Source organism: Thalassoroseus sp. (assembly GCF_984380535.1).
In genome coordinates this window covers 210241-267911 of record NZ_CFHRBF010000005.1, presented here as the reverse complement: position 1 = coordinate 267911, position 57671 = coordinate 210241, and the positions used below count along the sequence as shown (strand labels likewise).

The 57671-nt window shown below is 52.2% G+C and carries 40 protein-coding genes (2 of these 40 only partly in view); 14 read left to right on the top strand and 26 right to left on the bottom strand.

Translation table 11 applies throughout. From position 1 onward, the window contains the following. A protein-coding gene (locus AC5DDB_RS08720) for a zinc-binding metallopeptidase family protein (RefSeq protein WP_491739323.1) crosses the window boundary here: on the bottom strand, positions 1-752 show its 5' portion. 424 nt of this gene lie to the left of the window's left edge; 752 of the gene's 1176 nt are visible here — the first part of the coding sequence; its start codon is at positions 750-752; its stop codon lies beyond the left edge, outside the window. A 205-nt stretch (positions 753-957) separates the two neighbouring features. Between AC5DDB_RS08720 and AC5DDB_RS08715 the strand changes: the two genes are divergently transcribed. After that, positions 958-3906, top strand: a complete 2949-nt coding sequence (locus AC5DDB_RS08715; RefSeq protein WP_491739322.1) for a PVC-type heme-binding CxxCH protein — start codon at positions 958-960, stop codon at positions 3904-3906. Positions 3907-3962: 56 nt separating this feature from the next. On the opposite strand, the gene AC5DDB_RS08710 is transcribed toward AC5DDB_RS08715, so the two are convergent. Continuing rightward, entirely contained in the window at positions 3963-5225 is a 1263-nt protein-coding gene (locus AC5DDB_RS08710) for a NupC/NupG family nucleoside CNT transporter (protein ID WP_491739321.1), read from the bottom strand. A gap of 138 nt (positions 5226-5363) precedes the next feature. After that, positions 5364-5987, bottom strand: a complete 624-nt coding sequence (gene upp / locus AC5DDB_RS08705; RefSeq protein WP_491739429.1) for a uracil phosphoribosyltransferase — start codon at positions 5985-5987, stop codon at positions 5364-5366. 355 nt (positions 5988-6342) lie between these two features. On the opposite strand from upp, the gene AC5DDB_RS08700 reads away from it, so the two are divergent. From AC5DDB_RS08700 to AC5DDB_RS08690, 3 genes are read left to right on the top strand one after another with little or no spacing between them, the layout of a single operon-like run. Continuing rightward, a complete protein-coding gene (locus AC5DDB_RS08700) occupies positions 6343-8712 on the top strand; it encodes a hypothetical protein (protein ID WP_491739320.1) in 2370 nt (789 codons plus the stop codon). Beyond that, the gene (locus AC5DDB_RS08695) at positions 8693-9763 is read left to right on the top strand and encodes a phosphatidylserine decarboxylase (protein ID WP_491739319.1); all 1071 of its coding nucleotides are present in this window, start codon (positions 8693-8695) and stop codon (positions 9761-9763) included. The genes AC5DDB_RS08700 and AC5DDB_RS08695 overlap by 20 nt, the downstream gene beginning before the upstream one ends. Position 9764: 1 nt before the next feature. Further along, positions 9765-10820, top strand: coding sequence for a prolipoprotein diacylglyceryl transferase family protein (locus tag AC5DDB_RS08690; RefSeq protein ID WP_491739318.1), 1056 nt, complete (start codon positions 9765-9767; stop codon positions 10818-10820). 19 nt (positions 10821-10839) lie between these two features. Here the strand turns inward: AC5DDB_RS08690 and AC5DDB_RS08685 are convergent, their stop codons facing one another. From AC5DDB_RS08685 to dnaN, 11 genes are all read right to left on the bottom strand, one after another. Beyond that, positions 10840-12033 (bottom strand): NAD(P)-binding domain-containing protein, encoded by a 1194-nt coding sequence (locus AC5DDB_RS08685; RefSeq protein ID WP_491739317.1) that lies wholly within the window; start codon positions 12031-12033, stop codon positions 10840-10842. A 130-nt stretch (positions 12034-12163) separates the two neighbouring features. Beyond that, positions 12164-12835 (bottom strand): phosphonatase-like hydrolase, encoded by a 672-nt coding sequence (locus AC5DDB_RS08680; RefSeq protein WP_491739316.1) that lies wholly within the window; start codon positions 12833-12835, stop codon positions 12164-12166. Beyond that, on the bottom strand, positions 12828-13994 hold the full coding sequence (locus AC5DDB_RS08675) for a TIGR03364 family FAD-dependent oxidoreductase (protein ID WP_491739315.1): 1167 nt from the start codon (positions 13992-13994) through the stop codon (positions 12828-12830). Before AC5DDB_RS08675 ends, AC5DDB_RS08680 begins: the two co-directional genes overlap by 8 nt. Before the next feature lie 47 nt (positions 13995-14041). Further along, positions 14042-15349 (bottom strand): DUF5690 family protein, encoded by a 1308-nt coding sequence (locus AC5DDB_RS08670; RefSeq protein ID WP_491739314.1) that lies wholly within the window; start codon positions 15347-15349, stop codon positions 14042-14044. Positions 15350-15584: 235 nt separating this feature from the next. Continuing rightward, positions 15585-23840, bottom strand: a complete 8256-nt coding sequence (locus tag AC5DDB_RS08665; protein ID WP_491739313.1) for a beta strand repeat-containing protein — start codon at positions 23838-23840, stop codon at positions 15585-15587. A gap of 522 nt (positions 23841-24362) precedes the next feature. Further along, complete coding sequence (locus AC5DDB_RS08660; protein WP_491739312.1) at positions 24363-25787, bottom strand: arylsulfatase; 1425 nt, start codon at positions 25785-25787, stop codon at positions 24363-24365. A 42-nt stretch (positions 25788-25829) separates the two neighbouring features. Continuing rightward, positions 25830-27242, bottom strand: coding sequence for an arylsulfatase B (locus tag AC5DDB_RS08655; protein ID WP_491739311.1), 1413 nt, complete (start codon positions 27240-27242; stop codon positions 25830-25832). Between the two features lie 76 nt (positions 27243-27318). After that, positions 27319-29235, bottom strand: coding sequence for a sulfatase-like hydrolase/transferase (locus tag AC5DDB_RS08650; protein ID WP_491739310.1), 1917 nt, complete (start codon positions 29233-29235; stop codon positions 27319-27321). Between the two features lie 94 nt (positions 29236-29329). Beyond that, positions 29330-31912, bottom strand: coding sequence for a DNA gyrase subunit B (locus AC5DDB_RS08645; protein ID WP_491739309.1), 2583 nt, complete (start codon positions 31910-31912; stop codon positions 29330-29332). Positions 31913-32002: 90 nt separating this feature from the next. After that, positions 32003-32320: a DciA family protein gene (locus tag AC5DDB_RS08640; protein ID WP_491739308.1), complete on the bottom strand. Its 318-nt coding sequence runs from the start codon at positions 32318-32320 to the stop codon at positions 32003-32005. A gap of 31 nt (positions 32321-32351) precedes the next feature. Beyond that, a complete protein-coding gene (dnaN, locus tag AC5DDB_RS08635) occupies positions 32352-33458 on the bottom strand; it encodes a DNA polymerase III subunit beta (RefSeq protein WP_491739307.1) in 1107 nt (368 codons plus the stop codon). A gap of 477 nt (positions 33459-33935) precedes the next feature. Between dnaN and AC5DDB_RS08630 the strand changes: the two genes are divergently transcribed. Beyond that, entirely contained in the window at positions 33936-34535 is a 600-nt protein-coding gene (locus AC5DDB_RS08630; protein ID WP_491739306.1) for a metallophosphoesterase family protein, read from the top strand. Positions 34536-34553: 18 nt separating this feature from the next. Then, on the top strand, positions 34554-34787 hold the full coding sequence (locus tag AC5DDB_RS08625) for a hypothetical protein (protein WP_491739305.1): 234 nt from the start codon (positions 34554-34556) through the stop codon (positions 34785-34787). Here AC5DDB_RS08625 and fmt read toward each other — a convergent pair whose 3' ends face one another. Beyond that, entirely contained in the window at positions 34788-35786 is a 999-nt protein-coding gene (gene fmt, locus AC5DDB_RS08620) for a methionyl-tRNA formyltransferase (protein WP_491739304.1), read from the bottom strand. It lies immediately after the preceding gene. A gap of 83 nt (positions 35787-35869) precedes the next feature. Then, positions 35870-36448, bottom strand: a complete 579-nt coding sequence (gene def, locus AC5DDB_RS08615) for a peptide deformylase (protein WP_491739303.1) — start codon at positions 36446-36448, stop codon at positions 35870-35872. A gap of 256 nt (positions 36449-36704) precedes the next feature. On the opposite strand from def, the gene AC5DDB_RS08610 reads away from it, so the two are divergent. The 4 genes from AC5DDB_RS08610 to AC5DDB_RS08595 all read left to right on the top strand — a co-directional run bounded on the left by AC5DDB_RS08610 (position 36705) and on the right by AC5DDB_RS08595 (position 41048). Next, a complete protein-coding gene (locus AC5DDB_RS08610; protein ID WP_491739302.1) occupies positions 36705-37202 on the top strand; it encodes an FHA domain-containing protein in 498 nt (165 codons plus the stop codon). A gap of 178 nt (positions 37203-37380) precedes the next feature. After that, positions 37381-38409, top strand: a complete 1029-nt coding sequence (gene tdh, locus AC5DDB_RS08605; protein WP_491739301.1) for an L-threonine 3-dehydrogenase — start codon at positions 37381-37383, stop codon at positions 38407-38409. A gap of 146 nt (positions 38410-38555) precedes the next feature. Next, complete coding sequence (gene kbl / locus AC5DDB_RS08600; RefSeq protein ID WP_491739300.1) at positions 38556-39743, top strand: glycine C-acetyltransferase; 1188 nt, start codon at positions 38556-38558, stop codon at positions 39741-39743. 150 nt (positions 39744-39893) lie between these two features. Next, the gene (locus AC5DDB_RS08595) at positions 39894-41048 is read left to right on the top strand and encodes an Ig-like domain-containing protein (protein WP_491739299.1); all 1155 of its coding nucleotides are present in this window, start codon (positions 39894-39896) and stop codon (positions 41046-41048) included. Positions 41049-41070: 22 nt separating this feature from the next. On the opposite strand, the gene AC5DDB_RS08590 is transcribed toward AC5DDB_RS08595, so the two are convergent. Further along, the gene (locus AC5DDB_RS08590) at positions 41071-41940 is read right to left on the bottom strand and encodes a TVP38/TMEM64 family protein (RefSeq protein ID WP_491739298.1); all 870 of its coding nucleotides are present in this window, start codon (positions 41938-41940) and stop codon (positions 41071-41073) included. A 189-nt stretch (positions 41941-42129) separates the two neighbouring features. Here AC5DDB_RS08590 and AC5DDB_RS08585 point away from each other — a divergent pair, with 189 nt between their 5' ends. Next, positions 42130-45987 (top strand): mechanosensitive ion channel domain-containing protein, encoded by a 3858-nt coding sequence (locus AC5DDB_RS08585; protein WP_491739297.1) that lies wholly within the window; start codon positions 42130-42132, stop codon positions 45985-45987. A 10-nt stretch (positions 45988-45997) separates the two neighbouring features. On the opposite strand, the gene AC5DDB_RS08580 is transcribed toward AC5DDB_RS08585, so the two are convergent. The 6 genes from AC5DDB_RS08580 to AC5DDB_RS08555 all read right to left on the bottom strand — a co-directional run bounded on the left by AC5DDB_RS08580 (position 45998) and on the right by AC5DDB_RS08555 (position 51719). Next, positions 45998-47224: a M16 family metallopeptidase gene (locus tag AC5DDB_RS08580; protein WP_491739296.1), complete on the bottom strand. Its 1227-nt coding sequence runs from the start codon at positions 47222-47224 to the stop codon at positions 45998-46000. Positions 47225-47279: 55 nt separating this feature from the next. Next, positions 47280-47978, bottom strand: coding sequence for a ZIP family metal transporter (locus AC5DDB_RS08575; RefSeq protein WP_491739295.1), 699 nt, complete (start codon positions 47976-47978; stop codon positions 47280-47282). Positions 47979-47986: 8 nt separating this feature from the next. After that, positions 47987-48847: an SGNH/GDSL hydrolase family protein gene (locus AC5DDB_RS08570; RefSeq protein WP_491739294.1), complete on the bottom strand. Its 861-nt coding sequence runs from the start codon at positions 48845-48847 to the stop codon at positions 47987-47989. Continuing rightward, positions 48844-50091 carry a M16 family metallopeptidase gene (locus AC5DDB_RS08565; protein WP_491739293.1) on the bottom strand — a complete coding sequence of 416 codons (1248 nt, stop codon included), beginning with the start codon at positions 50089-50091 and terminating at the stop codon, positions 48844-48846. Before AC5DDB_RS08565 ends, AC5DDB_RS08570 begins: the two co-directional genes overlap by 4 nt. 157 nt (positions 50092-50248) lie before the next feature. Continuing rightward, the gene (locus AC5DDB_RS08560; protein ID WP_491739292.1) at positions 50249-50980 is read right to left on the bottom strand and encodes a lysophospholipid acyltransferase family protein; all 732 of its coding nucleotides are present in this window, start codon (positions 50978-50980) and stop codon (positions 50249-50251) included. A 106-nt stretch (positions 50981-51086) separates the two neighbouring features. Then, positions 51087-51719, bottom strand: coding sequence for a hypothetical protein (locus AC5DDB_RS08555; RefSeq protein WP_491739291.1), 633 nt, complete (start codon positions 51717-51719; stop codon positions 51087-51089). Positions 51720-51791: 72 nt separating this feature from the next. Here AC5DDB_RS08555 and AC5DDB_RS08550 point away from each other — a divergent pair, with 72 nt between their 5' ends. Both AC5DDB_RS08550 and AC5DDB_RS08545 read left to right on the top strand, forming a co-directional pair. Then, on the top strand, positions 51792-52250 hold the full coding sequence (locus AC5DDB_RS08550) for a hypothetical protein (RefSeq protein WP_491739290.1): 459 nt from the start codon (positions 51792-51794) through the stop codon (positions 52248-52250). Beyond that, the gene (locus tag AC5DDB_RS08545; protein ID WP_491739289.1) at positions 52243-53784 is read left to right on the top strand and encodes a mercuric reductase; all 1542 of its coding nucleotides are present in this window, start codon (positions 52243-52245) and stop codon (positions 53782-53784) included. The genes AC5DDB_RS08550 and AC5DDB_RS08545 overlap by 8 nt, the downstream gene beginning before the upstream one ends. A gap of 7 nt (positions 53785-53791) precedes the next feature. Here AC5DDB_RS08545 and AC5DDB_RS08540 read toward each other — a convergent pair whose 3' ends face one another. From AC5DDB_RS08540 to AC5DDB_RS08530, 3 genes are all read right to left on the bottom strand, one after another. Further along, entirely contained in the window at positions 53792-54307 is a 516-nt protein-coding gene (locus AC5DDB_RS08540) for a DUF2062 domain-containing protein (RefSeq protein WP_491739288.1), read from the bottom strand. Positions 54308-54434: 127 nt separating this feature from the next. Beyond that, a complete protein-coding gene (locus AC5DDB_RS08535) occupies positions 54435-56333 on the bottom strand; it encodes a solute:sodium symporter family transporter (RefSeq protein WP_491739287.1) in 1899 nt (632 codons plus the stop codon). A 159-nt stretch (positions 56334-56492) separates the two neighbouring features. Further along, entirely contained in the window at positions 56493-57215 is a 723-nt protein-coding gene (locus tag AC5DDB_RS08530) for a DUF6655 family protein (protein ID WP_491739286.1), read from the bottom strand. 319 nt (positions 57216-57534) lie between these two features. Between AC5DDB_RS08530 and AC5DDB_RS08525 the strand changes: the two genes are divergently transcribed. Then, on the top strand, positions 57535-57671 hold the 5' portion of the coding sequence (locus tag AC5DDB_RS08525; RefSeq protein ID WP_491739285.1) for a hypothetical protein. 97 nt of this gene lie beyond the right edge of the window; only the first 137 of its 234 coding nucleotides appear in the window; the start codon lies at positions 57535-57537; the stop codon falls past the right edge of the window.

Genomic DNA, 57671 nt, shown 5'->3' with positions numbered 1-57671 from the left:
ACATCATAACTTACACCCGCGCGAACACGATTGATACTAATATGCGTAAATGGTCGCTGTGGTACTTCAATCGCTAGGATGCGATTCATAATGTGATTTAATACCGCAACGGCACTTTGTGAGCCATAACTGCGGGACTGATAGTTTCCTTCGAGTCTCACATCGCAATCAATTCGTCCACGGAGTGTCCCGATCGAGAAATAGTTCAAACGCCCGAGTTGTACTCCTTCAATGCAAATGCCGGCATCAACCGGGTGCACCATATTTTCTAAGTGAAACCGCAAGCCGCTATCGTGGCTGCGGTCGAGCGAATTCACCGTACCAAGTAACGAAATGTTCGAATCAAACTTCAAGCCGAGATGATCAAGACAGTTCGGCAACATTGAGATAACGGTCGCACCGGTGGCGTTGTCACTGATTCCGGGACCGATCAGGCGGTCTGCCGTCACCTCGACGTTGTGATCGATGTTGCTCGGGACAATCGTATCGAGATGCGCGACCAACATGATGGTTCGGTCGCCCACACGACCTGGAAGAAAACCGGCAGCGTTCCCCTTCTCATCTTGACCGGCTTCCGGCACCCCTGCCTCGACGAACCGGTTCAAAATATGTTCGACCCGCCGAATCTCCTCGCCAGTGGGAGAGGGAATTTGACTCAGCAATACCAATTCCGCCAGGATTTCCTCCCGCAACGGGGCCAATGCGTCGGGAATCTCAGCAGTTAACATGGGAACGTCGGCAATTTCAGACATGGCGTTTTTTCATTGGTGGCGAAATTCGGGTCCTCTGATTGTACGCTCGGATGGCACCGATGTCGAACCGCTCCCGCTACGTGGTTCGTCAAATTGGAATGGATACCGTACACTGGAAATTCTTGAACTGACTTCCCGAACTCGGACGATCGGCATGCGAATGAGTTGCCATCCGATTCGATGCAAAAACCGTGGAGAGAAATCAATGAGTGCTCGACGATGGATCTTGGCTTTCCTGCTGGTCCCATTCTTGGTCCGTTTTGCTGAGCCTCTTGCCGCCGCTGAGAAAGCCAGTTCGACGGATGATTTTCCGCCCGTGTACAACAGCCCGGCGGAAGCGAATTTCTCACCCATGCCGGCCAAAGAAGCAGCTGCCTCGATGCAACTTCCTGAAGGTTTTCGTGCGACCGTTTTCGCAGCCGAACCCGAGGTGCAAAACCCAATCGCGATGGCGTTCGACAAACGCGGACGAATGTGGATTGCCGAAAACTATACCTACTCCGACCGCACTCAGCGGTTCGACCTTTCGCTCCGCGATCGTGTCGTCATCTTTGAAGACACCGACGACGATGGCCAAGCCGACAGCCGAAAGGTGTTCACCGACGACGTACAAATGTTGACCAGCGTGGAAACCGGTCGTGGTGGCGTGTGGCTGATGTGCCCGCCCGCGTTGCTGTTTATTCCCGATGCCAATGGCGACGACGTTCCCGATGGCCCGCCGCAGGTTGTGCTGGACGGGTTCGAAGTCGCGGAAAGCAATTATCACAACTTCGCGAACGGTTTGCGTTGGGGACCAGACGGTTGGTTGTACGGTCGCTGCGGGCATTCGTGTCCTGGTCGAATTGGTTTGCCCGGCACGCCGGAGGATAAACGTGTGCCGCTTGATGGCGGAATGTGGCGGTATCATCCGGATCGCCAAGTCGTGGAGGTTCTCTGTCATGGCACAACGAATCCGTGGGGACACGATTGGGACGAAAACGGCGAGCTGTTTTTCATCAATACGGTGATCGGGCACTTGTGGCATTCGATTCCCGGGTGTCACTTCAAAGAGTCGTTCGGGGAAAGTCTCAATCCCGGCGTTTACGAACGCATGGATATGATCGCCGACCATTACCACTTCGACACCAACGGAAGTTGGACCGCCAGCAGAGACGGAAAGGCCAACGATTACGGCGGCGGACACGCTCACATCGGTATGCTGATTTATCAAGGACACCAATGGCCAGAGCGGTATCGTGGCAAACTGTTCACAATCAACATGCACGGCTTACGGGCAAATGTGGAACGGTTGGACCGCACGCCAACCGGTTACGTCGGACGACATGAACCGGATTTCTTCATTGCGAAGGACCCGTTCTTCCGTGGCTTGGATTTGCAAACCGGGCCGGACGGAAGTGTGTTCGTAATCGACTGGAGTGATACCGGGGAATGTCACGACCATACCGGCGTGCATCGACTCAGCGGTCGCATCTTCAAGATTGATTACGGTTCCGAACGGGTCCACAAGCCGATCGTCAAACCGGCGTGCCTGGCAGGTGTCGGTCCGCTGCCGCAACTCTGGCGACAATACCAAGCCGGTCGCACAACACCGGAACAATTGCGAACATTGGCTAGTGATCCGAACGAGCATGTCCGTGTGTGGGCCATTCGATTGTTGACCGACTTCTGGCCGTTGGATTGGGTCACCGGACCCAACCCGCAGGCGGTTTATCCGGACGACCCAACTACCCGCGAGTTGCTGGTGACGATGGCACGTGAGGATTCTTCCGGTTTGGTGCATCGACAACTCGCATCGACTTTGCAACGACTACCGGTGGAACATCGGTCCGAGTTGGCGATCGAACTCGTCAAACGTACGGAACATGCAAAGGATCACGATCTCGCATTATTGACTTGGTACGGATTGATTCCCTTGGGAGATGCGGAACCGGCTGACTTGGTGAAGATCGCCCGGCAATCACAATGGCCGACGCTCACCTATTCAATTGCTCGCAATCTTGCGTCGCAAATTCCATCCAACCCGAAATCATTGAACCAATTGCTGGGCGATGCGGCGAAACTTGATGCGAATTCGCAGTCGCAGATTCTCCAAGGCATGCAGGATGCGTTTCGCGGGTGGCGGAAAGCGGAACAGCCGACAAACTGGGATCAATTTGCATCATTGCCAACGATTCAAAAGTCGGCGGACGCCGTGCGGGAACTCGGTGTGCTGTTCGGAGATGGCCGAGCATTCACGGAACTTCGTCAGATCGCGAGCGATTCCCAAGTGGAGATGAAAACGCGACACAGCGCATTACAAGCCCTCATTGATGCCCGCGCGGATGGGTTGCGAAAACTGTGCGAATCGTTGATTCGAGTTCGCGGACTCAATGCCACCGCATTGAAAGGATTGGCGTTGTTCGAAGACCCCGCGGTTGCCGTGTTGCTCTCGCGGGAGTATCACCGATTCCATCCAGACGATCGCCCCGCAGTCATCGAAACGCTGGTGGCCCGTCCGCTATCGGCTTCCATCTTGCTCGATGAACTCGCGTTAGGACGAAGCCGTGTGCCGTTGTCGGACATCTCCGCCTCGCACGCTCGGCAAATTCAGAGTCACAATGACCCAACACTCGTCGCGAAGCTTTCGCAGGTTTGGGGCGAACTGCGGGAATCGTCTGAGGAAAAACTCCTGCTGATCGCGAAACTCAAAGATGAACTCACCCCTGAACGTCTGGCGTCTGCGGATTTGTCGGGCGGTCGCGCACTCTTCGCCAAGACATGCAGCGGTTGTCATCGACTCTATGGTGAGGGTCAGAAGATTGGCCCCGATCTCACCGGTGCCCAGCGATCGAGTTTGGATTACCTGCTCAGTAATGTGATCGATCCCAGTGCGGTCGTCGGGAAGGATTACCGCATGTCGATTGTATTGCTGGCGGATGGACGTGTTCTCAACGGTTTGGTGGTTTCGCAGAACGAACAAATCCTCACTCTGCGGACCGCAACGGAACAACTCACCCTTCAGAAACGCGACATCGAAGCCATCAAGCAATCCACGAAATCCGCCATGCCCGACGGTCTCTTCCAGAACTTGAAACCTGACCAGATTCGCGACCTCGTCGGTTATTTGATACACCCGGTGCAAGTGCCGCTACCGGACCAACACGATCACGAATGAAATCGATCGAAACTCGTTCACAGTTCGACTGCGGAGCGGAATTTCCGACCAACGACTCACGCAACAAGAATCCCTGCAATGCAGGCGGTCATACAGCAGGCGATCGCTCCCCCGAGCATCGCCTTGAGACCGAGTCGTGCCAGATCTTTTTGCCGACTTGGAGCCATCTCACCAATGCCGCCGATCTGCACGCCAACCGATGCGAAATTGGAAAAACCGCTGAGCGCGTAAATCATGATTGTGTAACTGCGTGGATTCAGTGCCGCTTCCGACTCGGGTTTCATCCATTCGGCGAGTCGTTCGTACGCGATGAACTCGTTCGCCACGACTTTCAGCCCAAGCAACTCTCCGGCTTTCAGACAGTCTTCCGCCGCTATTCCCATCACCCAGGCCAGCGGTGCACAGGCATAACCAAGCAACTTGGAAAACGACCACGCTGCTGCCCCGGTGAAACCGAATAGCGAACCAACTCCGCCGAGCAAAGCGTTCGCCATCTCGATCAAGGCGATAAACGCAATCAACATGGCTGCAATATTGAGCGCCAACTTCATCCCGGCGTTCGCACCAATCGCGGCCGATTCAATCGGATTGCTACCCTCGGATTGGTAATCAACTTCCACCGTCCCGGCAGTTTCCGATTCTTCCGTTTCCGGTTGAATAATCTTAGCAATCACCAGTGCAGCGGGCGCGGAGATTACCGAGGCGGTCAGCAAATGTGTGGCATCGATTCCTATGCCGACGTAGGCCGCCAACACCCCGCCGGAGACCGTCGCAAACCCGCCAACCATCAGCGAATGCAATTCGGAATCCGTCATTCTCGGAATATACGGACGAACAACCAGCGGGGCTTCGGTTTGACCGACGAAGATATTCGCAGCAGCGGCCAGACTTTCCGCGCCAGATGTTCTCAGCGTCCACCGCATCACTTTGCTGACGCCAACGACGATCCACTGCACCACACCGAAGTAGTATAAAACTTCCATCAGCGAGGACACCACAATCACAGTCGGCAACACGCCGAATGCGAAACTACTCAGTAGCGCTGCCGGATCGGGACCGGTTTTCGAATCGCCGGGGTGCAAACCGAACACGAACCGGGCACCATCGTTGACGAAACTTAGAATCTGACGGAAGGCTGCCCCAAGTTCCGAGAAAATCCATTGCCCAGGTGTGGTCCAAAGAATCAAAATCGCAAGAACCAGTTGCAAGATCAGCCCGCTGACGACGAGTCGCCACTGAATCGAATCTCGCTTGGAACTCATAAGCCATGCGATCGAAATCAGGACGAACAGCCCCAACCCACTGATAAATTGCAACATATCGGACCTTCGCCGTCAGGTGCTTCGCTCATCCGTGACGGGGCGGCAAAACGGTTTTGAAAATTCTGAAGGATGCGGAAAAGACTTGGCCTTTCCAACCCCACAGAACAAAACCGCCACGAACAAACGTCAATTGTGCTAAGTATTGAAGGTGCGATCCCCGGCGTCTCCCAGTCCCGGGACGATAAACTTTTGAGCGTTCAGTTCGGGATCGACCGCGGCACAGTAAACGCGGACATCAGGAGCGGCCTCCGTCAGGGCATCCACTCCCGACTGCGAAGCGATCAGTGAGACCAACCGAATCGAGGGTACGCCCCAACTCTGTAACACAGTGATCGTGTGTAAGGCCGACCCGCCGGTGGCGAGCATCGGGTCTAAAATATAGGCCAACGAAACAGGGTTCTCGTCCGGCAACTTATTGTAATAAGCGACAGGGCGAGCGGTTTCCTCGTCGCGATACAGCCCCAAATGCCACACTTCGGCGGTCGGAAGGAGATTCCAGAATGGATCGACCATCCCCAACCCCGCTCGCAGAATCGGCACCAAACCGATGCGTCCAGACAACCGTTGCCCGGTCATCTCCGTCAATGGCGTTTGGACGGAAGCGGGCTTCGTCGGCAAATCGGCGGTCGCTTCGAATGCCAAGAGTGTCGTCAAACGCGCGACGAGAATGCGGAACTGCTCTGGATCGGTATGCTGATCCCGCAACGCACTCAGGTGATGTGCCACTACCGGATGATTGATGATCGAAACGTTCGACATGACAGCGAGCAGAATTCCCGGATTCAAGCCGACTCATCCGAAGCCAAGGCTGTCTTCGGACCTGTAAATACCATGCGAGAAAGTATGTCCCGACGAAACGCTCGACGCAAGCGGGTGACCAAAACCCACCGGTTCATCGTATTCATTGTAGACACAGAAACCGTCATCGAAGCTAGGAATGATACGACGTCGCTGTGGTGCCAATCGTCAGAATCGAAGCCTCAAGAATTCGCCAGGATTTCAAAAGTTCATTACAAGGACTTCATGATTTCGGCTTAACGTTTCCCGCATTCAATGAGTGAATTCGCCGTCTCATGACTGTGAGGATACGGTCATTTCCACCAAGCCGTTGCCCGTGCCTTTGTTTCCAATTCTACCCGGCGAACCTGCGCCGTTCACACCCGGCGACGTAACCGCCGGTTCCGAATTTGAACTGCAAACCACTGTGCAGGGACACGCCCACACAGTCGACCTTCCTCAGGTCGTTCGCGAATCGAACTTCTTTACGAACTTGAAACGCCAGTTTGAAGCCGGCGAAACATCGCATTCATCACTGCAGCGTATTGAAGACGTTTTCAACAACCCTTCCCAACAGAACTGGCCCAATAGCTGGGTGCGACTATCGATTGAAAGGCTCAGCAACGACGCACTGCGTGTGTTGGACCGTGACCTCCTGCAAGACAAGTCATTCCCCGAACGCGGTGTGCGCTCGGATGTCTCCCGATTCTTCCGAGATGACCAAACGGGCAAAAAACAACTTCGCATCCCAGTCAGTTATCTGCTGAAACTCGCACTAGCGGATGTCATGAGTTGCCCGCCAATCCTAGACGATTCAATCCGCCAAACTGGAAACCGACTTCAACAGTGTTATTTGAGTGACAATGTCTCTCCAGAGATCCTTTCCTATTACGTTTCCGCACCAACTGTTAATCAACGACTTGGAAAACTAGTCGCTGGGGAAGCGGGTTTGCGTTACCTCCTGACTCAGCTCCTCGTTTCATGGAGCAATGGACCCCTAGGGCTTCGTGAATCAGGACAGGAGGTCGTTGTATATTGTTCTGCACGGCCACCAGTCCTTCAACAACGGTTTAGTGAATGCCTCCCCGATTCCTTCTATCGAGAACTTTTCACCAGTCCATGTCTTTCCGGCTGGGACATTGGCGAAGAGAAACAACAATACATGCGGTCGTGTCATGAGATACTTAGCCGCAGCCGGATGCACGCAATCACGAAACTTCGACATACAGGTGTGATCCACACCGACTTAGTTGTCTTACCAAACCTCTGCGACGCGAGTCTAGCGAACAACGGCGTGCACGTGACGCTCGGAAGCCGTATGCTCGGCGAGTACTTCAGTGGCCAACGCCAAACCGACGAGAAACGAATCGGCGACTTGACAACGAAAATCGTCGAGCATTTCCTGCCACTCTTTGTCGGAACTTATAGTGCAGCACCCTACCGCATCGATTTCAAGAACTTTCATGCGGAGAAAGTACTCGGGTTTCTGCCTCATCAACTTCACACCACCCATTTGCGAATGTTCTGGCGGCGGTGGAAAAAGAAAGCGCGGAACCGCTTCTTTCGAAAGAGTCTTTCCCCCAGCGGCTTTGGATGGCTTGATCGATTACTTGCAAAAACACTGAGACTGCACGGCGATTATGTCCCCGACTTTCGCCTGCTTGACTACTTCGTCAGCCCGCTAAGTACCCACGAAAGCCCTGCACTTTCCGGCAAGATCAATAACACCGAACAACTTAAGATCGACCTTGCAGAAATGGGAATCTATGATACCCGGCTGCCACTATATTCACTGTTTCGCCAACGGCTAGTCAACACCGTCGGCTATTCAGGATTCGAAGGACGCCACTACAGTCTATTTCCCTCATGGCAGAAAGATTTTGCGCAAGCGGTCGAACTCCAAGCCCTCGTGACAACATTCGCGATACGTAAAGCTCTCACCGGTCAACTTACACACGATGACATTCCTGATGACCCGTTCGAAGAGAGTGAACGTCGGCAATTCATGTTCGCTTCAGCCGCCGACGTTCCGACCGTCTACGTGAGAACTCGGACAAAGAATCAATTTCTTCGCCAAGTTTTATCACACACAACCAAGACACGACTAAGCCGTCGTTACCCGGGCTACTATCGTGTGCTAGTTGAGGAGTATCGATACGCACTTATTCAAGTTCTAAAGGCAGAAGTGACACACAATACCGAATCAGACTTTTCGGACGCTCTACTACAAGATCTCTTCGGTCGATTGCAGAATCCTCAGCAAGAAGGGGCAGCCGGCCGGTTGGCTCAGCGTATCCTGGCATCATCTTCAAATCGATCGAACCCCATGCAAGTTGCTGGAGAGCAATTCAACGAAGCTGCAGATACCTATTCACGCCAACAACTACGCCTTGATCATACACGCGAGTCTTATGACATGTTGATCGACTTTTGGACACACTCCACCAATCTCGATCCGAACGTCCGTCGGCAACTTGGCCTCATCGGGTTGGGAGTCTCTGGCCCCACACGTTTTCTACACCGCCTGCGTCGAAAAGTTGTCGAAGAGAACTGTAAACGAGAAGACTTACTGACTCTCATCCGTCTCGTCGCGATCACGATTGATCAAAGCCAATCCAGCCTTCAGAACACCACCGATCGCTCGCTGAAAACCAGCAAACACCAGACCTCCAAGCCTGCGAGTTTCCATGCGACATCAATACATTGACCGTGAAACCGGTGAAGTTCGCTCGGAGAAACTTTACCACGACCGAATGGTTCGGATGCTGTATTCACGCGACCGTGAAAGACCGACTGTGATGTGTCGCGCTCTTGCGTCTCGCCGCATGACGAGGTTGCTAGGCTTCCTGAACTATCAGTTTCAAGTGGGTTCATATCTGACCGGTAGCCGACGCTTTGGCAGAGAACTCGGCGTTGATACTAGCGAATGTGTAGAGACTGTTCAGAAGTTAAACACAGCGAGAAAGTGGTTTCAACGACAGATTCGCTACTGGGAAACCCGACCCCTGCCTGTCGAGGACAACGCTGTCGTTTCGCCGGCAGATGCCCGTACGCTAGTCGGTTCATTCGCAAATGGCTCACCGATCCAGATCAAAGAAAAGTTCTTCAGTCTCCGAGAACTACTAGGCGATCGTACCCCGGACTGGTATCGGTATTTCGAGAACGGCGATTTCGCAATCTTTCGTTTGACTCCCGACAAATACCACTATAACCACACGCCGGTATCCGGGATCATTCGAGACATCTATGCCGTTGACGGCACCTACCATTCATGCAACCCGTCGGCAGTCGTGTCGATCGTGACGCCGTATTCTAAGAACAAACGCGTCGTCACGATTATTGATACCGACGTCCCTGAAGGCAGCAGGGTTGGTCTCGTCGCTATGATTGAAGTCGTCGCTTTAATGATTGGTGGCATCAAACAATGTTATTCGACCGAGCGTTACAACCAACCTCAAGACGTCACAAAAGGTCTCTTTGTCCGCCGCGGGCAGCCTAAAAGTCTTTACGAGCCGGGTAGCAGCACTGATGTTCTGTTATTCGAACGAGACCGCGTTCAGTTCGCGACAGATCTCGTCAGGAACATGTCTCGCCCGTTGGAAAGTCGTTTTAGTCACGGCTTCGGACAACCCCTTGTGGAAACCGACGTGCGTGTGCGATCTTTAATTGCAACGTCGCGTCGCCATACCATCAGTGACTATGAAATCGATACGGTTTCCTCATTGAGTACTCAGCCATTGAATATTAGGATGCGATAGAATGAGTGCTGCATACGAGCCTTGGATTTTTGTCCTAACGCTTACGATATTTCTCAGTCTTCTATTCCTATGGGCCTTCCGAGTTCTTCCCCGCGAGAACTGGCAAATTATGGCTTGCCTTCCTCGGCATCGAGATGAGTCGGGCATGTGGATCGGACTCAACCTGACTTGGTATGGCTTCTTCAATGCCTGTGCTTATGCTCTCAGCGTGACCCTACTGATAGTCTTGCTATCGTCCGTGCAGATTCCAGTTGCAGCGAGTGCAGCGGTCATCACAACAATCCTAGTCATCTGTGTGCCGGCATCACGATTACTTGCTTGGCTGATTGATGGCAAACGCTATAACTTCACAATTGGCGGAGCGACATTTATTGGAGTGTTAGTTGCCCCGCTTGCAATTCACTTTATGCCCAATGTTATTGAAATGCCGGACCGATCAATCAAAACTTGGCTTGCTGCGATTGTGATTGCCTATGCATTTGGTGAAGGCGTGGGAAGACTAGCATGCGTCAGTTACGGATGCTGCTACGGGAAATCCCTCGCGGATTCGCCGAAATGGATCAGCCAACTGTTCGAGCGACGCCATTTTCGTTTCCTAGGGGAAACCAAGAAGGCTAGCTACGAAGGGCAACTAATGGATGTTCCACTGATTCCCATTCAAGCCATAACTTGCATTGTCTTATCACTGATCGGAATGATTGGAATCGCTCTATTTCTCCACGGATACGATGCACTTGCGTTGGCATTCGTCACGATTGGTAGTCAACTCTGGCGATTTGGATCGGAATTTCTCCGAAAAGATCATCGCGGTCCCGGGCGTATCAGCATCTATCAGCTAATGACCCCACTCTCAATCGCAATCCTACTAATCATCGCGTTCTTGCCATCGAGTGAGAACCATGTTTCTCGCGAAATCGGGCCTGGAATCCAAGTGCTATGGAGACCCGAGGTGATTCTTGGAATTCAAGTATTATGGATTGCAATTTTTGTGTTCACAGGTCGCAGCCAAGTCACCGGCTCACGGCTTGCGTTTCATGTTCATCAAGAACATGTCTGACGTAAACGTTGTACCGGATTTACGATCGATCCCCGACTGGTAAAACCGTCTTCTTGACATCAGAGAACGCACTTATTACTCGTCCGACGGCAATGGCAGCGTGTCGGTTTCCGATTAGAAAGCGTTGGGCTGGTCCATGACTGCCCTCGGCGAGCGCACCAGCAATATAGAGACCTAATGCCTCAGTCTCAAAATTCTTCGACAGGCGAGGCATACCGTTCTCACAGCCGATCCGTTTTTTCAATCCTTCGTCAAGAAATGGTAGACGTTTGGCATCGAGACGGTAACCGGTGCAGCAGATCACACTGTCGAACCCTTGACCAAGTACATCACTGTAGATCTCAGAGCCTTTCACTACCCAATCTAAAGAGTTGACATCAGCCTGTACGCGGGTCACGTCGTCTGCATAGACACTAGATCGTAAGTCGGGTGTCATTGTCGAACCGATGAATACTCGTTTTGCAGCCCGACGCAGTATTCGTGGAAAATAGCAGGCCTTATTCGATGCGCGTAATACAAACTGAAAGACTGGCCGAGGAAGATTTAAGGGGTCGAGATGGAAAATCGGTTCCGAACGATGGACCCAGGTCGTCGTATTCTGCTTGCTGAGTCTCTCTAGCGTTTCGCCGGCGGACTGACCACTCCCCACAACGCAAATTCGACAGTCTTTGAGATCTGCATACTCATCGACCGCCCAAGCATGCACAACGCGAGGCGACTGCAAATTTGCAAGTGATTCCGGCAGTCTTGCGAACGCACCGATCCCCGTTGCAACGACGACTCGTGTGGCCGAAAAGAACTCGCCGCAGTTCGTCTCGATGTAAAATCCATCGTTAGCAGAGCGAACTTTGACCACCTCTGCAGATTCGATCTCAAATGTCAATCGATTCTCGACGAATGATAGGTAGTCCCGAAAGACCCCAACTGGTAAACGACCCTGATGCGATGCAATCTCAGCTCGATCTTCAGGACGGTCTGCAAGAAACTCTTGGAGCGAGAAGCGTCCGTCGGATGTATAGATTTCGCTAGCTTGCAAATCGGAACGGAGATAGACACCGGATAACGTGTGGTCTCGCCACAGTTGAAAGGGTCTTCCGAAAATACGGAAGCGGATCCCGTGCCGTTGCAACTCACAGGCAATCGCGATCCCATAAGGACCTGCACCGAGTATCGCAACCGGAACATCAGAAACTGAAGTCGTTATCGAACTCACGTTGATCAATCGCGAAGTAGAGTAGATGGATTACTACCATTGCGATTGACGGTTTACATGAAGTCTTTGAAGAAAGCATGAGCAAATCATTCAAATTCGGTCATAATCAATTTCGACCCCACGCTGCGGATTAGGCAATCTGAGAGAGCAGATCACTAAGTTGATGGAGGACGGCCGTAGGCTTTGATTGTTGAAGTTGCTCTTCGCTTTGTGCTCCGGTGGTGATACCAAATGTCTTCCCGCAACCTGCATTGATACCTTCCTCGATATCAATCTGTGAGTCGCCAATCTTTGCAACCGAACTCGCCGATTGAACTCCGGTCAACTCCATCGCATAGTGAATCATATCGGGAGCAGGACGACCATTCGCCACATCGCTCGCCGTCACTAAAGCATCAATTTCCGCACCGACATTCCAGCCAAGCTTCTTGACTAACTCTTCTGCGGTTGCACGATCATAACCTGTGTTTAGTGCGACTTTGATACCGCGTTCTCGCAGCTTCTCAAAGACAGCTTTAGCACCCGGTTGTTCCCGAACATCAAGGTCTTGATAGGCGCGGCTGAGCCTTTGCTTGAAGTCTGCAAAGATCGTGGCGACTTCCGATTCGCTATGGTGCTGGCCATCGAGGGCCAAAACGTCGCGGATTGCTTGCGACTTTTCTTTGCCTGCGCCGGCAGCTTGGACCTGTTCTTGAGTGAAATCATATCCCGCGAAATTAATTGCAGTGCGAACCGTTTTGTAAACGACATTGTCTTCGTCGACTGTTGTACCAGCCATGTCGAACACGACAAGCTTAATCATGATAAACCTTCTCTAGATAGTACTTCGCGAACCCGGCGCTACTAGTCATACCTTTGCCGCCGATTCCCGTGACAATATGAACATTGTTCTCGACGGATTTCGTGAATATCCCTTCTGGGTCACGCGACTGACTATATAATCCGTACCATGCCCGATCGATACTCCAATCTGGCAAGTCGAAGATCTTCTGACCTTCGGCGATGAAATACTCGTTGATGTCACCCCGAAGTTCAAAATTCAATCGCTCAGGATCACTCACATCGGTGTACTCATGCGAATCCCCCAGGATAATCCCGCCGTCTGATTCCTGTTTAAAGAGAATGTGGACACCCCATCTCTTATAAAATGAGTCCTGTGACTCCCGAGACTTGATCGCATCCCAAGACGGGCATTGAGAGAAGCTCTCATAACGACGAATCGAAAGTCCTGTTAGAATGTTGCCTGGTATCTCAATATGTCGTTGCGGTTTTAGCTTGAGCATTTGAAGTTTGACTAACTCCAAGTTGCTATCACGGAAGTGTTGGGGGAATAAAGTTTGAAACTCGCTTCCACAACAAAGTATGACTCGCTCGCTCGTGAATTCTATACCCTTAGTAGTTGTGACTTTAATCAGATCGTTCGCGCACTTTTCGATTGCAGAAACGCAAGAACTGTAATGAATGTCTAGATTTGATTGCTCGGCTAGATAGGCATGCAGCCGATGAATCATCTGTTGCGGATTCACCGAGATCTCATCAGGGAAATATAGTCCCCCTCGGCAGTAGTCCGTTCGAAGTGCTGGTAGTTTTTTGCAGCACTGTTGCGGCGTCCATAACTCCGACGAGTAGCCGGTTGACGCATTGATATCTCGAAGTTCCTCGATCAACGCGAGTTCTTCATCGTCTGAGGCAATATACAGACTACCGAGGTGGCGAACGGTGATATCACTTCGAGATTGAATATCTTGATAGATATGCAGGCTTTCCCGACCGTACTGTTGCCAATTGCGATCGAGTCCTGACGGAACAATCTGACCGAAGTTGCGAACAGTGGCACCTTTGGGTTTCGCATGACGTTCGAGAAGAACAACACGCATTTGACGCTTTAATGCGTGATAGGCGAAGAACGTTCCGAGAACACCTCCACCGATCACAAGTACGTCTGTATGAGGTTTCGTCATCGGTAGCGAAGATCGCCTTTCAAATGGAACATTCTTGAATATGGTCGCTACTGGATTTCGAGTGCGGGCGACGATTGGGGTCGTGGCATCGTATGGTGAAAGTAAACTGCGAGGATAGCGGCAATCACTAGGGAAACCAACGATACACTGACAGCCGACCAAACCATCAGCCCGAGAAAGTCGGCTTCGTTAGTGATTGTACTACGTAGAATCATGACAGCGACATAACCAAGGTAACCCAAAGCATCCGCCAAATACATCAAATAGCCAATCGTGCCTGTCTCGCGGAACGTGGCGATCATACGTTCGAATACGGTGGTGTGAAAGATCACATAAGGGATATACATTCCGAGTCCTAGTAGCACCATAAATGTCATTGGTGATAGTCCGCCCGAGGTATATCCGGCGATGGTACCGAGAATAATCGTAAATCCTGCAGCGACTAGGCCGATCGAAGATAAGAACGCGACCCGGTTGTCTTTCAGAAGGCACATCATTCCACTAATGATCACAACACCAATCATCACCCAAAACTCTGACTTGGCGAAAACTTCTGGTTCATCGTGAACACCAAGTTCCTGCCAGACTTCCACAGCAAAATCGTCGCGGATACTTCGAATGATTGTTAGTAAGACATAGATACTTAGTAACCCCATCAATCCGAGCGCGTACCGCTTGAAAAAGTCGCGACGTTGTTGTTGATTCATCGGGCTGCGTTTTGATCGAAGTTGCTCGTCGGCTGCAGTCGGTTGCGGGATTTGTGCTAGCATCCAGACGGATACGAATAATGGCAGAACAAAAATGACGCCGGTCAAGAACGGCATCCAATAGGGATCGATCTTATAGTCAAGAATCAAGGTTCTTCCGACAGATTTGACCACACCCGAAGAGACGATGAAACTAGCGCACAAACCGGCCGACAACGCTTCGGTGACTTTCCGACCTTCGAGAAACCCTAGTACCAAACCGAAGACCATCCCCAATGCGAGTCCGTTGAAGAACAACCAGATAAAGTTCCAAGGCACTGGAGTGAGAGCGAACAAAAGTAATGCAAACTCGGCAATTCCAATGAGTGCGAGAATGGCGACGGCCCGATGGCGGGCGGGCATTTCGGATACAACTTTGATGCCGATGAATTTCGAAAGGGTATACCCTGCAACTTGGGTCGCAATGAGTATCGTTTTGAAGCCGATTCCGAGCCAAGAAACGTCTTCGTAGGTGGCTGCTGTAAACGGTTTTCGAAATGCATACATACAAAAGTATGTCCCGAACGCCGCTGCGATGCAGTAAGCAGAAAACACGGTTGGGTTGGCGTGTTCGAGTCGTTTCGATACCCAAGTTTCAGGTTTTGACATTTCTATCGCCGACCGGTTTCAATTCTTTTGTAAGTACGTTCTCGCGAGCCAACGGATAATCCCGATGGCCGACGCCATTATTACGATTTCTGAAAACCGAGCGAACCACTATCATGAATTTGCAATGAACTTTACAGAATTGGCATGACTTTGTTTGCGCAAAAAAACCGGTATCAGGCGGTTCGACAACTGATACCGGCATCGATTGACGCGACTTTGACTGACTATTCGTGCATTAAACAAAACCAACACGGTTCAAGCCGGCGGCATCGTCCCAGAAGAAGAGTTCATCGGCGAAATCGGAACCAAAGAGTTCATTGCGTAGTCGTACAACGCGATCGAAGTCGCCGTTCACTGCACCAGGAGTAATGAAGTTCGACACCACGCTCGGCGAGTTAATCGGATTCAAGTCGGCCAACGCGATGCGATTCCGACCGGTTCGCGTGTTCCAAGCGAATAGGTCATCCAAGCCGTCGCCGTTGAGGTCTGCGACAACGACTTGCTCAAAGTCGTTTCCGTTGAATGTCGAACCTGCGATGAAGTTCGTTCGAAATGCCCCGAAATTTGACAGTCCACCGGGTTCGTCGATGGCAAAGGAGACCAGACGGTTCCCGCCGGTGGTCAAGTTGAGGAACAAAAGCTGGTCCAATTCCGCGTCGGTGAATTGGCCAACTTGGACGGTTTGATAACTATTGCCGTTTACTAGTGTGGCGTCGATCAGATTCGTCTGGAAGAGCGAACCGTCGGTCTCGACGCCAGGCTGGACTGCGGCGAGATGAACTAGACGGTTGCGTCCGTTCATCGAGTTCCAGAAGAACAGATCGTCTGGCCCACCGCCGTCGAAATTGCCGGTAACGATGCTCGTGAAATCGTTCCCGTTGATAGCGTTCGCTGGGATGAAGTTGGTTTCGATAGACGTTGCAATCCCGGCTGCATTAGCGGAATTGTGAATCAAGCGATTGCGTCCACTACGCGGATTCCAGAAGAACAAGTCATCGCCACCGCCATCATCGAAGTTGCCCACGAGGATTTCGGTAAAGTCGTTGCCATTGAGGAAGCCGGGATTGATGGGATTATTTTGCAGTCGACCATCCCCAAAGATAATCCGGTTTGCACCGGAAACCGGGTCCCAGAAGAACAGATCGTCGGCGAGTCCCATCGTTGCCGGCACACCGTCGAAGTTGCCGCTAACGACTTCTTGATAGGTGCCATTGATTGACGAATTGGGAATCGTTTCACTGACCACTTCGGCTTGGCTTGCCCGCAAATCATCGTTGCGAATTGTGCCGGTTCCGTTGACGCTGGTGACATCTCGACCGCCTGCGACGATGTTCGAAAGCGTGAGGCGGAAGACTTCATCGGCTTCCACTTCCAGATCGCCGTTGATTTCCACGATGACAGTATGCGATTCCCCTGAAGTTCCGAGAAAAGTCAGTTGGCCACTTTGAGACACGAAATCGTTGCTGGTGGCGGTGTCGCTCATCGTGGCGAAATCGACGGTCACTTCAGAATCCAAATCGCCGTTCAGAGTGACTGTGAATTGCAATTCACGCGTCCCTGAACTGCCTTCGAAGGTTCCGACATTGTTAACCGTAATTGTTGCGAAGTCGTCGTTGAGAATCGTACCGCGAGCTTGACCGTCGTCGAGCAACACGCCAGCGGAACCCGGTTGAATGTTCGATAGATTCACGAAGAATTGCTCATCAAGTTCCGTGATGGCATCGGCTGTGAGATCGATCGAAAGCGTGACTGAAGTTTCGCCGGCAGGGATTGTCAGTGTTCCGGTTCGAGAAGTGAAATCCGTTCCATTGGCAGTGTCGGCGACGGTCTCAAAGTCGACCGTCACGTCCTGATCGACGGCGTTGTCGAGCGAAATTGTGAAAACGATCGGGCCGTTGTTTTCGGATTGGCTGGCGTCCGTGATAGACAGCAATGCAGCCGGGCCGGTACTTACGTCGCCGAGAATTGTGCCGGTCGCTCGAGAATCGTTGAGTGCAACTCCGCGTCCGCTACTTCCCACATTACTGAGGTCGATAAAGAACTGCTCGTCGAACTCGCCGTTGTTGCCGTCCATGGTCAGTGTGACATTGATCATTCCTGTCGTGGAACCGGCGGGAATGATGAGAGTTCCCATGCGAGACGAATAGTCCGTTAATCCGGCGGAGTCGGCTACAGTGGCGAAGTCCACCGTCACGTCGACATTCAACGGCCGACTCAACGTAACGGGAAACGACAAAACACCGCCGGCTTCCGAACCGGTTGCGTCGTCAATCGACAAGCTGGCAACATCGTCATTGCGAATGATACCGGCGACTTGCACCGTCCCCAGGCTAACATCGCGGCCACCGGCGATCAGGTTCGTAAGGTTCACCAAGAACTGCTCGTCAAGTTCCACCACTTCATCGCCGAGCACGTTCACATTGAAGGTTGCACTTGTGCTCCCAGCGGGAAGGGAAACTTGGCGGTCGATTGCAGTGAAGTCGTTTGCGTCCGCCGAATCAGTATCAGTGACGACCGAAACAGAAACACCGGTATCGACCGGATTGTCGAGCGAAACGGTGAACGTCATCGGACCGGAATTTTCATCCTGTGAGACCCCGATGATCGAAATCGTAGCAGAGTCGTCGTCGCGGATTGTGCCCATCCCCTGCATGCCGTCGAGATTGACCTGTCGGCCATTCGTTTGCAGATTGCTGAGGTTCAGGAAGAATCGTTCGTCGAGTTCGACGATGTTGTCTTCAGTCAGCGAGACTACTAACAGGGTGCTCATGTTTCCGGCTGGGATGACTAACGTGCCCGGATCCAAACTGAAATCGTTCGACCCAGCGGAATCGGTTTGGGTGGCGTAATCGACAATCAAATCGACATCAACCGGCGTATCCAGCGAGATGGTAAAGACCAATTCGGCGGCGTTCTCGTCGACAGATACGTCGTTGATGGTCAGCGAGGCGACATCCACATTCGTTACCGTGCCAACGGCTACACCATTGCTGATTGTGAAGTCGCGATCGCCCGCATCGATATTGCCTAGATTGATCGTGAAACTTTTCTGCAGCGTGACGACGTTATCGCGAGGGACATCGACTTCAACCGTGGTTGATGTGAAGCCCGCCGGAATTGTTACGGTTCCCGAAGCCACTCCGCCGACCAGTTGGAACTGCGTGAATGGACCGAAACCACCATTGATTCCGAACGCAGGACCAGGACCGCCGGTCGTGTCGGTCACCGTAAAGTCGACCATCACATTCACATCGAATGGCTGCGTGATCGAAACTGTGAACACCAATGGCTGATCACCTTCCGGCTGCATGACGTTGGCGACCGACACTTGGCTCGCGTCATCATTGATAATTGTGCCGATACCGCGGTCATCGGTAATCGACAACGCTTGCCCACCCGATTGAGCGTTCGAAAGCCGCACGAAGAATTGTTCGTCCAACTCGACGATGGTGTCACTGGTGATGGGGACGTTGATTGTACCGACCGAAAGCCCCGCGGGAATCGTGATCGTGCCAGTCGACGGCGTGAAGTCGGCGGAACCGGCGGAATCGAACTCGGTGTTGAAGTCCACCGTAACATCTTGAGCCGACGGTTGATTGAGGAAGACTGTGAACGTCATCGACCCGTTGTCTTCCGCACGAGTCGCATCGCCAATGGAAACCGTCACGGTTCCATCGTCATTGAAAATCGTGCCGATACCACGATCGTCGGCGATCGTTACATTGCGACCGCTCGCTTGCACATTGGAGAGAACAACGAAGAACTGTTCGTTGGCTTCGACGATCGCATCATCAATGATTTCGACTGAAATCGTGGCAGAGGTTTGACCGGCGGGAATGGTCAGGGTGCCGGTCGCGGCGGTGAAATCGAGGTCGTTCGCGGTATCGGTGAGCGTGCTGAAGTCGACGAGTACATCGACATCGACGGCTTGACTCAGCGACACCGTGAACACCACCGGACCATTGTCTTCCGATCGTGTGACATCGTTGATCGAAAGTGTCGCACTGATGGCTTGGTCGTCGTTCTGAATGGTACCCGTTGCGAGACTTGGAGCTGCGAGGGAATATCCTGCGCCGGATTGCAGTGTCAATCTCACGGTCTCGTCTGGCTCGAACGAGAAGTCCATGGTGGGGGTGACAATGACAGTGGCCGTCGAACTTCCTGCACCAAACACCACACTTCCAGCGTTTGTGCTAAAACTCGACGCACCGGATTGTGAGTAGTCCGTAGCGAACATGGCGGTTCCGCCAACACTAAAGTCGACGGTCAACGCAGAGTCAATCGCTCCAGTGCGAGTGAAGGTATAAATTAAATCTTGCAAACTGTCTTCCGCGACCGATGACGGAGAAACCGACACACTAACGTTTGCGTCGTCATTCACAATCGTACCCAATGCCGATGCCGGTGAATCCACTGTGTAACCGGTGCCACCCGCGAGCATGATATTCAGAGTTTCATCCGGTTCGACACTATTATCATCGTTCGGCATGACGACGAGCACGGCCGTATCGTTTCCAGTGCCGAACGTAATTTGTCCGCTTCCCCCGTTGAAAACATCGGCACCATTCGGCGTGTAGTCGGAGCCAAGTGTCGCAGTCCCTGAGTAATTAAAATCGACCGTCAGCGGCGAATCGAGAATACCAAACCGGGTGAAAGTGTAAATCAAGTTGAGACTACCACCTTCGACGACCGTTGCTGGCGTGACGTTCAAGGTCACACGGGTGTCGTCGTCGATAATCGTCCCTGTTGCCGACGACGGCGTGCCAATGTCGTAACCCGCAGCCGAGGTAATCGTCAGCTGAATAGTTTCGTCTGACTCAACGTTCGTGTCGGTGGTTGGGTCGATGATAATGGTGGCTGTCGATTGTCCATTTGGAATCGTGACAGTTCCAGTGTTTGTATTGAAACTGTCGGCTCCGGTTTGGGTGTAGTCATCGCTGAAAGTTGCATCACCGCCAACACTAAACTGAATCGTGAGCGGTGCGGTGGTGTCACCCGACCGGGTGAAAGTGTAAGTCAAGTTGCCGATGCCGTCTTCTGAGACGGTTGAAGGCGAGACACTAACACTGACACTCGGATCGACATTCGTAATCGTTCCAGTGGCAGAGTTCGGTGTGCCGACGACATAACCGGCTCCCGAAAGCAGTGTGAATTGCACGGTCTCATCTGGTTCACTGACTAAATCGTGAAGGGGATCGACCAGGACCGACACTTGGCTAACACCCACGCCAAAGTCCACACTTCCGACCGAACCATTGAAACTCGCAGCGTTCAAGACGGAATAGTCGGAACCAGAACTCGCCGACCCCGTCACACCAAACCCGACGGAAATAGCCGAGTCTGTCGACCCGCTCCGCGTGAATGTGTAAACGAGTGTGCCCGGTGCATCTTCGGCGATACTGCCGGGAGCAACCGACAACGTGATTCCATTTTCATCGTCTACAATTGTGCCAGTTGCGTTGTTGCCACTCCCGAGCTTGTAGTTAACGGCCTCGACCACGGTCACTTGAACCGTTCGATTGCCGTCCAGGTTTCCATTGTTCAGCGGGTCGACCGTCAATGTCGCTGTCGAACTACTGGCGGCGAATGTCAACGTGCCGGTCGTGCCATCGAAACTATCCGCTCCGATCAAAGTGTAGTCGGCACCAAAAACACCAGTTCCTCCGGTCTCAAATGTGATTGTGAGGGGTGAATCAAGTGTGCCACTCCGCGTGAACGTGTAAATCAAGTTCGTCGCGCCGTTCTCAGTCACACTAGAAGGTGAAACATCAACGACGATGTTCTGCGGGGCAAAACTCAAGAACGGATCAAACTCGACTAACGGCCGATTGCTATTGTCGATATTGTGCAGGATTTTGTTTTCAATCTGAGCCGGATTCGTGGTCCCCCAGAAGTTGTCGGTAAGATCAAGTGGTCCGGAACCTGAGTTGGTGACAGCTTCAATGGTCGCGTTGCCTGCAGAGAAATCGTTGCAGTGAATAACGGTTGTTGCCGAACCGGTAATCAACAGCGGAGCAAAGAACCGATTGAACAAGAGCGAGCCCGTAGCATTGGGACGCAATCGAATCTCGATGCCGAACTGCACATTGTTTGCAACAATGCCGGCACCCGAATTGTCATTCGAGACGAATAGCTCTTGAAACGAGTCCGCTTCATTCACGCGATTTCCACCGTCGATTGTCAAAATCGCACCGCCAGAAACCTGAATATCTCCTGTAGCGCTATAAGCGGTGACATTGGGAATCAACGGCCAAGTGGTGTCGCTATCGACGAAACCATCTAAGACAAAAAGCGTTGTCCCAGAGGCAAACGTATTGCCGGAAATTTCCGGTACGAATTCCGGATGCACACTGGGGGCCGTTCGGAAATCATTCCCCGCAACGTTCAACAGCGACGTGTTGTCATCATCGAACACAAAGCTGCCGAAGACAGTGTTATTAGTCACCGAACCTGTCGCCGTGGGGCGAAACTCAATGTCGGCCGTGAATGTCACGCCATCAGCAAACAACGCCGCCCCTGATCCATCGTCCGCGATAAAGAAATCATCGAAGGTCGAAAAGTCGTTGACTTGGTTTCCACTGTCGATTGTGAACGCGGCCCCATTACGGACAGAGACATCACCAAAAATACTATAGGCAACGACATTCGGAATGACCGGCCACGTTATGTTTTCGTCAATCACTCCCCCGCTAATAAACATGGTGGTGCCGTTTGCAAAGGTATTGGCAACCATCGCAGGCACGAACTCGGGATGGACATTTGGGTTGCTCTGAAACACGTTGTTCTGAACGATCAAATCAGACGTGCCGTCATCCAGAAATTCGAACGTGCCAAAGATCGTACTGTTTTGCAGCGACCCACCGGAGTTACTTCGAAAGATAACATCGCCACCGAAAATCACGCCATCCGCAACCAACCGAGCACCAGAGCCATCACTCGAAACAAACAAATCGTCGAAATCGGTTGTCTCGTTCACACGGACGCCAACATCGATCGTGAGTTGTGCGCCACCATTGACGAGCACATCGCCGGAAAGGCTGTAGGCGTTGACTTGAGAGATGAGAGGCCAAGTCGTGTTGGTATCAATCACACCGCCGCTGATGAAAATCGTGCTGGCCGGGGCAAAGTTGTTGTCTGAAAGTTCCTCGACAAACTCGGGATGCGATATCGGATTCACATTAAATGTGTTCCCGCCGACAGTCAGCAACGACGAGCGATCACCATTAAAGGTGAAACTCCCAAAGATCGTACTATTGAGCAGCGAACCGGTGGCAGAGGCCGCGAAAATGACATCGGTTCCAAAATCGACTCCATTGGCATCGAGCGCAGCACCGGAACCATCATTGGCAATAAACAGTTGCTCAAACGCACTGGCCTGATTGACCTGGTTGCCACTCGCAATCGTCAACCGCGCTCCGCCTTGTACGGAGACATCGTTCAATTGGTTATACGCAGCGACATTGGCAATCACCGGCCATGTCGTGTCCGTATCGACAACCCCATTGAGCACGAAGATTGTTGTTCCCGATTCAAACGAATTTAAATCCATCCGCGGCACAAATTCCGGATGAACTCTCGGGTCGGATTGGAAATTGTTGCTCGATAGATCCAACGCCGAGGTGCTATCGCCTTCAATCTGAAACCCGGCCACGATGACGTTTCCGGTAACCGTCCCGGTCGCAGTCGGACGAAAAATCACACCGGCCCCGAATGTGACACCATTCGCATTCAGACCGGCACCGGAACCATCGCTTGAGATGAAGAATTCTTCAAACGCACTCGTCTGATTAACTTGGTTGCCAGTCGCGATCGTCAGATCCGCACCACTACTGACTAGCACATCGCCGGCAATCGTGTAATCGACAACGTTAGTAAACAGCGGCCAAGTTGTGTCGACATCAACCGTTCCCGCTAGAACAAATACGGTCGTGCCGGCGGCAAACGTGTTACCCACTAACGTCGGCACTGCCTCGGGATGAACGCTCGGGTCCGCTTGAAAAGTGTTGCCGGTGAGAACCGTGGTTGTCGGGTTATCATCCTCGATTCTCAGGGAGGCCAAAAACGTGTTGTTCGTGACATCGTTCGCCTGAATCAAGCCGGAGTCACTTCGCAAAACCACATTGGCATTGAATGTCGCTCCGTCTGCATCGAGACGCCCGCCTGTGTTGTTATTCCCAATGAATAATTCATTGAAGGACGAACTTGTCGAGATGTTGATACCACTCGCGATGGTGAGTGTCGCCCCGTTCTGGACCGTTACATCGTTCGTCAGACGATACCCCATGGGATCGTCCCAAACTGTATCGACGCTAATAATGCCGGAAACGTCGATGGTCAGTAGCGTCCGATCTTCGAGCGTCTCGAGTAGTCGAATGGCGGCTTTCTCGTTATCGCAAAGCACGCTTTCCCGGCGTCGACGATGTCGTGAACCAGTGAGTTTTCGGCTAAGTTTCTGCCCACGCAAACGGTTCAGCCAATTTTGAAAGTACATCGTCACTCCCATCAATGATCCATCGGAAGTCAAACCAACAGACGCAACAACATGCCTAGAATCACTCGTTTTGAAGTGACATCCGTATTGCGGAACCAAGTAGATGACTTGTGATCCTAGCGACCTCTGTCACGTGGAAGTCGGTAAACAAAACCATGTCTACTTCCACTGCGGATACAGAAGACCAGAACTCGGACTAGTAGATTGCGTCGGGAAACGGATTCAAAATAACCATGCTTAGGGAGCGGTTGCAAGTTCCGATTTTAACGGTTAACAGATTCTCACAAAGCCATCTGCAAGAAGAGATCTCTGATCGATTCCTCTGAAACTTCGCCCAGTTAGTATGTCTACTGATCACAAAAGTCAGTTATGAGCTACTACCGTCTTTACATAAGTAATTCTTCGGAACTCCTCATTGATTCTACCAATGCAAATTGACATAACGCTGCGTTCCACGACGCGCAAGTCGCCCGTCGCAGTTTACTGAATGTTGTGAGAAAACTAATAGTTACAGTCGTCTAACTAGCGGGACTGTGAAGTTCCCCACTTCGCAGCTCGGTCGCGTTGATGAGCGGTTTTCTTTGCATCCATATACCGACCGGCACGCACGGGCTCGTGAGATTCCTCGGCTAGTTTCGCCATCGTTTCCACCACGTCGGGATGCCGTCGGGCGACGTCCTTAGTCTCACTCACATCCTGACTGAGGTCGTACAATTCCCAAGGTCGATTTGCGTTCGGCCGCACGGCTTTCCAATTGCCCATTCGCACCGCCCGCTGATTGCGGTACTCCCAGTACAAATGCGAGTGCTGCTTCTGATCCCGACCTTCCAGTTTTCCGCTCAAGAGTGTCGGCAAGAATGACAAGCCATCGTTCTCCGGCGCGTCGTCACCGACGAGATCGGCCAAAGTAGCCATAACATCCACTTGTGAACTTAGGTGATCGCTCACCACACCCGCCGGGATTCGTTCCGGCCATCGCACGAGATAAGGGATTCGCAACCCACCCTCGTACAAGCTCCCCTTGCCGCCTCGAAACTCGACGCCTGTCTTCGGATTGACATTCGGTCCGAAATACCCACGTGGATGCTGCTTTGAACGAAACCGATCTTGGCCGCCATTGTCTCCGGTGAAAAATACAATTGTGTTATCTTCAAGATCGAGTTCAACAAGCAAGTCGAGCACATCCCCTAAATTTCGATCGACCATCGAGACCATAGCGGCATAGTTTTTGGCATCCTGTGGAACGTTCGGATCTTTCATCCAAGCATCGTCTTCATAAAGCGTCCAAGCAGGATCGTCCGTGGGAATATCATACATGCCATGCGGTGGTGTAATCGGTAGGTAACAGAAGAACGGGTCATTCTTGTGAGCCTGAATAAACTCTAATGCTTCGTCCATGATTACGTAGTGTGAGTAAGTCTCACCAGACCGACCTCCGACGTTCCCCTTTAGTGGCACTTCTTCGCTATTTCGAATGAGATACGGCGGATAAAACGAATGGGCATGCACCTGGTCATAGTAGCCGAAGAACACATCGAACCCATGTTTTTCAGGCACGCCAGTCGACCCGCGTCCGCCGGCTCCCCACTTCCCGAATCCGCCTGTCGCATATCCATTTTTTTTTAGCATCGACGCAATTGTCGGTTCCTCGGCTCGCAACGGCGTGCCACCATCGTTCGCTCGGACTGATGCATGCCCCATATGCTTGCCGGTCATCAATGCCGCTCGTAACGGAGCACAAACCGGAGCCGCTGCGTATAACTGTGTGAACCGAATTCCTTCGGCCGCCATTCTATCGATTCTTGGTGTATGAAGCTTCTCATTACCCATATGCGAGAGTTCATAGTAGGCCAACTCATCAGACATTATATAGACAATGTTAGGTTTCTCTGCCGCACTGAGTCCTGAAGTCACCAAGATCAAACCAACAGTAATGAGCGTCTTCATTATGAACTCTCTGTTTGTTTCTATAGATCCGATTCTGACAACCTACTTGTCTTGACGATTCGATTCACTAGGCAACTTCCACTCCCGCGGCGGCCAAGTTTCAGGCAGCGGTAATGTCGTTTCAGTCTTTGGACCGACGAGCGAAGGAAACTTAGCGAGTTCCTTTTGAAGTCGACGAGAAACCTCAGACGGCGGATTTAATACTGGTTTAGTCTCATAGGGATCATTAATGAGATCGTAGAATTCCCCGCCCTTCAATTTCCAATCGGTCGTAACAACCGAGTCGTCACTAAGCAGTATTGCCCGTGAACTCGGTTCTGCTTTGCGTGTCAGAATTGGCAAGAGATTGATACCATCAAGATTGCTAGGCAACTCCTGCCCTGCCGCTGCTAAGAATGTCGGTAGAAGATCAACATAACTAGCGACCGCTTTCACAGTTCTGCCACCGACTAGTTTTCGTGGCCAACGAATTAAAGCCACCACACGCACACCGCCCTCCCACGTCGTAAACTTGTTTCCTCGGAGCGGTTTATTGTCGCCACCATGATTTGGGTCGGCGCCGTTGTCACTGTGAAAAACAACGATCGTATTCTGAGTGAATCCATTGCGTTGCAAAGCTTCAAGAATACGACCAATGTTCTGATCTAATGCAGACACCATCGCAGAGAACGTTTGCCGAATCGAGTTGCCACGACCTTTCATACCATAATCTAACGCCCCTTCGCGTCGCGCAAGACGACGGACGGTATTCGGTGCCAAATCCTTATTGGAATCAAAACCATAGTCAGCAAGATCCGCAGGTTTTGCTTGCAGCGGCGAATGGGGTGCATTGAATGTTACAAGCATATAGAACGGTGATGTGTTCTTCTGCTGATCAATAAACGCGGCAGCGGCACGTCCTATAAGATCGGTCGAGTAGCCATCCTCTGGACGACTTTCGAAATTCTCATGCCAATCGAGTTCACCATGCCGATGCCGACTGAAATAGTCGATCGCGCCGTTGTAGTGTCCGACAAAATGAGTAAACCCATGATTAAGAGGATGAAACATCGTGGAACTCAATCCAAGATGCCATTTACCAAAGAGAGCTCGATTCTGATAACCACAATCTCGCAGAAACTCCGGCGTGGTATTCTCAGATGGCGGTAAACCGTGTCTCTTGTCGGGCGAAACCACTCCACCCCAGATACCAAATCGAAACGGATACCGACCCGTTAAGACTCCCGCGCGTGTTGGAGAACAAATCGGCGTAACATAGAACCGGTCAAGGATGATCGACTCTTTGGCCAACTGATCGATCACGTGAGTTTTGATATCACTCCCATGAAACCCGACATCATTCCAACCTAAATCGTCCGCGATAATATGCACAATATTCGGCGGAGGGTCAGAGGCTTGCAGTCCAATCTCATTCAGCCATATCAGTACCAACAGACAAGAGCATAACCAATTCATATCGAGCGGCTTTCAGGCTAGAGGCAATGATCGTTGGACTAGGATTTGTTGTCACTCACACGAAGTTGAGTAGCACCTACTGACCTGGCACGACTTTCAAGTCGATGACTTTCCCGGTGAACACATTCGGGGCTTCGTAGTCACCTGCAGCAGACAGATCGTCACGTCCGATACTCAGCCCGTCTTTTGGTTCCACGGGAATTAACCCAGGTGAATCAACCGTTCCTAGCACCGCCCCGTCTAGCGACAACTGCATTCGATCGGCTGTCAGCTTCGCTTCGAATGTAAAATTCCGCGGTGTGTCTTGCCTTAGAACTAGTCGCGTGACGGTTCCATTAATGCGAACATCAAACGCAAGCCGCCCGTCGATCAAATGGACCGCGAAACCCTGCTCACGACCACCTTGGGCCACGATCACACCGTGTTTCGCTGCATCCTGAACCTGTCCCGAAATTGTCAACGATCGATTTGAAATCTCCGGCGGCTTTTCTTGACGTATCTTGGCATCCCGGTTGACCGGTTGAGGATATCGAGCCAGTGTCTCTGCTAGTTTTTTGACGATCTCAGATTTGTCACTTGCTCGGTTTCGAGTTTCATTCGGATCGATTTGATAATCGTAGAGTTCATACTCGATAGAATCTTCCGCGCCGTCCCATGCTCGCCATTCAACAAGCCGGTAGCGATCTGTGCGGATTGCTCGTCCTAGTTTCTGCTTTGGGTACGCGTGATAAGCATGATCACGGACCCCAGCCTTTGGATCTCTCAATACCGGCACAAGACTCACACCATCGATCGGCTGTGGTACTTGCTGCGGATCCGGCAAGTCGGCCAACTCGGCAAGTGTCGGAAAGATGTCAACACTTTCTGCCAACTGCTTACTCGACACTCCCGGTTCTGTCACACCCGGCGCAACAATGAGGATTGGAATTCGATTCGCTTGCTCGTAGTTAGTATGTTTCGTCCAGATACCCAGGTCACCCAAGTGGAACCCATGATCGCCCCAAAGAACGATAATGGTATTCTCCGTCAATTCGAGTCTCTCAAGTTCTTGAAGCACTTTGCCAATTTGGGCGTCGACGAAACTTGTACTTGCATAGTATCCATGTATGAGTTTGCGTTTGAGTTCTTGACTAAAAGTCGCCTGACGATCGGTTGGCACCGGCTTATAGTTCGTGATTTCGCCGCCACGTTTTCCAGCAACTTTTGGAGCATCCCTCGGGAGTTCTTCAAAACTCGGCATGGGCAGCGTTGTGGGATCGTATAAGTCCCAGTACTTTTGCGGCACACTAAATGGTAAGTGCGGCCTTGCAAAGCCGGCGGCAATGAAGAACGGGGTTTCGTGTCTGTCTCGTCTTTTCTTTGCGGCTTGAAGTCTTTTGATTGTCTCTATTGCGACACGTCCGTCAGCATAACGAACATCTGCCACGTCCGGAGACTCATAAGCCGCTCCACGTGGCAACGAACCAATCTGCCCAAGTTTCTGATTCGTAAAGTAGGCTTCCTCGCGAGTGAGTTTGCCCCCATTGGTACTAGCCGGATCGACGTACTCGATCACTTTGTCTTTGAAATGCGGAACGCTGAATGAATCTGGATCGCCATAGTTCCCATGCCCGATATGAAACACTTTGCCTAATGACTCAGTGTGATAGCCGCCATGTTTCGCGAAAAATTGCGGTAGCGTCACTGCATCGGGAACAATGTCTCGCAGTTGGCTTCCAAGACCGTATAGCCCTGTGGAAGTCGAGTGCGAACCAAGCATCAACGTAAACCGCGACGGTGCACACACAGCCTGATTGCAATAGGCATTTTCGAAACGCATCCCCCAGGATGCTAGTCGATCAATGTTAGGCGTCTTCGCATGGGTATCGCCATAACATCCGAGTGTGGGCTTTAGGTCATCGACAAGAATGAGCAGCACATTTGGACGCTCGGCAGCGGCGATGCCTGTCAGGCCAAATAGCAAACCAATGACTGCAAAGATGAAACATTTCATGAGCGACAGTTCCGAAGTTGATCGATCCTATGAACATCAGTTCGTAGGATCGATCATACCCGGAATGCTCGTGAATTTCATCGAGAGGTCGGTATCACACGTCGAGGTCTTTGACTTCCAACGCGTGTTTCTCGATGAACTCGCGACGCGGTTCGACGTGATCGCCCATCAAGACACGAAAGATCTCATCGGCAGCGGCAGCATCTTCCATGGTCACTTGCAACAACAACCGGCTTTCGACATCCATACTTGTTTCCCAGAGTTCTTCTGGGTCCATTTCGCCGAGACCTTTAAACCGCGTAAGTACCAACCCCTTCTCACCTAGCTTGCGAATCTCTGTAATCAGTTCCCGCAAACTTGTGAGAAGCACTTCACCGTCATCGCCGTGCTGAATAATCCAAGGATAGACAGACTCACCAGCCCGGTTCACACCCGACAAGAAATTCTCGGGCTTGATGCCATACTCTTTGAGCTTTTTGAGCGTCTGGTTGATTTGTCGGACTTCATGCATATCGACGACTTGCAAGGCCAACTCGACTTCATCGTCTGCATCGGTCGATTTCTCAGAGTCACTCGGGGCCTGATCCTCATCATCTGCAACACGCAGTTCTTTACCTCGTTCCTTTTCTTCAAACTCGAGGAACTCTTCGAGTTGTTCCTTGTTGAAGAAGTATCGCTGCTCACCAGCGAAGAAGAGACGATATCGAGGCAGTAACCCCTCGGGCGATAGATGATTCTGAACTAGGTAACGCAGCTCGATTCCGCGACGCTCTAGCAGTTCGAATGGCTCTTCCAGTTCGTTGACGAGCCCGACAATCTTCAGGAAGTGATCACCTTCAAACACAGTCTTATCAGGGTCGTATTTGAGACTACTATCGCGTGTTCCTAGTTCGATTAACTCTGACATCATTTGAGCGTGTGTTTGTACATATCGCGGATGTTCGCCCTTCTTCGGGTTTCTGCGTTGCACCCGATACAGCGGCGGTTGGGCGATATAAATACAGCCATTGCGGACAAGTTCCCGCATATGTCGAAACATAAACGTCAATAACAGCGTGCGAATGTGACTGCCGTCGACGTCGGCGTCGGTCATCAGAATGATCTTGCCGTAGCGACGCTTTTCGACGTCTTCAAGTTCCGCACCCGGTGGCACACCGATGGCTTTGAACATCGCAGCGACTTCGGCATTGCCGAGGATCTTGACAATTTGAGCTTTCTCGACGTTCAAGATCTTACCACGCAAAGGCAGAATCGCTTGCGTCGTGGAATCGCGACCGGTATCTGCGGATCCACCGGCCGACTGACCTTCCACAAGGTATAACTCGGAAACATCGAGTGCGTGATTGCGACAGTCCCGAAGTTTTTCAGGGAGTCCACCGGTGGTGGTGCCCTTCTCGGCTCGCACCATTTCGCGGGCTTTTTTAGCAGCCTCGCGAGCTTCGGCAGCACGTTCGCCTTTCGTGCAAATCGACTTGGCAACTTGCGGGTGTTCTTCGAAATACTTAGAGAGTCCTTCACTAACTATCGAAGCGACAATCCCTTCGACATCGCTATTGGCGAGTTTCACTTTGGTTTGTGATTCGAAACTCGGTTCCGGTACACGCACAGTGACGACAGCCGTGAGACCTTCACGAAAGTCTTCGCCGCTCGGTGTGACATCCTTAAACAGATTGTTCTGCTTCGCGTAGTTATTGATGGTCCGTGTGATCGCCGTCCGAAATCCGGACAGGTGCGTCCCACCTTCGCGGTTATAGATGTTATTCGCGAAGGCTCGGACATTCTCAGTAAAGGTGTCGTTATGCTGCAACGCCACGTGCACGAAGATCTTTCCGTTCGTGCCCTCGCCTTCGCCTTGGATGTTGATCACATCGTTATAGTCCGCCGTCGACGCGCGGTTAAGATATTTCACAAACTCAACGAGCCCGTTCTCAAAGTGGAACTCATCGGATTGGCTCGTTCGTTCGTCGCGAATATGAATTCGGACGCCGGGTGACAGAAACGCGAGTTCTTGCAATCGCCGATGCAGAGTTTCGTAACTAAAAACTGTTTCGCTGAAGATTTCTGGGTCGGGTTTGAAGGAGAGTTTCGTGCCGGTTTGATCCGACTTACCTAACTTGGTCAGAGGGTCTGTCAGCACACCCCGCGCGAAGGCCATCGTCCAAACTTGTCCTTCCCGACGCACCTCGGCTTCGAGCCATTCACTGACAGCATTCACCGCGGTAATCCCGACGCCATGCAGCCCGCCGGTGCCCATTTTGTAGCCGCTTTCGCGACCGAATTTTCCACCAGCGTGAATCTCGGTCAGCACGACTTCCAAAGCCGATCGCCCGCCCATATTCGCCATTGGACCGACCGGAATGCCGCGACCATCGTCGGACACACTCACACTGTTATCACTATGAATGACGACATTGATCGTCGTGGCATAGCCGTTGACTGCTTCGTCGATACTATTATCGACAACTTCAAATACAAGGTGATGCAAACCGTTCGTACCGGCGTCGCCGATATACATCGCCGGTCGCGTGCGGATCCCTTCGATCCCTTTCAAAGCTTTGATCTGATCGGCACCATAGTCCTCAAGCGACTTATCTTCAGGCAACATTTTCGCGATGTCTTCCGGATTGACATCGTCATTCGGTTCGTCCACAACATCCGAATCCATTGGTTCACTCACGGCATCTTCCTAGGAATATCGTAGGGTGCATCGAGACGCACCTCTGCAAATTTTTCTAAGCACACGGCACGTTGCAACGCACTCGTCTTCTTATGAACTTTGAGTTCTCAACTTGAACTTGAGACTTTTGATTTTTAGATCCGCATGGTTGCGTGTGAGCTCGGCTAGTAAGTTCATCTGATGAAAGGAAACGAGTTCGCCAAGCATGGCTGAGTTGCTAACTGCGATGTGTAACACACCACGTTTCACCTCAATTGGCTTTGTGAATTCAGCGATGTGTTCGCCGGCGACTTCCCGCCAAATATCACTCAATTGAGTCTTGCCACGCACGCGGGCAAATCCCCGCATGGCGATTAATTCCGAAAGAGCTTTAGCGAGCGGTTGCGGTTCGCGACGAGGACCCGACATTCAACCCTCCGAAGTCTAGCGATCTGAAATACTAGTCGCGTGATAGGGGCATGATGACGTAGGTGTATTCGTCATCGGTTCGCAGAACTGCGGGACTTTCTGCATCAATCAAGTCCCAGCGGACTTGCTTCTCCGGCTCTAACACTCGTAAGAACTCGGCCACAAAACGCGGATCGAATTTGATGGTCAGTTCGTCTTCCTCATAGGAGATCGGCAACTCAATCGTTGAGGTTCCAATTTCTGCCGCTGAACTATTGAGGGTGAGTGTGCCGTCTTTGAAAGTGAAATCGACACCGCGACTGTCTTCGTTCGTCACAATCTGAGCTTGACGCACAGCCGAATAGAACGGACCAGTCACAAGTTCTACCGAATGTTCCGGGCTGCTTGGAATGACATCGGCATATTTCGGGAAACGTCCATCGACAAGCCGGCTATAAATTGTGGAGTTGCCACACTTGATCAGCACGTCGTTTGCATGCACGGCGAGATGGACTTCCGCCCCTTCCTCGACGCTTTTCTCGATCAAACTCATCGCGGCCCGAGGCACTACAGGAGCGTTGTTCTCAGGTTCGTCAGCTCCGTTGGATTTGCACGGAACCTTCACCAACGCTAATCGTCGACTGTCCGTCGCGACGAGAGCCATGCTGTCGGTACCGAGTTCCAGTAACACCCCACCCAGGGCATACCGCGTGCTCTCCACGTCGGTCGCGAAAATTGTCCGCCGGATAGCTTCTCGGAACACACTGCCATCGACGACGTGATACTTCTCTTCAGCGAATTCGGCGACGGTCGGGAACTCAGCTGGGTCTTCCGCGGAGAGCCGGAACTCACTGTGCCCGGAACGAATCCAAACTTTGTCGTCCTCGATTTCGAAGTCCACACTTTCGTCGTGAAGTTCCCGCAAGATCGACAACACTCGAGCCGTCGGCAACAGCGTCTCCCCAGCGGATTGCGTCTCGACCCCGCTGATCTGGTAACGAATACCCACTTCCTGGTCGGTACCGATCAGAGTCGCCACACCATCGGCCACCTGCAGCTTGACGTTCTTGAGAATCTCACGCGGCGTCCGAGACGGAACAACCGTGTTGACGATGGTGAAAGCCGTCATCAAGGACGGACGATGAAAGTGCAGTTTCATGGTGTCTCAACCGGGCAAGCTTGCTGGTTTTGCGTTCGAACCAACCGATTCAAATCGAAATATTTCGAATGCGAATCATACCAAATTTTCCTGGGAAAAAATAGAATGTCTGGATCATTCTCCTGGGAGAAGACGGGGTTCTGGCAAGTCCGTCTTCACAACCAACACTCTTTTCATTTCATCAAGATTTTTTATTAGGAGTATTACTATCAGGAGCGATGTTTTTTGTTGATCCAATGCCATGAGCTTCACGTTACTCCATGGGAGGCCACGAGATTCGACTTTTGAAGCGATGAACAACTCTGCGGACAAGGTGTTGGTTATTCGTGGAGGGATGGTGGGAACCGTGTTCATGAATGGCGAGTTTCCCACATGCCGATCAATGAGCTCTTCATTCTCAAACAAACCAATCAGCTCGCGAACCGCCTATCAACATGTTGCTGACACCCTGACACACTCCGAACAATCACGAATACCATGAAACTTTGGCTGTTCAGCGATTGGCACAATGATCGAAAAGCCTCTGAACGCTTGGCCAAACGGGCCGATGAGTTCGATGTGATTGTCGGGGCGGGTGATTTCTGTAATGCTCACCAAGGGCTGGAACACTGTCTGGCACCGCTCGAATTTATCAACACGCCGTTGGTGTTCGTGGCCGGAAACAACGAGACCACTGAGGAACTTCGAACTGTCTGTGAGGATTGGTCACACGCGTCGGTCTTGCATGGTTCGAGCGTGACGATCGCCGGTCAGACATTCTTTGGGTTAGGTGGCGGTGTGCCGGTAACTCCTTTTGGAAGTTGGAGTTACGATTTTACCGAAGATCAGGCACGCGAATATCTTACGTCGTGTCCTGGTGAAACGATCTTGGTCAGCCATTCGCCGCCGTTCGGGGTTCTGGACGTGTCTTCTCGCGGGAAGCATCTTGGCAGTCAAGCGGTGCGGGAATGCATCGAAAGGACGCAGCCGAGGTTAGTCGTCTGCGGACATATTCACGCGAGCGGCGGAAAGACCGAATTCCTTGGCGACATCCCTGTGGTCAACGCAGGACCAGTCGGAATTGAGTGGGCGTTGTAGATTCCCAGAGAGAGTTGTATGTGGGTCGATCGTCGTTGGTTCTCATTGCAAATCGTGTTCATCATCTTTGTGGGATGGTGGTTGTACGAAGCCTCGCAACGGTGGCATGAAGACCTGGAAACCCTGCAAAACGACAGTTCGACAAGCGAAAAACAACTCGTGCTTGGGTATTGGCTACTCAATGTCATGTTAATTGGTTTAGCGATTTGGGCAGCGGTGTCGATTTGGCAATCGCCATTCTTCCGCTTCTGATCACACGGTGGGCTCGCGTTTTGAGCTCAATCGATCCCCAGGTTGAATTTGGTGCCCATTCAAAAAGTCGGCCGCTGGCATTGATCGTTTGCCTTCCGGTTTGACTTCCAGAATGTCCAATAGACCCTCACCGGTCTGGACCAAGAACCGCCCGTGATCGCATTTCAAGATGGTTCCAGGCGGTTGGTCTGAGGATTCCGCATTGATGGCCGGCTGTGCTTGCACGACGATCAATCGCAATGGCTTCTTGTTCGGCTGATTCAAGAATGTGAACGGATTCGGCCACGGTTGCATGGCTCGCAGATGATTGGCCACCGCCACCGCGGACTTCTCCCAGGGGATGGCGGCATGTTCCTTGCGGAGTTTGGGCGCTTTGGTGACACCAGTGGAATCCTGCGGCTGGCCGATGATTTCCTCGCGAGCGAACATTCCCAACACGCGTGAAGTCAACGGCACAGCGAGAGCCGATAAACGCTCTTCGAGTTCGCCAGATGTCTCCCGTGCTCCGATCTTGATCACATCGACACCCAAAATCGGACCGGCGTCCAATTTGGGTTCGATCTGGAAAATCGTCACGCCGGTTGCAGTCTCACCGTTCAGAATTGCGTACTGAATCGGAGCTGCCCCCCGATACTTCGGCAACAGGGACGCATGCAGGTTGATTGCCCCAAACCGTGGCGTACGAAGGAGTTCCGCTGAGAGAATCTGCCCATAAGCCGCGACCACGCAGAGATCGGCATCCAAACCCGCCAAGTCCGCGAGCGATTCCGGCGTGTTCACGTTCTCCGGCTGAAAGACCGGGGTGCCCCGTTCCTCGGCGGCTTCCCGCATCGGGTGCGGATGGTGGTGGTGCCCGCGTCCCTTACGGTCCGGCTGGGTGAACAACCCCACCACCTCGTGCGGCGAATCATACAAACTCAAAAACGTAGGAAGAGCAAACGTGCCCGTGCCCATCATCACAAGACGAAGGTGATTGTAGAAAGCGGAGTCTCCTGGCATATCATCGAAACTGGTATTTTGGACTGGATGCCACGGCTCTGTGAGCCGTGCTTTTCCGGGATCGTCACTGGGCACGGCTGACGCTAAGCCGTTTGTGCCATTCCCTTTAGCTCGGCTTCGATTTCCTCGTCTGACTTGAGTTCCCCAGCGGATTGCCGACGTCGATATACGTTTTCGAACTCGGCTAGAAACTGCTCCGACTCAGCCAAACTTTGCTCAGGAATGCGATCGATGAACAACACGCCGTCGAGGTGATCGTTTTCGTGCTGGATCACGCGGGCGGTCAAATCGTCGACTTCCCACTCAAATTCCTGGCCGTCCAAATCGTAGGCGACCACTTTGATTTTTGCCGCCCGTTTGACCGGTCCGTACACATCCGGCAAGCTGAGACAGCCTTCTTCGCCCTCTTCGCTGCCTTTTTTGCTGATGATTTCCGGGTTGATAAAAACCTGTTCCCAGTCCTTCTGCTTCGGATCACCCGTCGGGTTAATCACAAAGAACCGAAACGGCAACCCGACTTGGTTGGCCGCCAAACCGATGCCCTTGGCGGCATACATCAGTTCGAACATCTCGGCAACTTTGGCCTTCAAATCAGCATCGATTCTGGTAATCGGGAGCGATTTGAACCGCAAAACGGGATGGGGATAGTGAACAATTTCCATGGTTGCAAAGATCGGTTCGGCCGGCGGGGGGAATTAAAGCACCTTAGTATAGGAATGTCCGGAAGAGGCGTCGAGTGTTTCGTCACCGCTCCAAACCAGAAAACGTTAAGAATCGGCGAGCATTTTGACCGTCTTCACCCGCCGGAAAGATCAATTCTTGACTCTTTCCGACTCAAAGCGGACAATTTGTATTGTACATTTGCGTCGCACGCCCGAAGTGGCGTTCAAACATATTGTCGTTGGACCCGAGAGTTTTATGGAAGCCAAGCTGATTCCAGTTCTTGGTGGCAAGCCCATCAACATCACCAGCGATTTGGTCCTGGTCGGTCGTAAACACGGCCTGTGTGACCTCATTCTGGATAAAGCCAGCGTTTCCAAGTTGCACTGTCTGATTGTCAAGACGGATGGGCTTCTGTTCGTGCGTGATCTCGGTAGCACGAATGGAACGAAAGTGAACGGTCAGCGGGTGACTCGCGGTGCCCTGCTCCCCGGTGATGAATTGGCCTTCGCGAGTGTGAAGTATCGCGTACACTTGGGGCCTGGCGAACCCGCCGATGACGATGATTCGATCGAACGTTTCCACACCGAGCCGATTGCCTCGCTGCATGAGATTGACGATGACGGACAAGCGGATGGCTCCGAGTTCCCGTCTGCCGTCGTGCGGGGGTGGAATGACATCGAGGACTCTCCGGCGATTTCCAATTCCGACAGCCAAAGCGACGTGCGATTGCTTTCTGATGACGGAATCGACTGAGATCGGAACCAAATTCCTGCAAGATATCGAACGCTCCCAGATCCGTCTGGGAGCGTTTTTGTGCGCTCAGGGAACGACGATTGACCCGGGTTCCATAATAATGGAAATTAATTCTTGTAAAACGGAATCAAAACGTCTACTATCTTGGAAATGAATTCCAAAATGAAGGAGGTCGGTCATGAAGGCGTTGGTGAAGAAGGAATCTCGCGAAGGCTTATGGCTGGAAGACGTGCCGGAGCCGACGGTCGGAATTAACGACGTCAAAATCCGTGTCGACCGCACCGGCATCTGCGGTACCGATTTGCATATCTACAATTGGGACGCATGGGCCTCCAAAACAATTCCCGTGCCGATGGTGGTTGGGCATGAGTTTGTCGGCGAGGTTGTCGAGGTGGGTTCGAACGTGACCGACTTTCACCCCGGCGAAGTGGTCAGCGGCGAGGGACATATTGTCTGTGGACGCTGTCGGAATTGTCTCGCCGGTCGTCGGCACCTCTGCAAAGACACACAGGGACTCGGCGTGAACCGCCCCGGCGCGTTCGCGGAATATGTCGTGCTGCCAATGTCAAACGTGTGGCATCACCGCCCGACCGTTGATAAGGATGTGGCCTCCATCTTCGACCCCTTCGGCAACGCTGTGCATACCGCGTTACAATTTGACGTGTTAGGCGAAGATGTGCTCATCACGGGAGCCGGCCCGATCGGTTGCATGGCCGCCGCCGTCGCTAAACATGCGGGCGCTCGGTTTGTGGTGGTAACGGACGTCAATCCTTGGCGATTGGAACTCGCGAAGAAACTCGGTGCCACTCGCGTCGTCGATGTCAAAGAAGAAAAACTCGCCGACGTGCAAAAAGAACTCGATATGCATGAAGGTTTTGACGTCGGTCTCGAGATGAGCGGCAACCCAAGTGCGTTTCGCGACATGCTTCAAAATATGTGTCATGGTGGCAAGATCGCCATGCTCGGCATCCCCGAACAAGATATCGCAATTGACTGGAATATCGTTGTCTTCAACATGCTCAACATTCAAGGCATCTATGGACGCGAGATGTACGAAACCTGGTATAAAATGACTGTTATGCTTGAAAGCGGTCTCGATATTAGCCCAGTCATTACCCACCGCTTCCACTACACCGAATTCGAAAAAGGTTTCGCAGCGATGAAAAGCGGTGAAAGCGGCAAAGTGTTACTCCACTGGCGAGACTAGTTTTTGTCTTCGTAGGCTAAGTTAGCACAGCGTAACCTAGCATTCAGAAGTAGGGTGCGTCGTGACGCACCAAATCGAGAAAGAGCGACTCGCGAACCAAAATTCAATCTTGGTGCGTTGCAACGCACCCTACTGAGGAGTCAACTATGTACGGACAGTTTCGAGAACATCTAGCAAGTCAACTGCAAGACATTGAATCCGCGGGGTTGTGGAAGAGTGAGCGAATTATTACGTCGCCGCAGGATGCTCATATCAAAACCACAAACCGTGAAGATGTGTTGAATCTCTGTGCGAACAACTACCTGGGTTTGGCCGAGCATCCCGAAGTGATACAAGCCGCTCGTGAAGCACTTGATCAATACGGCTATGGTATGGCGAGTGTGCGGTTTATTTGTGGGACACAGTCGATTCACAAAGACTTAGAAGCGAAGCTGACCGAATTTCTCAGCACCGAAGATACCATCCTCTATCCTAGTTGTTTTGATGCGAACGGTGGATTGTTTGAAACGCTATTAGGGCCGGAAGATGCGATTCTCTCAGATGCATTGAACCATGCCAGTATCATTGACGGGATTCGTTTATGTAAGGCTCAGCGGTATCGCTATGCCAACAGTGATATGCAGGACTTAGAAGCGAAACTCAAAGAAGCGCAGAACGCACGGTTTCGACTGATCGCGACTGATGGCGTGTTTAGTATGGATGGCTATATTGCGAATCTGCCCGCCATCTGTGAACTAGCGGACAAGTACAACGCATTAATCATGATGGACGATTGCCATTCTGCAGGCTTTCTAGGTCCGACCGGGCGTGGGACGCACGAGTACCATGATTGTGTCGGACGGATTGATATCATCACGGGTACACTCGGCAAAGCGCTCGGTGGGGCGAGTGGCGGTTATACATCGGGTCGCAAAGAGGTTGTTGAACTTTTGCGACAACGATCGCGGCCGTATCTTTTTAGCAACACAGTCGCTCCACCAATTGTCGGAGGTGCGATCAAAGCCCTCGACTTGCTCATGAGTTCCACGGAGTTGCGTGACAAGCTCGAAGACAATACCCGTTATTTCCGTGAAGCGATTCAAAAAGCCGGGCTGAATGTGTTGCCGGGAGAACATCCGATTGTTCCCGTCATGCTGGGTGATGCGGCACTTGCAAGTCGCATGGCGGATCGATTGTTAGAACGCGGCGTCTATGTAATCGGCTTTAGTTATCCAGTTGTTCCGCAAGGGCAGGCGCGTATCCGTACACAAGTTTCTGCTGCTCATTCTCGCGAAGACTTGCAGTTCGCAGTCGAGCAGTTCCAAGCTGTCAAAACGGAACTAGGAATTTCCTAAAATAAAGATCAGTTTTGTTGTCTCAATGCTCAAAAGGCGAACTATGGTTTCAATGCAATTGAAATTTTTACAAATGTTCGATTGACATCGAGTCATAGGTTGCAAGACCACTCGAACGACGTTTTTCCATCCGAGTTTGGAGATTCGCAAATGCTGTTCGACGGGTTCCGGGCATTCTTGCAACGCTTATCTTTTTCGGGTTCGCCGAAACGTCGACGCCGGAAGTCGCAAGCTTGGTACTATCGAACGGAAGCTCTTGAAGTTCGGGTGCTATTGACGTCGCTGACGAATAACGCGCCCGATGCAGTGGATGATACAGGGGATGATACAGGGGCCACGAATCAGAACGAGCCGGTGATTCTCGACGTGCTAGCAAATGACATCGACATAGACGACGACCAGTTGCGTGTTGCCGACGTTGGCCAACCTTCGAATGGGGCCGTCGAGGTGAATGTTGATGGCACTATCACATATACACCAGCAGTTAACTTTATCGGCACAGATCAGTTTGTGTACTTAGTCACCGACCGAGTGGATTCTAGTGGAAGTATCGATGTTGGTCGAGTGACTGTGACGGTCGGCGTAGGCAACAACACGCCCACGATCGAAGATCAGGTCTTCACTTTGCCAGAGAACACCGCTACCGACACAGTGATCGGTCAGATTTTAGCAGATGATGTAGACGGTGATGATTTATTTGTCGTAATCACTAGTGGCAATGAATCCGGTGCATTTACGGTCACGAGGGACGGTCTAATATCTGTTGGTGATTCGAGCCAACTTGATTTCGAGACGACTCCAGCGTTTAGCTTGACAGTATATGTCTCGGATGGTGATCTCAGTGAAACCGCGAATGTGACGATTCAGTTGACTGATGTCGATGAGTTTGAACCGCCAAGTCTTGATATCAAACCGTTCGATGCTAGTAACCGAATCCGATTTCATCGAAATGCTCGAATCAATGTGGCGATCATTTCGACAGTCACGTTTGACGCAACGCGGATCGATTTCGATGAACTGACATTCGGGAAGACGGGTAACGAAGATTCCCTTCGACGGGTGGGTCGTCATGACCGTCCGCGTATTCGCTTTGTCGACATCAATCGCGATGGTCGGCTGGATGTGATCGCTACGTTTGACCTCGATCGCACTGGTTTATCGGCGAACGATACACAGGCGATTCTCCGGGGAACAACGATTGACGGGCAGACATTCGAAGCAACCGATGCGGTTAACTTCCGACGGTTTGGGCGGCCGAAGCGGGTTTGCAATCTTCTCGATGAATTGTTCTCGAGGCGTCACTGAGTTCCAACAAATTTCCCGCGATTTATTTGGCCATCGGGAGTTGGCGACGAAACCATTCCGCGATTTCTTCAGTGTGAAACTGAGCCGCAACCGCCAAGCTCAACATCATCACGGCCAATATTGCTAACGCAATCACTCGCGTTGTCGATTGTTGCGGTGGGGTGTCATTCGCTGTCTCGGACGGTTCGTTCGTGTTCTCGACGTTGGTTCGAGACTTTAACTTCTGACGGGCAAGTCGAGTCACATAGACCGTGACGGCAATGGTCGCCAACAGGCCGACCCCGAGTAGAATCCAGTGACCGATCGGCTTGTCTTGGTTGGAGACCGCAGTCTCCGCGAGATGTCCGAGGTACACGTACAAAAAAGTCCCCGGCAACATGGCGATCCAACTCGTCAGCACACACGGCCAAAATCGAATGTCGGTCAGTCCGTAAAGGTAGTTTTGTACATTGAACGGAATCGCTGGAGAGAGCCGGAGCATCGCGACGACTTTCCATCCGCCTTCTGAGATGGCTTCGTCGACGGCTTTGAAAGTGGGGTAGGCGTCCGCAAGACGTTCGACTTTTGCGCGGGCTAGATACCGGGCGATCAGTAGTGCGAGTGCGGCTCCTAGGGTCGAACCGATGGAGACCGTCGCCAACCCAAGACTCAGTCCGAAAATCGCTCCTGCGACTAGGGTGAGAACCGAACCCGGGAGCAGGCAAATCGTTGCGATGATGTACAAACCGACAAAGACCACTGGCCCCCAAAATCCGAGCTCGTCGAGCCAAGTTTGCAACGCGTCTCGCAGTTCCGTCGTAGGCAGTGCACGGATCAGTAGCAAACCGCTCACAAAGAGAACCACGATTGAAACCCATTTGACAGTAACGACTTGTGAGCGGGGCTGTTTCATGAAGTCTTTCGGAAATCGGGTCGGTCAGTCGATGGGAGGATAGCAAGAATCTCACTAAGTTTCTGTCTGCTATCGTACATGAAATCGGCAAAGTCGCCTCTTGCGGGAATCCGGGGAATGTGGGAAACTCCCGCTCGCTTTCCGGCGGGAATTTTCACATTTTGACTGTCAGGACATTGGATGGATTCGATGTCGAATTCGCAAACAAGTCGCATCGTTACTTTCATCGCGTTGAGTTTAGGTTGGCTGTCGACATCGACGGCTATTGCCCAGATTCGCACGATTGATGAACTTTTTCCACAGTCGCCCCCGCCGTTGAACTTGGGTTTGTTCCAAATTCAACCGCCTGATCCGCAATCGATCAAACCGCCGCAGATTTCGCCGCGTGTGATCGAGCAAAATCCGGTTCTGCAAACGGCAACAGCTGCTGCACCGGCGGCTACCCCGACTCCGGTCGTGAACCCATCACAACCGCAACCTTCCCCTCAGCCGGAAGCTGCGTCGCCGGATCCGAGTCAACCGGCTACCGTAGAGAGTGTCGCGCCCATGCCGATGCCGGAAACACCGGCCACCAACGGCACTCCCGAGACAAAGCCCGCTGAGCCCACGTTGCCGAACGACAAACCGACGATTGCTTCGGTGGAGTCGGCCATTGCCAAGGCCAAAGAAGACAAGGTCGACGAGGCGGCTCAGAAGGAAATTGTGACGTTATATGAGCAAGCTCTTGGGTATTTGAAAGAGGCGGAAGGTGAAAACGCCAAGGCCGAGCATTACACCAAGAGCATCGAGGAAACGCCCGCGTTGGTGAAGGAGTTGAAACAGCAGAAGGAAGCTGTTGCCAACGAGCAGGTGGTGCCGGAAACCAAAGGCAAAGGTCTCACCGAGCTTCGGCAAGAGTTGCTCGAACGCGAGCAAAAGTTGGTCGATCAAAAAGCCAAGGTGGATGAAGCGATCGCTGAGCTCAAGAAGGCCGCGTCACAGGAGCTATTAGCTCAAGCACGCAAAGATGCCCAACAACGGCTCACGGAACTCGAAGAGCAACTGAAGAAAACGCCCACCGGCGCCGATGCCACACCGAAAAACACGGCGGAGCGGATTCGATTGTTGGCCAAGAAGCAGATGCTGCAAGCTACGCTCAGCCGGATCGAGAAAGAAGTTCCGTGGCGACAGTCGCAAACAGAAGTGTGGCCATTGAAGCGGGACATCGCTGCTCGTCAGCTGATGCACCTCGAAGAGGAGATTAAACGTCGCCGGGCCGAAGTCGAACAGGCGTTGGCGAAGGAAGTTCAAACGCAGTCCAAGAAAGCGGAAAGTCTTACGAAAGCCGCGGTGGCTTACGCCGAATATCCTACAGTCACGCGGTTGGGGGAACGCATCGAAATGCTGGCGACGTTGCGTTCGCAAGCTGCTGAACGTGTGCCAGAAATCGTCGCGGATTTGGAAAAGACGAATCTGCTACTCGAAGATGTCCGTCGAGATCACGACGCCAGTCGCGAGCGTGTGAAGATCTCCGGACATAGCACGAACGTCGGCCAATTGTTGCGAATGCGACGCAACAGTCTGCCTGATCTGCGAAAACTCCACGGCGAGATTTTCGAACGGCAGGACGAGATCCAACAAGTCCAAGTCGAACTCAGCATCAACATCGATCGAGCCAACGAATTGGCCCTCATCGACAAAGCGTGCACCCTGTTTTACGAAAACCCAGAGTGCCGCATTCCGCCCGAAAAACGGGACGAAATGCGTCCGCTGCTCGAAAAGCTGCTCACCACCGAAAAACAGAACCTGGAAGATTTGAATGTCGAATACGGCATCTACCAGGAACGTTTGTTGGATCTTGACGCAGATCAAAGGCAACTGGTCGAGGAAACACAAGAGTATCAGCGATTTATCGCCGAGAATGTTCTGTGGATCCGCAGCACGAGTGAATTGTGGAGCCAGGCACCGGAAAACTACCAGAGTGCCTTCCGCTATCTGACGAACCCGAATCGTTGGAAAAACGTGCTGATCTACTGGCAAGAAGACATCATTCAGAACCCGTTATTGTGGGGTGCTGCCGTTGTCGCATTCTGCATGTTGTTGATGCGTGGTCGACGGATGCGTCGTCAAATTCACGATCTCGGCGACGTAGCGCAGAAGAAGTCGTGCAATAAGTTCCGCCCCACTGCGGAAACACTGGGACTAACGATCCTCATTGCCGGCATGTGGCCTGCGGTTTGGTACTTTATCGGTTGGCGATTGTCGGGGCATTTGGAGTCGCCATTGTTCGTGACATCGGTCGCCGCCGGTTTCATGGCGATGGGTCTGACATTCTTCCCCTTAGAGTTGTTTCGTCAAATCTGCCGAAATCGCGGGTTGGCCCAAGCTCATTTCGATTGGCCGAAGGATGTGCTGTCGTGCTTGCGTGGCAGTTTGAAGTGGCTGATTTTTATCGGATTACCATTTACGTTTATCTCGGCAATGTTGCAGGCTGCATCGCTTGTCCGTGCCGATGAACACGAATCGTTGGGCCGACTGTGTTTAGTGGTCGCGTTGCTGATTACAAGCGTCTTCGTGTTTCGCGTTTTGCGACCGGGTTCCCCTGCCGTCCGTGAATTCCTCAAAAAACGCAGTGGCACATGGATCGATCGCAGCAGAGTTGTCTGGTCTTACGGAGCCGCCGCCGCCTGCATTGCTTTTGCCGTGCTCGCGGTCATGGGGTACCAATACACCTCGACGCAATTAGTCTCACGACTTTATGGCACACTTTGGATTGCCTTTGCGTTTGTGACGGCGAACGCACTTGCCGAACGTTGGTTGTTAGTCACCCGCCGGCGAGTGGCAATGGAACAGTATCGGCGAAGACGCGAAGCGGCTCAGTCGGAAACGCTACCGATGGGGCAGCCGGAAGTCATTCTCGACGATCCACAAATGGGTATCGCTGAGATGAACCTGCAAACTCGGCAACTCCTACGCAGCTTGATCACAATGGGTGTCGCACTCGGGATGTGGTTCACCTGGGTCGACGTGCTACCAGCACTTTCGGTTTTGAAGAAAATCGAAGTTCCGTTCTTGACGATTGAACGCGTCGTTTCCCCGGAGGAGTCCGTCGCTGGAACGACACCGATTGTCACAACATCTCTAGAAACCGCTACTGCTTCGAATCCTGAAACCGCAATCGCTCCGAGAACAATGGCGGTTCCGGTGACGATGGCCGACGTGACACTGTCGTTATTAATCGTCATCGTCTCGATCGCGGCCGTCCGCAACTTGCCGGGTTTGTTGGAACTTGTTGTCTTACAGCGACTGCCCATCGACAACGCTGCCCGGTACGCCATCACCACACTCAGCCGATATTCGCTGACGTTCCTCGGTATCTCTGCCGCCTTCTACGCCATCGGCTTTCGCTGGGAACACGTGCAGTGGTTGGCCGCCGCCTTGATGCTTGGTCTCGGTTTCGGGATGCAAGAAATTTTCGCGAACTTCTTCTCCGGTTTGATTGTGTTGCTCGAACGTCCGGTGCGAGTGGGCGACATCGTCACGGTGAACGGAACCGACGGCATTGTCAGTCGAATTCGCATGCGAGCCACTACGATCACAAACTGGGAACGTAAGGAAATGATCATTCCTAATAAGGATTTGATCACCGGGACCGTGCTGAACTGGACACTCTCCGACCAAGTGCAGCGGGTCTTCATTTCTGTCGGAATCGCTTACGGGTCAGACACTAAGAAGGCGACCGAGTTGCTGTACCAAGTGGTCAGAAGCCATCCTGCCGTGTTGCCAGACCCGGCACCTGTCGTCACCTTCAATGGCTTCGGTGATAGTGCCCTGACCTTTGAGCTGCGATGTTACCTGCCACGGCCGGATCTTAAACTTCCGACGACACATGAACTTCATACGCAAATCGACGAAGCGTTCCGAAACGCGGGAATTGAAATCTCGTTCCCACAACGCGACCTGCATATTCGCAGTGTCGATGCGAAGGCGTTGCTCGGTTCGGTATCGACTCAGATCGTAACCGAGGAGGAAAACGTCGACGAGGAACGCCACGCCAAAAGTGCATAGTCATCGATTCTCAGATCGAATCCAGCGGACCGATCGCAGCGACGCTGGATTCTTTCAGAGGGTATGCATCGAGCAAGTCACGCATGTCGTCAGTCGTCAGTTCATTGACAGTCTTAAGGTCGTCTTCAACCGAATGATAGGTTTGTCGATATAACCAGTTCTCACCGAGTGCTGCCCGACGACCGCGTGGCCGCTCACTGCCAAGCACGACTCGCGAGCAGACTTTATTCTTGGCTTGCTGTAGTTCGGTCTCGGTCACACCGTTCTTGTTAATGTCATGATAAATCTGAGCAATGCGGTCTCGGTTGGCTTTGACTTCTTGTGGATCACAACTGAGATAAGTCATCCACGCGCCGCTGCCGTCATAGTCATAGTAACCAAGTTGGCAAGTCTCCGCGTGACCGGGGTCGACAATATCCCAGAACATTCGGCTACTCACACCATCTCCGACAACAACCGACAACAACTGAGCCGCATAACTCAGCCGATGCGCTGCCGCCGGCGCAGGTGCCATCGAGAGAACATATTCGGTCAAACTCGTCTCGCGTGGTAATACGAGTTCACCACCTTGAGGCCGTGCTTCCTCGGTATTGCGAATGAGTGTTCCACTTGGCCAACTTGCACAGTGTTTTTCCGCAAGTTCTAGCACTTCATTCCAACTCGTATTTCCGGCAATTGCTAGTGTGATGTTGCCGGCTTGGTAGTGGTCTGCGAAATACTGTCTCATCTGTTCAACAGTAAGCGCTGTAATACTCTCCGCGGTACCAAGAATACTCTGTGAAAGTGGATGCCCTTTGAAGTGAAACTCCATGAGATTGTCATAGACCACCCAACTCGGTTGGTCTTGATACATAAAGATCTCTTCGAGAATGACTTGCTTCTCGATATCGAAATCATCCTTCCGTAAAGACGGAGTCATCACGGCCGCGAGAAGTTCGAATGTCTGGGGCAAATACTCGGGGAGTACTGCAGCGTGGAATGTCGTGACTTCTTCGCTCGTCGAAGCGTTATAGTCAGCACCGATTTCATCGAACATCCGATTGATATCGTCTGCAGTGAACTGTTCATTACCTTTGAATGCCATATGTTCCAGAAAGTGACTCACCCCCGAAACTTCAGCAGTCTCATCACGGGCACCTGTGCGAACATAGAACCCTAACGAGACACTATAGACATTCGGATTGAGTTCCGCGATCACCGTTAAACCGTTCGGCAATGTCGCCTGATGAAATTGCATTCGATGTCCTTATGGATGATCGATCTACTAGTGAGAACTAGTAGATGACTAACTGTTATCGAACTAAGTAGTCCCCAAGTGTCCCAAGCAGAAACCCTGCGACGGCTCCGAGTGGTGCGGCCCAGTGGTTTTCTTGTTTGGCTTCAGGGGCGATGTCTTGAAAAATCAAATATAGAATTCCGCCTGCCGCAAATGCCATGACATAAGCGACGATTGCGGGATAGTCGACTAGCACTGTATACCCGATCCCCGCGGAAACCGGTCCTAACCAGGCGAGTGCAAACAAAATCAGCAGTGCTTTTTTTGCATGCATGACGGATTCCAACTCCCGATAGGCGTTGAAACCTTCGGGCACATTCTGCAAGGCAATCAGCATGGCAAGCAGTGGCCCGGTGGAATCACCCCGAGCAAACGCAGCCCCTAATGCAATCGCTTCCGGTAAAAAGTCGGACAACATCGCCACCACCTGAGCACCGGTTCCGCCTTGTTTCTGGAGCCGACGATCAAGTTCCATAAATGCGATCGCGCCACTCCCGAAAGCAAGTCCGAATTGCCACGCCGGTAGTTGCTTGGTCGCCTCTGGGACTAATACTAACGCGATTGCAGCGAGTAACGCACCGCCACCAAAAGCTGTCACCGTATGCAGAATGACTCCATTAAACCGTTTGGATGGCAGTGACGAAAAACGAGCAGCCACTCCACCCACTAGCATGGATAGACCTGCAATCAAACTATAGATGAGGACAAGCGTCATATCACTGACTAGTTTTCAGGAAAAGCAGGACTAACCATCTGCCAAACTGTGTCAGCCATTCTCTGATGTCCGACTTGTGAGAGGTGAATTGAATCCAAGGTTGAATCTTGACCCGCTAGTACCGATAAGAATACACGTTTAGGAATTAGGTGAACTTCGTACCTGGCGGCAAGCGTTCGTTGTATTCGACCGTACTCATGATAGAACGGGGGCAACGGAAGCTCGAACATGATGAGTTGCCGACTCGGTCTTGCTAGGAACGACAGCAAAAGTTCCAAGTCTCGTGCAAAATGGCTACAAGTCATAGAACTCAATAGATCATTTCCGCCAATCTCTAACAGTACAATTGGAGATTTGATTTCGTAGGTTTGCACACGCTTCCAAGCCGAACCACAAGTCTCTCCCATGTGGGCCAGGTCTTGGATTGGTAAGTCGTGCGTGCGAGTGAGAATTATCGGCCAGCGTTCTGATGTTTCATTACCATCCACACCTGCAGTTACTGAATCCCCAATAACGGTCAACGAACGCGAATCCGCAGCGTTAAGTTTTGGGGTGAAATGATAGGGAAGTTCCAGCCCGATAGCGCCGAGCCAAACGAGTGTCATCGCGAACGTCAATTCTCGCTGCCACCGCATTCGAACGAGACCGATCAACCATGCGATCATGACAACACTAGCGACTGCATAGTACCAATAAGGGATTGGTGTCGATGATACTGCGACGGCTACCAAACCAAAAAGTCCGACAAGTAAGCTCATCCGACGACGAACACCGGAAAACGTGTAGGCACCCCAAGCACCGGTAATGATCAAGCTAATTCCCGTAAAGAATGCCTGACCACTGACGATGTGAAAAACAATCGGATTCATGAGATCTCGTCCGGCACAGCCAGCGCTTTCGGGCCTAGTGTGAGGATCGTAAACCCTTTGGCGGGGTGACGGTCGAGGTAGTCGCGGATGGATTCGATGGTCAGGGCGTCGATGGCGTCTTTGATTTCTTGCAATGGCACAACACGACCGCGGATATGCCAGTTACTAGCGATGGACCAACTGCGTTGGCGGGTTGATTCTTGTTGCATGACAAGCGAACTTTTCGACATCGCTTTGCAGCGGTCGAGTTCGTTCTGTGTGACGCCGTTGGCTAATCGCTGAATCTCGGTAAGCGTGACATCGAGCGTCTCCTGAGCGCGCTCGCTCGATGTGCCTGCGTAACAGGTCACGCGACCGGCATGTTTCAAGCCGCCGTAGCTGGCCGAGATCGAATAACATAACCCCCGTCTTTCCCGGACTTCGGTAAATAGCCGGGAACTCATCCCCTGCCCCAATACCGCTGCCGCTGCCCATGCCGTGTAGTAGTCTGGGTCGGGCAGTGAAACCGCTTCGTACGCCATCGCAATATGCGTCTGTTCCGACTCGTGGGTAATGTGCTCAATTGCCGGACCACTCGGACGCGTGATGATCTCGGGATCGGTTTCCGCGGACCAATCGCCGAACAACTCTTCGATACATGCTTTGATGGGCTCGAAATCGACATTCCCAGCGATGCCCAGGATGGCACCGTTCGGTCGTAAATGTCGTTTGTAGAAATCCCGAACTCGATCGGCGGTCACATTGGACAGTTCGTCCAAAGTACCGTCGGAAGGGCGTCCCCAGGGGTGTTCATAACATCGTCGACGTAGTTCCGGGATGATTTTCTGACGCGGATCGTCCTCGTTTGCCCGCAGCGACTGTTCGACACCAGCTTTCGCGGGGAGGAACTCTTCGTCGGGCAAATGGGGACGTAAAATGATGTCGGCGTAGAGTTTCAACGCCTCCGGCAAATTCGCGGCCAGCGTGGCTCCGGAGAACGTCATGAAACTTATGCCGGGACTTTCGCTGCCCTGCACACCGAGATTGTCGAGAGCCGCCAGCAATTCACGGCTGTCCAACTCTCCTGCCCCGCGAGAAATCCAATCGGAGAGAATCGCGACGGTGCCATTTTGGCCATCAGGCTCGTAGACACACCCGGCAGGAACCAGGAATGAAAACGCCGCCGACTGCACGCTTCGCATCGGTTCGACAAGCAATGTCAAACCGTTTTGGAATGTGTGCGTATGTATCGTCTGCTCCTGCATACCGTCGCTCCCATCGTTGCCATTTGCGGAATTCGCGATTCTAGGCAACGAACGGCGTGCGGTCTATGCAGCGGCTTTGTCGATCATGTTGCGAGCAACTCTGACAGGTGACCTGGATATGTGATCACAAAAGACCGGATCACGTTTTCAAGTCCGGTCAGGCAGCCTGACGATGAGGAGGTTCCGCGGCTTGGTTGGCCGGCAATACGTTTTCGACCGACTCACCTGCGAGAATGCGGTCAGCATAGGCTTGCAAGTCATCCATGCGACTTTCGACGATCTGCACATATTCGTCGAGTTCCGCTCGTGAGATGTCTGCCGGGACAGAAACTGCCGGGCCACCCATTGCGACAATTGTCGTAAATGGTTTGGGAAGAAGCATATCCGTCCAGTTTCCTTTGATTCGCCACCCCCGTTTGCAGGCGTAGCAACACGGAATAATCTTCCGTCCGGTGTGAGAAGCGAGAAACACGATGCCGGGTTTGAGTTTCTGGCGTGGTCCCCGCGGGCCGTCGGGCGTAATGGAGACATGGCGATCTTGGGCAATTTCGAGCATTTGCCGCATCGCTTTTGCACCGCCCCGTTTCGTCGAGCCACGCACGGGCAATATGTGCTGGAGTTTCATGGTTTCGGCGACAAACGACCCATCTTGGTGTTTGCTGACCAAACCGGACATACGCTGTGGTTTGCCTGTGAACAGCGTCATGACAATCTGATCGTGCCAAATGCTGTAGAGATAAAGACTTCCGTCAGAATTCCCATATGCACTGATGTCCTGATCGTCGCCGACAACCACCAACTGTTTCCGACAGGTCCAGAACAGGGTTCGTCCGACGATCGCAATCGTGTGGGCAATCAGTTTGGTGAGAAAACGACTGCGAATCTTCATCGCGGCAGCTCCAGCAGATAGTCAAATGGCAGACCTCGGGACTCTAAATCATCCCGCCCAATCCGGGAATGCCAGTTTTGGAGCTCTTTCCGGTCCCTGTCCCCGCTTACTCACGCCAACCGTCGTGATCGATGAGTTCCCGCATTCGTCGGTGAAACATGGGTTGATGATCGAGGGAGCGAATGAACAGAGGCGGAGCGAGTTGTCGCTCGATGATCCACCACCCTCGTCGTCTTCGGAGCCGATCGGCGTTGTGCTGAGCTAGAAAGAACGCACCGGGATCGCTCATCAACAAATTCGGCAATTTTGCGGTCGATTCGGGATCGTCGGCAGGCAAATATCTTGGCCTCAAGACTGGCACGCGAATCGTGCGAGTTTCACGCGACCGCATCCGCATGATCGGCAGCAACACCGACAATGGACTCCAGACAACGCTGCCAATCGTCCAGAAGATGGAATCGGTCGTGGCATCGGCTGGCACGGTTCGCTCCACGTATTCGGTCACATGCGGTGCGAAGAAAAGCCCGTTTTGCGTCTGATACAACATACCTAGGTCTGGCAACAGCGGTCGCCTGATCCGAACTTCTCCCAGCGGTCGGCGAATATCCCCGATGATTGTTTGGAGTTCCTGCAAAGACAGATCAGGAGTGGAGGTGTCCAGGCCCGCCCGACATTCCGGGCAGCGGTCGAGTTGCGGTTGCACCCAAGTCGTACAATGATGACAAAGAAAAAACGACATACGCCGTAAACTGTTTAACCCGTGATACGAACGATCCCGAATACATCGCGATCATTGACCCGATCCAAACCAATGACCGACTTCGCCCCCACCATTATAGTGGTTCATCCCAAAGAACGCCCAAGTAAATGTACGGTCGCTCCGTTGCGAAATCAGGACGGCTTCGTCTTCTGGAAATACCCGCGACGGCCGGATGTCTCGCTTGAGAATTATGTGCGACTTGGTATCGGCGGGCCAGAGTTAAGCACGGACGATGCCGACCAGGGACTGCTCGTTCTCGATGCGACGTGGCGATACGCTGCTCAAATGGAGGAGCAATACGCCGACCTACCCGTGCGAAGTCTTCCGCCCTGGAAAACCGCCTACCCGCGGTCTTCGAAGGTCTTCGAAGATCCCGATGGTGGCTTGGCAACAATTGAAGCGATTTTCGCCGCCTATGTCGCTTTAGGTCACGACACGACAGGACTGCTTGATTCTTACTATTGGGCAGACGAGTTTCTTTCTCTGAATGCGGATCGACTCAATGGCTGAACACGATGTGACGGAACCTGCGTTCGGTGAAGTGTTGCCAACCGATGAACACAATCGCCGGTTGAAGTCCCACGTCCATCCGGGCGATTGGACAAACCCGACGCCGAACGGCCGTTATAATTTGGTGGTTATCGGTGCGGGAACGGCTGGGCTTGTCACTGCGATCGCGGCTGCGGGATTGGGTGCGAAAGTTGCACTTGTGGAACGCCATCTTATGGGTGGCGATTGTTTGAACGTGGGGTGTGTTCCCTCGAAAGCGTTACTCGCAGCGGCACGTGTGGCAAGCACCGTTCGCAACGCAAAGCAATTCGGAATTCGGGCGTCCGAGGAACCACAAACCGACTTTCCGGCCGTCATGGAACGCTTGCGACGCTTGCGAGCCAACATTGCCCATGTGGATTCCGCGAAACGATTTCAGGACGCCGGTGTCGATGTGTACTTCGGTGAGGCTCGATTTGCTGGCGATGGAAAACTCCTGGTTGCTGGGACAACGCTGGCGTTCAAAAAAGCTGTGATTGCCACTGGTGCGCGAGCGAATGTTCCCGACATTCCTGGCTTGAGTCAGGCGGGGTGTCTCACGAACGAAACCGTATTTAGTTTGACCGAACTACCACGTCGGTTGGCGATCATCGGCGGTGGACCGATCGGCTGCGAAATGGCTCAGGCGTTTACGCGGTTTGGGAGTGAAGTCACACTGATCGAAAAGTCCTCCCGAATTCTCGTCAAAGAAGAAGCCGATGCTGCCCGAATCGTACAAGATGCCCTGATACGTGATGGTGTGACCATCCGGTTCGAAACCGAGATTTCTCGAATTGAAGTCCAGGCCGACGAAAAACGATTGGAACTCAAAACCACATCCGGCTCGGACTCGATTGTTGTGGAAGAAATCCTCATCGGAGCCGGACGACAACCGAATGTCGAAGATCTTGGGCTGGAGTCGGTTGGTGTTGTCTATGACGATCGTCATGGTGTGAAAGTCGATGACCGATTACGCACATCCAATCACAGTATTTTCGCTGCCGGTGATGTGTGTTCGAAGTACAAGTTCACACATGCTGCCGACTTTATGGCCCGCACCGTTGTTCGCAACGCTTTGTTTTGGGGGCGATCCAAAGTGAGCGACCTCACAATCCCGTGGTGTACTTATACGAGCCCGGAACTTGCTCATGTTGGGCTCACACCGGAAGATGCCAAGTCCCAACAGATTCCAATCGATACGTATACTCAAGAACTCGCTGACGTGGACCGTGCGATCTTAGATGGTGAAACGAGCGGTTTTGTTCGTGTGCATACGAAGGCGGGGAGTGACAAAATCCTTGGAGCAACCATCGTCGCCGCTCATGCGGGAGACATGATTGGTGAAGTCGTCACCGCCATGCAAGGCGGCATTGGACTCGGAAAACTCGCGAACGCAATTCATCCTTACCCAACACAAGCCGAAGCCATCCGCAAACTCGGCGACCAATACAATCGCACGCGTTTAACGCCTTTTGTGAAATCGCTCTTTCGAAAATGGCTCGCATGGCAACGCTAGACTTGGTCTAGTTCTCGCTTGACGGTCGGCCTTGTTGATGGGTCTTCAGCCATGAGCGTGAGATGAAATAAGTTGCAACGCCGCAAAGTGAGCCGAGCATCAGTGACCCCATCAACATGGGGCGTCCGATTTCCACAAAGAGTGTGACGAGTGCATCCCACCACTGGGAGAAACTCTCGTACTTCAACACATCTGCGAGCGTATCGCGGGTGAGATCGCCTTCGTAGAAAAGCGTGCCGATTTTATAGTCGGCCCAATAGATCGGTAGGATGGTCAACGGGTTAGAGACATAAACCATCAACAGAGCTGCAGGTTTGTTGAAATAAAAGAGTCGCTGGGTCAACAGTGCTAATGTTAGCACGATGACAATTTGCAGCCCGACCGTGGGTGTCATCGCCACGAACACACCAATCGCCATCCCCAAAGCTTTCGCATGGGGAGTGTCGTTCAGTGAGAGAACTCGTTTGACCCACTTGCGTGGATGTCGCCAAAACGCAATTGGTTTTGCGGACAAATCTTCCATGACACTCCGCTAGTCCGTCATCCAATTTTGATGTCCATAACAGACGCGGAAAAGACTGTGTTCTCCGGTCTTCATGAATCGCAGCTCATTAAAGCGAGATATACAATGTTTCGACGGGACATACGAACTAGTTCGATAGAACCGACAGATCAGCAAAGTAGATATAAACAGCCAAGACGACGAGGATCAATCCCGCTGCCGCCGGCTTAGCAAACTTCCACGGGGTCAAATCGACATCGCCACTCGATTTCTGTTCCCAGGGCGTATCGCGAGGGGCTAGGGTTTGAATGAGTAACATCAAACCAATCAGGCCCACGAAGACAATTCCGAGAAAGTGGAAGTTGTTAAGTCCTTGCATAGCTTTGGCGACAGATGGCACAAAGTACTTTACGGAGATAATCGCAACGCCGAGCACCAACGCGATATTCGCTGCCAAAGCCGGTGTCCGTTTGGTAAAGAACCCGACAATCACGACTGCAAAAATCGGGATGAAGTACAAGGCATTCATGTCTTGCAGATACCCGAAAATACTTTTCTGGTTTGCTAGCATGGGTGCGACACACATGGATGTGATGGCAATGATCCAACCAAACCATTTCCCTGATCGAATGATTTGTTCGTCTGTCGCATCTTTATTGAGGAGATCGCGATAAACACCGAGACTAAACAGTGTGGCTGTACTGTTGAGGGCAGAGTTGAACGAACTTAAAATCGCCCCCATCAATGCGGCGGCAAAAAAGCCGACAAGACCGTTTGGCAACACACGTTGCACCATTTTGCCGTAGGCTTGGTCTTTATGACGCGGGCTAATGACTTGACTAGTATCTAAGTCTTCCAGGTACTGATATCCGGTGCTTCCATCCGAAACGATGACAACATCCGGCGGAACAATCTTAGAGACTTTGAGTTCCTGCTCGTTATGGGTGATTGTGTCACCGACTTTTGTGTTCGCATCGTCCCATGACGAAAGATTCAAAGCGGCTAGTGCTGCGTCGTCGTGTAATAGAACCGGTGCATTTTTGGAGTCGCCACTAGCGACAATCGTTCCTTGATTTCCTGAGACATCGACGACAGGAACATAGTTCTCGCCAACGAGTGTGCGTCCATAAATATGAAACGCAATAATTCCAGGCAGCACGAGAATCAGCGGAGCGAGCACTTTAAAAAGCCCCGCCAGTAACACGCCCTTTTGACCTTCGCCGAGGTTTGTTGCGCCGAAGGTGCGTTGGATGATTTGTTGATTCGTGCACCAGTAAAACAAGTTGATAATCAAAACACCGGTAAACAACGTCGAGAACGGAACCGATTGATTTGGGCCGCCAAGCGAGTTGAATTTCTCAGGACTAGCAGCTCGAAGTTCTTCGAATGCGGGGCCGATGCCTTCCGGGTTGACTGCTTTGATACTGAGATAGGCAATCAGAAATCCACCGACTAGCAATCCGAATCCATTCAGCGTATCGGAGACTGCCACCGTTCGAAGACCGCCGAAAATGGCATAGATAGAGCCGATAATGCCGATCATCCAAACGACGATCCATAAAAGAGTCGTTCGGGATTCCATGCCAAGTAGGTTCGGCAGGTCGAGAATATCAATAAGACCTGTCGCGCCTGTATACAGAATGATCGGTAGTAAGATCACGGCATAAGCCACGATGAAAATCAAAGTGGTGATAGTGCGTGTCGTGCCGTTGTATCGTTCTTCTAGAAACTGAGGCACGGTCGCGATACCGCTTTTGAGGTAACGCGGTAGAAATATCAAAGCCATCACAACCAGTGAACACGCTGCGATGACTTCCCAGGCCATTACGCTTAAACCGTCGGCATAAGCAGCACCGTTGAGTCCGACAAGTTGCTCGGTGGAGAGATTTGTGAGTAGCAAGGAGCCAGCGATAAAACCGCCAGTGAGTGACCGTCCGCCGAGGAAATAGCCGGCAGACGTGCTATGAACATCGTTCCGCGTGAGCCACCAGGTGCCCAGTGCAACCAGACCTGTAAAGAATAGGAATGAAGCGAGCGTGAAAAACATAGTCAAGAAATTTCCGGCGCAAGATGGGAAAGCTGTGGAATTGAATCGTCAGAGTTTAACGACTCTCAGCCGGAATTGTCGACTGTTTGACGAAGAACCGCCGGTTCACGCACTGTGTGAACCGGCGGTTGGTCGAACGGAAAGCGAGAGTGGCTTGATCTAGCGACTAGCAGGCACAACTTGACCCGAGTCGGCTTCGCCGTTGGCCCATTGGACTTCATCGGGGCTCGGCGGGACGTTCCTGGGGCTATCGAATGCCACATAGTTCGGGACCGGTTGGTGAGCCGGTCGTGTGTTCAGGCCTTCGTTGACTTCTTCTCGCACCGACCCGGTTTGGTAGGGACCAACGCCGAGCACATACCAGTTGCTGTCGTTCGATTGGGCAAGCGAGGTTCCCCCACCGCCCAGAGCTTCTCGAGTTTTTGCGTCGTAAGCGACTAACCCGATCTTGGCCATCCCGGTTTGTTCTTGTTTGCTCATGAGTTTGACTTCGGGAATGCTGATCGGCAGCGGACCGGGCACGGCTAATTCCGGCGTTCCGAAGAAGGTTTCGGAGGTATTCGTACCGACGCCACCGCTACGCGCTTCTACGACGATGTCCGCGTCCTCGGCCTTCGAAACCAGTCGTCCACCGCCACGCAAGATGCGGTGTCGGATGGAACCGACGACGTAACTTTTGTCGACACAATCGAGATATTGGTCGTCGAAGAACACCTCGCTACCTGTGAAGGCAGTGAAGTCGACTTTATCGAGCGATTGATCGATCGAATTCGAAATCAACAGTTGTTCTTTGGCTGTACGCGCGGTGTTGGTCGTTTTTGCGGTCGCACAACCGACGGCAATGCTAGCAACGCAGGCCAGCGTGAGAATTCGAGTGATCATTGTTCCCCTCCTTGAGAACAGGAATTCGAAAAGACTGAATGATGAAATATGGCCCGACCGTCAAGAGGAGATCGCCCAGATTAGGTAATTTGCGAGGTATGTTCCGGTTTTGACAAATACACAGTTTTCCGGTTCATCGGCCGATTTCTCCGAGAACTGAAATCAAAATCGAATGGTCTTGTGAGATTTTTGAAATTGGTCTAAAGTCCCGCCCCCTTGATGAGTCGTTCGACTCAAACACTGTCTGTCTGTCATCTCTGTTTCGTCGAAGCGGTTCTCATTATCCAAGACCGTGGACACTCCAACTCTCGAGGTTCCCATGAAACGTTTGTTCGCAACTTTCGCCGGCATTGCCTTGTTGACTACGGGCACGGGTTGTTGTCATCACTTCGCGCGTCCGTGTGGACCGTGTGCTTCGTCTGGGTATGGAGCTGCTCCCGGTTATTCGACCGCAAT

Excerpts from the sequence above, each read along its gene's own strand:
- AC5DDB_RS08545 (WP_491739289.1), top strand. The coding sequence starts at position 52,243 with ATGGCTGAACACGATGTGACGGAACCTGCGTTCGGTGAAGTGTTGCCA.
- AC5DDB_RS08555 (WP_491739291.1), bottom strand. The coding sequence starts at position 51,719 with ATGTCGTTTTTTCTTTGTCATCATTGTACGACTTGGGTGCAACCGCAA.
- AC5DDB_RS08570 (WP_491739294.1), bottom strand. The coding sequence starts at position 48,847 with ATGAATCCGATTGTTTTTCACATCGTCAGTGGTCAGGCATTCTTTACG.
- tdh (WP_491739301.1), top strand. The coding sequence starts at position 37,381 with ATGAAGGCGTTGGTGAAGAAGGAATCTCGCGAAGGCTTATGGCTGGAA.
- AC5DDB_RS08630 (WP_491739306.1), top strand. The coding sequence starts at position 33,936 with ATGAAACTTTGGCTGTTCAGCGATTGGCACAATGATCGAAAAGCCTCT.
- AC5DDB_RS08695 (WP_491739319.1), top strand. The coding sequence starts at position 8,693 with ATGCGACATCAATACATTGACCGTGAAACCGGTGAAGTTCGCTCGGAG.
- AC5DDB_RS08675 (WP_491739315.1), bottom strand. The coding sequence starts at position 13,994 with ATGACGAAACCTCATACAGACGTACTTGTGATCGGTGGAGGTGTTCTC.
- dnaN (WP_491739307.1), bottom strand. The coding sequence starts at position 33,458 with ATGAAACTGCACTTTCATCGTCCGTCCTTGATGACGGCTTTCACCATC.
- fmt (WP_491739304.1), bottom strand. The coding sequence starts at position 35,786 with ATGCCAGGAGACTCCGCTTTCTACAATCACCTTCGTCTTGTGATGATG.
- AC5DDB_RS08585 (WP_491739297.1), top strand. The coding sequence starts at position 42,130 with ATGTCGAATTCGCAAACAAGTCGCATCGTTACTTTCATCGCGTTGAGT.
- AC5DDB_RS08670 (WP_491739314.1), bottom strand. The coding sequence starts at position 15,349 with ATGTCAAAACCTGAAACTTGGGTATCGAAACGACTCGAACACGCCAAC.
- AC5DDB_RS08625 (WP_491739305.1), top strand. The coding sequence starts at position 34,554 with ATGTGGGTCGATCGTCGTTGGTTCTCATTGCAAATCGTGTTCATCATC.
- AC5DDB_RS08565 (WP_491739293.1), bottom strand. The coding sequence starts at position 50,091 with ATGCAGGAGCAGACGATACATACGCACACATTCCAAAACGGTTTGACA.
- AC5DDB_RS08690 (WP_491739318.1), top strand. The coding sequence starts at position 9,765 with ATGAGTGCTGCATACGAGCCTTGGATTTTTGTCCTAACGCTTACGATA.
- AC5DDB_RS08660 (WP_491739312.1), bottom strand. The coding sequence starts at position 25,787 with ATGAAGACGCTCATTACTGTTGGTTTGATCTTGGTGACTTCAGGACTC.
- def (WP_491739303.1), bottom strand. The coding sequence starts at position 36,448 with ATGGAAATTGTTCACTATCCCCATCCCGTTTTGCGGTTCAAATCGCTC.
- AC5DDB_RS08590 (WP_491739298.1), bottom strand. The coding sequence starts at position 41,940 with ATGAAACAGCCCCGCTCACAAGTCGTTACTGTCAAATGGGTTTCAATC.
- AC5DDB_RS08580 (WP_491739296.1), bottom strand. The coding sequence starts at position 47,224 with ATGCAATTTCATCAGGCGACATTGCCGAACGGTTTAACGGTGATCGCG.
- AC5DDB_RS08715 (WP_491739322.1), top strand. The coding sequence starts at position 958 with ATGAGTGCTCGACGATGGATCTTGGCTTTCCTGCTGGTCCCATTCTTG.
- AC5DDB_RS08575 (WP_491739295.1), bottom strand. The coding sequence starts at position 47,978 with ATGACGCTTGTCCTCATCTATAGTTTGATTGCAGGTCTATCCATGCTA.
- AC5DDB_RS08665 (WP_491739313.1), bottom strand. The coding sequence starts at position 23,840 with ATGTACTTTCAAAATTGGCTGAACCGTTTGCGTGGGCAGAAACTTAGC.
- AC5DDB_RS08560 (WP_491739292.1), bottom strand. The coding sequence starts at position 50,980 with ATGAAGATTCGCAGTCGTTTTCTCACCAAACTGATTGCCCACACGATT.
- AC5DDB_RS08610 (WP_491739302.1), top strand. The coding sequence starts at position 36,705 with ATGGAAGCCAAGCTGATTCCAGTTCTTGGTGGCAAGCCCATCAACATC.
- AC5DDB_RS08655 (WP_491739311.1), bottom strand. The coding sequence starts at position 27,242 with ATGAATTGGTTATGCTCTTGTCTGTTGGTACTGATATGGCTGAATGAG.
- kbl (WP_491739300.1), top strand. The coding sequence starts at position 38,556 with ATGTACGGACAGTTTCGAGAACATCTAGCAAGTCAACTGCAAGACATT.
- AC5DDB_RS08680 (WP_491739316.1), bottom strand. The coding sequence starts at position 12,835 with ATGATTAAGCTTGTCGTGTTCGACATGGCTGGTACAACAGTCGACGAA.
- AC5DDB_RS08540 (WP_491739288.1), bottom strand. The coding sequence starts at position 54,307 with ATGGAAGATTTGTCCGCAAAACCAATTGCGTTTTGGCGACATCCACGC.
- AC5DDB_RS08650 (WP_491739310.1), bottom strand. The coding sequence starts at position 29,235 with ATGAAATGTTTCATCTTTGCAGTCATTGGTTTGCTATTTGGCCTGACA.
- AC5DDB_RS08640 (WP_491739308.1), bottom strand. The coding sequence starts at position 32,320 with ATGTCGGGTCCTCGTCGCGAACCGCAACCGCTCGCTAAAGCTCTTTCG.
- AC5DDB_RS08530 (WP_491739286.1), bottom strand. The coding sequence starts at position 57,215 with ATGATCACTCGAATTCTCACGCTGGCCTGCGTTGCTAGCATTGCCGTC.
- AC5DDB_RS08595 (WP_491739299.1), top strand. The coding sequence starts at position 39,894 with ATGCTGTTCGACGGGTTCCGGGCATTCTTGCAACGCTTATCTTTTTCG.
- upp (WP_491739429.1), bottom strand. The coding sequence starts at position 5,987 with ATGTCGAACGTTTCGATCATCAATCATCCGGTAGTGGCACATCACCTG.
- AC5DDB_RS08550 (WP_491739290.1), top strand. The coding sequence starts at position 51,792 with ATGACCGACTTCGCCCCCACCATTATAGTGGTTCATCCCAAAGAACGC.
- AC5DDB_RS08535 (WP_491739287.1), bottom strand. The coding sequence starts at position 56,333 with ATGTTTTTCACGCTCGCTTCATTCCTATTCTTTACAGGTCTGGTTGCA.
- AC5DDB_RS08710 (WP_491739321.1), bottom strand. The coding sequence starts at position 5,225 with ATGTTGCAATTTATCAGTGGGTTGGGGCTGTTCGTCCTGATTTCGATC.